General features: G+C 35.9%; 53 protein-coding genes and 1 tRNA gene (1 of these 54 running past the window's edge). 36 read left to right on the top strand and 18 right to left on the bottom strand.

Annotated elements, in window-relative coordinates; translation table 11 throughout:
* The 4 genes in view from QWT87_RS15560 to QWT87_RS15545 are tightly spaced (at most 42 nt apart) and all read left to right on the top strand, a layout consistent with a single transcriptional unit that may run on beyond the window.
* A protein-coding gene (locus QWT87_RS15560) for a phosphatase PAP2 family protein (protein WP_076393560.1) crosses the window boundary here: on the top strand, positions 1-520 show its 3' portion. It extends 47 nt beyond the left edge of the window; the window shows 520 of its 567 coding nt (coding positions 48-567); its start codon lies beyond the left edge, outside the window; its stop codon occupies positions 518-520.
* Complete coding sequence (locus tag QWT87_RS15555) at positions 517-1,332, top strand: tetratricopeptide repeat protein (protein ID WP_302717062.1); 816 nt, start codon at positions 517-519, stop codon at positions 1,330-1,332. The genes QWT87_RS15560 and QWT87_RS15555 overlap by 4 nt, the downstream gene beginning before the upstream one ends.
* 13 nt (positions 1,333-1,345) lie before the next feature.
* Positions 1,346-1,657, top strand: a complete 312-nt coding sequence (locus QWT87_RS15550) for a hypothetical protein (protein ID WP_123892009.1) — start codon at positions 1,346-1,348, stop codon at positions 1,655-1,657.
* 42 nt (positions 1,658-1,699) lie between these two features.
* A complete protein-coding gene (locus QWT87_RS15545) occupies positions 1,700-2,155 on the top strand; it encodes a tRNA (cytidine(34)-2'-O)-methyltransferase (RefSeq protein ID WP_302717061.1) in 456 nt (151 codons plus the stop codon).
* Between the two features lie 25 nt (positions 2,156-2,180).
* Here QWT87_RS15545 and QWT87_RS15540 read toward each other — a convergent pair whose 3' ends face one another.
* The gene (locus QWT87_RS15540) at positions 2,181-2,654 is read right to left on the bottom strand and encodes a 23S rRNA (pseudouridine(1915)-N(3))-methyltransferase RlmH (RefSeq protein WP_302717059.1); all 474 of its coding nucleotides are present in this window, start codon (positions 2,652-2,654) and stop codon (positions 2,181-2,183) included.
* A gap of 397 nt (positions 2,655-3,051) precedes the next feature.
* Here QWT87_RS15540 and QWT87_RS15535 point away from each other — a divergent pair, with 397 nt between their 5' ends.
* Positions 3,052-4,071: a YihY/virulence factor BrkB family protein gene (locus tag QWT87_RS15535; RefSeq protein ID WP_302717057.1), complete on the top strand. Its 1,020-nt coding sequence runs from the start codon at positions 3,052-3,054 to the stop codon at positions 4,069-4,071.
* Here QWT87_RS15535 and nhaA read toward each other — a convergent pair.
* From nhaA to QWT87_RS15470, 13 genes are all read right to left on the bottom strand, one after another.
* Positions 4,068-5,249: a Na+/H+ antiporter NhaA gene (gene nhaA, locus QWT87_RS15530; RefSeq protein ID WP_302717056.1), complete on the bottom strand. Its 1,182-nt coding sequence runs from the start codon at positions 5,247-5,249 to the stop codon at positions 4,068-4,070. The genes QWT87_RS15535 and nhaA overlap by 4 nt on opposite strands.
* A gap of 2 nt (positions 5,250-5,251) precedes the next feature.
* The gene (locus QWT87_RS15525) at positions 5,252-7,462 is read right to left on the bottom strand and encodes a RelA/SpoT family protein (RefSeq protein ID WP_076393574.1); all 2,211 of its coding nucleotides are present in this window, start codon (positions 7,460-7,462) and stop codon (positions 5,252-5,254) included.
* Between the two features lie 112 nt (positions 7,463-7,574).
* Positions 7,575-7,940 (bottom strand): hypothetical protein, encoded by a 366-nt coding sequence (locus QWT87_RS15520; RefSeq protein ID WP_302717053.1) that lies wholly within the window; start codon positions 7,938-7,940, stop codon positions 7,575-7,577.
* A 145-nt stretch (positions 7,941-8,085) separates the two neighbouring features.
* Positions 8,086-9,063, bottom strand: a complete 978-nt coding sequence (locus QWT87_RS15515) for an XAC2610-related protein (protein ID WP_302717052.1) — start codon at positions 9,061-9,063, stop codon at positions 8,086-8,088.
* Positions 9,064-9,407: 344 nt separating this feature from the next.
* Entirely contained in the window at positions 9,408-11,315 is a 1,908-nt protein-coding gene (gene acs / locus QWT87_RS15510; RefSeq protein WP_407933592.1) for an acetate--CoA ligase, read from the bottom strand.
* Between the two features lie 265 nt (positions 11,316-11,580).
* Positions 11,581-13,467, bottom strand: coding sequence for an AMP-binding protein (locus QWT87_RS15505; RefSeq protein WP_302717051.1), 1,887 nt, complete (start codon positions 13,465-13,467; stop codon positions 11,581-11,583).
* A 106-nt stretch (positions 13,468-13,573) separates the two neighbouring features.
* Positions 13,574-13,933 carry a response regulator transcription factor gene (locus QWT87_RS15500; RefSeq protein ID WP_302717049.1) on the bottom strand — a complete coding sequence of 120 codons (360 nt, stop codon included), beginning with the start codon at positions 13,931-13,933 and terminating at the stop codon, positions 13,574-13,576.
* Positions 13,934-14,012: 79 nt separating this feature from the next.
* Entirely contained in the window at positions 14,013-16,679 is a 2,667-nt protein-coding gene (locus QWT87_RS15495) for an ATP-binding protein (protein WP_407933593.1), read from the bottom strand.
* The gene (locus QWT87_RS15490; protein WP_076393592.1) at positions 16,672-16,866 is read right to left on the bottom strand and encodes a hypothetical protein; all 195 of its coding nucleotides are present in this window, start codon (positions 16,864-16,866) and stop codon (positions 16,672-16,674) included. The genes QWT87_RS15495 and QWT87_RS15490 overlap by 8 nt, the downstream gene beginning before the upstream one ends.
* Before the next feature lie 78 nt (positions 16,867-16,944).
* Positions 16,945-17,172, bottom strand: a complete 228-nt coding sequence (locus QWT87_RS15485) for a DUF6814 family protein (RefSeq protein ID WP_116099539.1) — start codon at positions 17,170-17,172, stop codon at positions 16,945-16,947.
* A gap of 43 nt (positions 17,173-17,215) precedes the next feature.
* Positions 17,216-18,796: an MFS transporter gene (locus tag QWT87_RS15480; RefSeq protein ID WP_302717044.1), complete on the bottom strand. Its 1,581-nt coding sequence runs from the start codon at positions 18,794-18,796 to the stop codon at positions 17,216-17,218.
* 205 nt (positions 18,797-19,001) lie between these two features.
* Positions 19,002-20,381, bottom strand: a complete 1,380-nt coding sequence (locus QWT87_RS15475) for a porin (protein WP_087706424.1) — start codon at positions 20,379-20,381, stop codon at positions 19,002-19,004.
* A gap of 191 nt (positions 20,382-20,572) precedes the next feature.
* Positions 20,573-20,989 carry an IS1/IS1595 family N-terminal zinc-binding domain-containing protein gene (locus QWT87_RS15470; RefSeq protein WP_050379900.1) on the bottom strand — a complete coding sequence of 139 codons (417 nt, stop codon included), beginning with the start codon at positions 20,987-20,989 and terminating at the stop codon, positions 20,573-20,575.
* Positions 20,990-21,149: 160 nt separating this feature from the next.
* Between QWT87_RS15470 and QWT87_RS15465 the strand changes: the two genes are divergently transcribed.
* The 8 genes from QWT87_RS15465 to argH all read left to right on the top strand — a co-directional run bounded on the left by QWT87_RS15465 (position 21,150) and on the right by argH (position 30,683).
* Complete coding sequence (locus tag QWT87_RS15465) at positions 21,150-21,746, top strand: GNAT family N-acetyltransferase (RefSeq protein WP_302717041.1); 597 nt, start codon at positions 21,150-21,152, stop codon at positions 21,744-21,746.
* Positions 21,718-22,905, top strand: a complete 1,188-nt coding sequence (gene argG, locus QWT87_RS15460; protein ID WP_302717040.1) for an argininosuccinate synthase — start codon at positions 21,718-21,720, stop codon at positions 22,903-22,905. The genes QWT87_RS15465 and argG overlap by 29 nt, the downstream gene beginning before the upstream one ends.
* 321 nt (positions 22,906-23,226) lie before the next feature.
* A complete protein-coding gene (gene argC / locus QWT87_RS15455; RefSeq protein WP_302717038.1) occupies positions 23,227-24,192 on the top strand; it encodes an N-acetyl-gamma-glutamyl-phosphate reductase in 966 nt (321 codons plus the stop codon).
* A gap of 292 nt (positions 24,193-24,484) precedes the next feature.
* Positions 24,485-25,624: an aspartate aminotransferase family protein gene (locus QWT87_RS15450; RefSeq protein ID WP_185205742.1), complete on the top strand. Its 1,140-nt coding sequence runs from the start codon at positions 24,485-24,487 to the stop codon at positions 25,622-25,624.
* A 417-nt stretch (positions 25,625-26,041) separates the two neighbouring features.
* Positions 26,042-27,037 (top strand): Rossmann-fold NAD(P)-binding domain-containing protein, encoded by a 996-nt coding sequence (locus QWT87_RS15445; RefSeq protein WP_185205740.1) that lies wholly within the window; start codon positions 26,042-26,044, stop codon positions 27,035-27,037.
* Between the two features lie 55 nt (positions 27,038-27,092).
* On the top strand, positions 27,093-27,887 hold the full coding sequence (gene argB, locus QWT87_RS15440; RefSeq protein ID WP_185205738.1) for an acetylglutamate kinase: 795 nt from the start codon (positions 27,093-27,095) through the stop codon (positions 27,885-27,887).
* Positions 27,862-28,944: a M20 family metallo-hydrolase gene (locus QWT87_RS15435; protein ID WP_302717036.1), complete on the top strand. Its 1,083-nt coding sequence runs from the start codon at positions 27,862-27,864 to the stop codon at positions 28,942-28,944. The genes argB and QWT87_RS15435 overlap by 26 nt, the downstream gene beginning before the upstream one ends.
* Positions 28,945-29,378: 434 nt before the next feature.
* Positions 29,379-30,683, top strand: coding sequence for an argininosuccinate lyase (gene argH, locus QWT87_RS15430; RefSeq protein ID WP_302717035.1), 1,305 nt, complete (start codon positions 29,379-29,381; stop codon positions 30,681-30,683).
* A gap of 127 nt (positions 30,684-30,810) precedes the next feature.
* Here argH and QWT87_RS15425 read toward each other — a convergent pair whose 3' ends face one another.
* Positions 30,811-31,272 (bottom strand): Lrp/AsnC family transcriptional regulator, encoded by a 462-nt coding sequence (locus QWT87_RS15425; RefSeq protein ID WP_214589353.1) that lies wholly within the window; start codon positions 31,270-31,272, stop codon positions 30,811-30,813.
* 160 nt (positions 31,273-31,432) lie between these two features.
* Between QWT87_RS15425 and egtD the strand changes: the two genes are divergently transcribed.
* From egtD to QWT87_RS15365, 12 genes are all read left to right on the top strand, one after another.
* A complete protein-coding gene (egtD, locus tag QWT87_RS15420; protein WP_302717029.1) occupies positions 31,433-32,419 on the top strand; it encodes an L-histidine N(alpha)-methyltransferase in 987 nt (328 codons plus the stop codon).
* Between the two features lie 21 nt (positions 32,420-32,440).
* Positions 32,441-33,622 carry an ergothioneine biosynthesis protein EgtB gene (gene egtB / locus QWT87_RS15415; protein WP_302717027.1) on the top strand — a complete coding sequence of 394 codons (1,182 nt, stop codon included), beginning with the start codon at positions 32,441-32,443 and terminating at the stop codon, positions 33,620-33,622.
* 9 nt (positions 33,623-33,631) lie between these two features.
* A complete protein-coding gene (locus QWT87_RS15410; RefSeq protein WP_302717026.1) occupies positions 33,632-34,537 on the top strand; it encodes an ABC transporter ATP-binding protein in 906 nt (301 codons plus the stop codon).
* Positions 34,537-36,099: an ABC transporter permease/substrate-binding protein gene (locus tag QWT87_RS15405; RefSeq protein ID WP_302717024.1), complete on the top strand. Its 1,563-nt coding sequence runs from the start codon at positions 34,537-34,539 to the stop codon at positions 36,097-36,099. Before QWT87_RS15410 ends, QWT87_RS15405 begins: the two co-directional genes overlap by 1 nt.
* A gap of 198 nt (positions 36,100-36,297) precedes the next feature.
* Positions 36,298-36,993, top strand: coding sequence for a DNA-3-methyladenine glycosylase family protein (locus QWT87_RS15400; RefSeq protein WP_302717022.1), 696 nt, complete (start codon positions 36,298-36,300; stop codon positions 36,991-36,993).
* Positions 36,994-37,157: 164 nt separating this feature from the next.
* Positions 37,158-38,048, top strand: coding sequence for an aspartate carbamoyltransferase catalytic subunit (locus QWT87_RS15395; protein WP_087706447.1), 891 nt, complete (start codon positions 37,158-37,160; stop codon positions 38,046-38,048).
* A 287-nt stretch (positions 38,049-38,335) separates the two neighbouring features.
* Entirely contained in the window at positions 38,336-39,409 is a 1,074-nt protein-coding gene (locus QWT87_RS15390) for a carbamoyl phosphate synthase small subunit (RefSeq protein WP_302717021.1), read from the top strand.
* Between the two features lie 7 nt (positions 39,410-39,416).
* Entirely contained in the window at positions 39,417-40,463 is a 1,047-nt protein-coding gene (locus QWT87_RS15385) for a serine hydrolase domain-containing protein (protein WP_302717020.1), read from the top strand.
* 15 nt (positions 40,464-40,478) lie between these two features.
* The gene (carB, locus tag QWT87_RS15380; RefSeq protein ID WP_302717019.1) at positions 40,479-43,658 is read left to right on the top strand and encodes a carbamoyl-phosphate synthase large subunit; all 3,180 of its coding nucleotides are present in this window, start codon (positions 40,479-40,481) and stop codon (positions 43,656-43,658) included.
* Positions 43,659-43,779: 121 nt separating this feature from the next.
* Positions 43,780-44,268 carry a hypothetical protein gene (locus tag QWT87_RS15375; protein WP_302717017.1) on the top strand — a complete coding sequence of 163 codons (489 nt, stop codon included), beginning with the start codon at positions 43,780-43,782 and terminating at the stop codon, positions 44,266-44,268.
* Between the two features lie 137 nt (positions 44,269-44,405).
* Positions 44,406-45,026 (top strand): hypothetical protein, encoded by a 621-nt coding sequence (locus QWT87_RS15370; protein WP_302717015.1) that lies wholly within the window; start codon positions 44,406-44,408, stop codon positions 45,024-45,026.
* A 12-nt stretch (positions 45,027-45,038) separates the two neighbouring features.
* Positions 45,039-45,470 (top strand): SRPBCC family protein, encoded by a 432-nt coding sequence (locus QWT87_RS15365; protein ID WP_302717013.1) that lies wholly within the window; start codon positions 45,039-45,041, stop codon positions 45,468-45,470.
* Positions 45,471-45,559: 89 nt separating this feature from the next.
* Here QWT87_RS15365 and QWT87_RS15360 read toward each other — a convergent pair whose 3' ends face one another.
* Positions 45,560-45,721: a hypothetical protein gene (locus QWT87_RS15360; RefSeq protein WP_302717011.1), complete on the bottom strand. Its 162-nt coding sequence runs from the start codon at positions 45,719-45,721 to the stop codon at positions 45,560-45,562.
* A 26-nt stretch (positions 45,722-45,747) separates the two neighbouring features.
* On the opposite strand from QWT87_RS15360, the gene QWT87_RS15355 reads away from it, so the two are divergent.
* The 8 genes from QWT87_RS15355 (at position 45,748) to QWT87_RS15320 (ending at position 53,004) form a co-directional block, all read left to right on the top strand.
* Positions 45,748-46,638 (top strand): XAC2610-related protein, encoded by an 891-nt coding sequence (locus tag QWT87_RS15355; RefSeq protein WP_302717009.1) that lies wholly within the window; start codon positions 45,748-45,750, stop codon positions 46,636-46,638.
* A 135-nt stretch (positions 46,639-46,773) separates the two neighbouring features.
* Positions 46,774-47,925 carry an ABC transporter ATP-binding protein gene (locus tag QWT87_RS15350; RefSeq protein ID WP_302717007.1) on the top strand — a complete coding sequence of 384 codons (1,152 nt, stop codon included), beginning with the start codon at positions 46,774-46,776 and terminating at the stop codon, positions 47,923-47,925.
* 21 nt (positions 47,926-47,946) lie between these two features.
* On the top strand, positions 47,947-49,824 hold the full coding sequence (locus QWT87_RS15345) for a hypothetical protein (RefSeq protein WP_302717005.1): 1,878 nt from the start codon (positions 47,947-47,949) through the stop codon (positions 49,822-49,824).
* Between the two features lie 93 nt (positions 49,825-49,917).
* Entirely contained in the window at positions 49,918-50,787 is an 870-nt protein-coding gene (locus QWT87_RS15340; RefSeq protein WP_302717003.1) for a hypothetical protein, read from the top strand.
* Between the two features lie 145 nt (positions 50,788-50,932).
* The gene (locus QWT87_RS15335; protein ID WP_302717001.1) at positions 50,933-51,538 is read left to right on the top strand and encodes a DUF2911 domain-containing protein; all 606 of its coding nucleotides are present in this window, start codon (positions 50,933-50,935) and stop codon (positions 51,536-51,538) included.
* Between the two features lie 2 nt (positions 51,539-51,540).
* Positions 51,541-52,068 carry a GNAT family N-acetyltransferase gene (locus QWT87_RS15330; protein WP_302716999.1) on the top strand — a complete coding sequence of 176 codons (528 nt, stop codon included), beginning with the start codon at positions 51,541-51,543 and terminating at the stop codon, positions 52,066-52,068.
* A 342-nt stretch (positions 52,069-52,410) separates the two neighbouring features.
* The gene (locus tag QWT87_RS15325; RefSeq protein ID WP_076393650.1) at positions 52,411-52,770 is read left to right on the top strand and encodes a cupin domain-containing protein; all 360 of its coding nucleotides are present in this window, start codon (positions 52,411-52,413) and stop codon (positions 52,768-52,770) included.
* A 3-nt stretch (positions 52,771-52,773) separates the two neighbouring features.
* Positions 52,774-53,004 carry a hypothetical protein gene (locus QWT87_RS15320; RefSeq protein WP_302716995.1) on the top strand — a complete coding sequence of 77 codons (231 nt, stop codon included), beginning with the start codon at positions 52,774-52,776 and terminating at the stop codon, positions 53,002-53,004.
* Between the two features lie 48 nt (positions 53,005-53,052).
* Here the strand turns inward: QWT87_RS15320 and QWT87_RS15315 are convergent, their stop codons facing one another.
* Together QWT87_RS15315 and QWT87_RS15310 are read right to left on the bottom strand one after the other, a co-directional pair.
* Entirely contained in the window at positions 53,053-53,796 is a 744-nt protein-coding gene (locus QWT87_RS15315) for a dienelactone hydrolase family protein (RefSeq protein ID WP_087706466.1), read from the bottom strand.
* An 889-nt stretch (positions 53,797-54,685) separates the two neighbouring features.
* Positions 54,686-55,117, bottom strand: coding sequence for a type I restriction enzyme HsdR N-terminal domain-containing protein (locus QWT87_RS15310; protein ID WP_076393656.1), 432 nt, complete (start codon positions 55,115-55,117; stop codon positions 54,686-54,688).
* A gap of 7 nt (positions 55,118-55,124) precedes the next feature.
* On the opposite strand from QWT87_RS15310, the gene holA reads away from it, so the two are divergent.
* The 3 genes from holA to QWT87_RS15295 all read left to right on the top strand — a co-directional run bounded on the left by holA (position 55,125) and on the right by QWT87_RS15295 (position 57,602).
* Entirely contained in the window at positions 55,125-56,162 is a 1,038-nt protein-coding gene (gene holA, locus QWT87_RS15305) for a DNA polymerase III subunit delta (protein ID WP_302716993.1), read from the top strand.
* A gap of 185 nt (positions 56,163-56,347) precedes the next feature.
* On the top strand, positions 56,348-57,289 hold the full coding sequence (gene trxB, locus QWT87_RS15300) for a thioredoxin-disulfide reductase (protein WP_087709696.1): 942 nt from the start codon (positions 56,348-56,350) through the stop codon (positions 57,287-57,289).
* 228 nt (positions 57,290-57,517) lie between these two features.
* A tRNA-Ser gene (locus tag QWT87_RS15295) sits at positions 57,518-57,602 on the top strand.
* The last annotated feature ends 69 nt before the right edge of the window (positions 57,603-57,671 follow it).

Genomic DNA, 57,671 nt, shown 5'->3' with positions numbered 1-57,671 from the left:
TAACTTGGGAGACCAATCTTTTGATCAGTTTTGGCAGCTCATTTCCAGTACATGGATCTGGATTCCGCTTTACATTATTTTCTGTTATTTTTTATTTAAGAATTATAAACTGAGATCTTTGGTTTTTATATTAATCTTTGTCGGTATAGGCGTGACGGTTTCAGATCAGCTTGCCGGTATTTTCAAATATGGGGTCGCAAGACTCAGACCGTGTCACGATCCTACACTGGAACATCATATGAGGATTGTGAAATGTGGCGGACAGTACGGCTTTTACTCTGCTCATGCTTCCAATACATTTTTTTTGGCAACTTATTTAAGTATTTTATTAAAAAAGAATCTTAAATGGTTTCCTTATGTTATATTTGTATGGGCGGCAGTGGTTGCATACAGCCGCATTTATTTAGGAGTGCATTTCCCGATAGATATTTTGGTAGGGGCGTTTGTTGGATCTTTATTGGGAGTAGTTTTCAGTGCGCTCGCAAAAAAAGTAATCAACAAACAAAAAATAACTTCATGAAAAAATCTTTATTCCTTTTAGCAGCAATATTTGCTTCATTCAATCTTAACGCACAGGACAAAAAAATAGCTGAAGACTGCTTTCAGAAAGCAGACTATAAATGTGCGGAAGAACAGTATTCCAAACTAGCTCAGAGTGAAAGAATTCAGAAATTACAGTCGGAATATTACAACAATTTAGGAACTGCCCAGAGAAGACTTGGCAAAACTTCATTGGCTTTTAAATCTTACGAATCTGCCTTAAAAGCCAATCCTATGTCTGCTGCTGTATATGCCAATTTAGGCTCCATTCACGGGCAGAAAGGAAATAAACAGGCGGCAATAGATTATCTCAACAAAGGGCTTCAGATTGAGCCTGAAAACGCAGATATTTACCTTACCCGTTCCAAAGTCTATGAAAGTTTAGGCAAAAAAGATCTTGCCATGAAAGATCTTAACCAGATTCTTACGTTTGCTCCCGATAATATTTATGCAAGAACCGGACTCGCGAATCTGAAAAAAAACAGCGGAGATCTTGAAGGTGCTTTAAAAGATTACAACCAGCTTATTTCTGAGAAACCTGAATCTTTGCTGTACAGTGGAAGAGGAGACGTTTATTTTAGGCTGAAAAAAAACAAAGAAGCTCTTGCGGATGTTAATAAAGCCATTTCTATCGATCCGAAATTTGCTCAGGCTCATGTGAACAAAGCTTTGATTTTATTTGAAACAGCAAAACCGAAAGAAGCTTGTGCAAGTCTGGATAAAGCGGTAAGCTTAGGATATGAAAAGCCTTTGCTGATGGATTATTATTCTAAATGTGAGGTTAAAAAATAAATTACGATACTACATGAAAATACCAAATTTCAAATTATTGATAACGGCAGTTTTTACTTTTGGAGTAATGACTGTTGCAAATGCTCAGCAAACTGAAGTAAAGACGAGGGAAAATTCACTTTTGGAAGCTTCTTTGAAAAAAGCTGATGCAAAGTCTGAAAATTCTCTCTTTTACATCAATAAAAAAGAAACAGATATTGAGACTGTAAAAAAAATTCCGGCTGAAGATATAAAATATGTCATGGTTCTTAAAGACGATAAGATCAGGAAAAAATTTAAAGAAAAAGGAATTACACAAATTGTGATGATCACCACAAAAAGTTAATTTTATATCCTTTTCAAACTTCAAAATAATTTAAGTCATTCAATGTTAAACATCGTTCTAATAGAACCGGAAATACCCAATAACACAGGAAATATAGGAAGATTGTGTGTAGGAACAGAAAGCAGATTACACTTAATTCATCCTTTTGGATTTGTCATTAATGATAAAAATCTGAAACGTTCAGGATTGGATTACTGGGTTCATCTTGATGTTACGGAATATCAGAATGTCGACGAATGGATCCGGAATATTCCGGATTTGTCGCGCGTTTTCCTGATGAGTTCTCATGCCGAAAAATCCTATCTGGAAACAGAATTTCAGGATGGTGACTGGCTGGTTTTCGGAAAAGAAAGTGTGGGTTTAAGTAAAGATGTACTTGATCGTTTTGAAAATCATCTTACCATTCCGATGTCTAAATTAATCCGAAGTTTCAATATTGCCAATTCCGTTGCTTTTGTGGTGGGCGAAGCAAAAAGACAGATTGGCTTAAAAGTTTAATATTATTTTTAAAACCTTATCCTATTTAATCATTATGATAAGGTTTTCCCTGTAAAATCTGGTCTGCACGATACAGTTGTTCCACAATGAACAGTCGGATCATCTGGTGCGTAAAAGTCATTTTGGATAACGACATTTTTTCATTCGCTCTGCTGTAGATTTCTTCTGAAAAACCGTAAGCTCCGCCAATCAGAATATGAATTTTTTTCACGGAAGAATTCATCCAGGTGTCAATTTTTTGGGCAAATTCTCTGCTGGTAAACTGTTTTCCTTTTTCATCAAGAATAATCACAGAATCTGTTCTGTCGATATGGTTCATAAAAAGCTTTGCTTCCTCCTTTTTAAGAAGATCAGGAGAAAGATTTTTTGCATTTTTTACGTCGGGAATTTCAATAATTTCAAAATTCCAGTGTTTGGGAAGACGTTTCAGATAATAATTGATTAAAGAAGAGATTTCCTTATCATCAGTTTTGCCGATGCAAAGCAAATTAATCTGCATTTTTTAATTTAAATTTAGACAGCAAAGATATTCATAATTAACTAACCTCAGTTCGGGATAAGAAATAAATTTAAATAATTGATTTATAGTGTTGTATTGTTTTATCACAAAGAAAAACAAAAGATTTTTTTTAATTATTAAAAGTTGGTAAGCTAAACAAAGGCACTTCGTTTATTTAAAAAAGACGAAAATGGTATTACTTTGATCAATTTTACGCCTTCGTATATCTTAAAAGCTGAATTCCTGATAATTGAATTTCTTTGTTTAACCTTGCGTTTAAGAAGACTTATCCCGAACTCAGGTGATTAATCTCTTATCTGAAAAATTGGCATCAGATTTTCAAGTTTAAAAAAATCATTATTTTTGTATGGCACCTTTATGATGAAGCAAAATAAGTATGGGCATAAAACTTCCTAAATTCATCTTGAAAATTCAAGAATTTTTTGACGATATACATATTCCTTTTCTGGGAATATCGCTTTGGCAGATGTTTCAGATCTACATCAGCGGTATTTTTAAAGATAAAATAGGCAGAAAAGCTGCGGCTATTTCCTGGAGTTTCACCATCAGTCTTTTTCCGTTTATTCTGTTCCTGCTTTCCGTTTTGCCGTATATGCCGCATTATGACAAGCTTCAGTTTTATATTTTCGAAGTGTTGCTTCATAATGTATTCCCGTCCAATATAGAAGGTGACGTACGAAATTATATAGAAACGAGTATTGTTCCCAATATGAAGGGAATCAGTAATTTAACCATTGTTTTTGCTTTGATTTTCGCAACAAACGGAACGTTTTCACTCATTAATGGATTTAATGAAAATACCGATGAAAAAATGTCTGATGTTAAAGAATTTATCCTGTCTTTTTTCATCACCATCGGATTTATTACGATTGTGTTTTTAGCGCTTTTCGGAGTCTATTATTCAGAGTTTGTTCTTAAACTGTTTACGCCGGTTCAGGATATTTCGTGGCTGGTGGATAACCTTTCAAAAATCATCGGATTTGTATCGTTTCCCATCTTTTATTTTATTCTGCTTACTCTATTTTACTGGTTGGGAACGGTAAGAATTGCAAGATTCAGACAGGCGGTTCCGGGAGCTATTTTAACCACGGTTCTGTTTGTGCTAACCACGTACGGATTCGCGCTTTATGTGAAGAATATCGCCCGTTACAACGTTCTTTACGGTTCTATCGGAAGTATGATTCTTCTGATGGTCTGGGTAAATGTAAATGTATATCTTCTGCTTTTTGGCAACGAATTAAACATGGCACTGAGGAAAGTGAGAATTGAAAAACTGCTTTCCGATGAACTGAAGAAAGAAGCAAAAGGCTATCATGCAAAAAATTCTGAGCCGGATTTAGAAGGCGATGAAAATCATAAGTGGAAATTTAACGATAAAAAAAACGAAGAAAATTAATTTTCCTCGTCTTCAATAATATCATTTTTTGAGCTTATTTTCAAAATTAAAAAACCTGAAACCGCTGCTATAAAAGAAGCAATTAAAATGGCAAATTTAGCCTCATCCTGAATCGGAATTTCATCCTTGAAGGACAACAGTGCGATGAAAATAGACATCGTAAAACCAATTCCGGCAAGCAATCCTACGCCAATCATGTGCATCCATGTGCTGTTTTGAGGAAGAGAGCTGAGTTTCAGTTTTATGGCTATTAAGGAAAAAATATTGATTCCTATTAATTTTCCGGCAACTAATCCGATAATAATTCCCAAACCTAAAGTGCTTGTAAGACCTCCGATCATTTCGTTATTGAAAGTGATGTTGGTATTGGTTAAAGCAAAAACAGGCATAATGAGAAAACTTACCGGAAAGTGAAGCTGATGTTCGAGTTTTTCCAACGGAGAAATCTCAACGATTGAAACATTGGTAGGAATGGTAAATGCCAGTAAAACCCCCGCAATGGTAGCATGAATTCCCGAATGATGAAGGAAATACCACAAAAATAATCCCGGAATCAGATAGAAAATAATTCGGGTAACTTTTAGGAAATTCAATAAAAATAATAAAGCAGTAATTCCTAAAGATAGAAATAAATACATCCAATGGATCTGTTCTGTATAAAATATTGCGATGACCAAGATAGCTCCCAGATCGTCCACAATTGCCAGAGCAGCAAGGAAAATTTTAATGGAATTCGGAATTCTTTTTCCCAGCATAGAAATAATTGCCAGTGAAAAAGCAATATCTGTTGCCATCGGAATTCCCCAACCGTTTCCGTATGAAGTTCCGAAATTAAAAAAACTATAAATAATTGCCGGAACAAGCATACCGCCGATTGCCGCAAATATAGGCAGAGAAGCATTTTTAAATGAAGAAAGTTCACCTTCCACCATTTCTCTTTTAATTTCCAATCCTACCAAAAGGAAGAAAATCGCCATCAAACCGTCGTTAATCCAGATACTAACGGGATATTTCAGATGGAAAATTTCTGTTCCTGCTTCTCTATCCAAAAAATGCTGAAAGCTTTCCGCAAAAGAGGAATTGGCAATAAGTAAGGAAACTAAAACACAGAAAATCAGGATGATTCCTGAAGCCTGACTGCTTTCGAAAAATTTTTTAAAATATACCGTTAAATTCATATCTAAGATTGTAGTCGTCTCACTCTGGAGACGCCGTTAATATCATTCAGTTTGGTGAAGGTCTGCTCGAGCTGACTTTTATTTTTTACTTCAAGAATGATCGTTCCGGTAAAAATCCCGTCGTTGGATTCGATGGACATACTTTTCATATCCATTCCCATTGCGCCACTGATGACGGTGGTGATATCATTAATCATTCCCATTCTGTCGAGTCCCTCAATTTCTATTTTTACTCTGTTTTTGAAGCTTTCCGCATTCACCCATTTCGCAGGAATTACCCTGTAATCGTATTGTGCGCGAAGGTTGATCGCGTTCGGACAATTGTCGCTGTGTACTTTGATCCCGTCTGAAATTGTGATAAATCCGAAAATTTTGTCTCCCGGAATTACCGTACAGCATTTTGCATAGCTGTAATTCAGTTTTTCTTCATCTTTTCCAAAGACAATCATGTCGAGATTCTGCTCTTTCGGCTCTACATAAGTTGTATTTTTCGCAGGCGATTTTCTGAATCTTGAAAGCAGGTTGTTGAATACGTTTTTACTTTCAATGTATTTTCTTAAACTGCTTGCATCCAGTTCATTGCTTTGGAATTTTAAAAATAGTTCCTGTGAACTTTTAAGATTAAAGAATTTTTGAAGCTTATTGATTTCCTCATCATTAAAATTAATTTTCGCATGACGCAGTTTTCGCTGTAAAATTTCTTTTCCGTCTTCAACCAGTTGATTTTTTTGTGAGTTTAAATAACTCTTGATCTTGGATTTAGCTTTTGAAGTAACAACAAATTCAAGCCAGTCGGATTTTGGTTTCTGGTTTTGGGAAGATAAAATATCGATCTGATCGCCATTCTGCAAAACATACGAAATCGGAACCAGTTTGCCGTTGATTTTCGCGCCTAAACATTTCATTCCCAGATCGGAGTGAACGGAAAAGGCAAAATCCAGAGCGGTTGCATTGGTCGGTAAAATTTTAATCTCACCTTTTGGCGTAAACACAAAAACTTCTTTCGAATACAAATTCAGCTTAATATTATCGAGTAATTCCGAAGTAGAAAGATCCTGCTGCTGTTCCAGAACCTCGCGGATTTCGGTTACCCAGTTTTCAAAATTCCGGTCTTCGGAGCTTTGTTTGTAGCCTTCTTTGTATTTGTAATGCGCTGCAACGCCTTTTTCAGCAATTTCGTCCATTCTTTCGGAACGGATCTGTACTTCAATCCATTTTTTATCGGGACCAAGAACCGTTAAATGCAAACTTTCGTATCCTGTAGAACGCGGCTGAGTGATCCAGTCCCGCATTCTGGATGGATTGCTGTGATAAACATCCGTTACAATGGAGTAAATTTTCCAAGCCAGGAATTTTTCGTTTTTGGCATCCGATTTATAAATGATTCTGATGGCGTAATTGTCGAAAACCTCTTCAAAGGAAACACCCTGTTTCAGCATTTTCCTGTAAATCGAAGAAATGGCTTTCGCGCGTCCTTTAATTTTGAAATTTAATCCTTCTTCATTTAATTTCTCAGAAACTTCTTTTTTAAATTCCTCAATATATCTTTCGCGGCTTTCTTTGGCAAGTTCTAATTTCTCCGTAATTTCTTTGTAAACATCCGGATTGTTATACTTTAAAGAAAGGTCTTCAAGCTCAGATTTGATGTTGTATAATCCGAGACGATGCGCCATCGGAGCGTAAATGTATACGGTTTCGGAAGCAATTTTCTTCTGCTTGTCCGGAGCCATGCTTTCCAGAGTACGCATATTGTGAAGACGGTCTGCAATCTTAATAAGAATCACCCTGAAATCTTCAGACAGCGTCAACAGAAGCTTTCTGTAATTCTCAGACTGCACCGAAATATTCTGATGATTCATGATGGAGATTTTCGTGAGTCCGTTCACGATATTGGCTATTTTCTCTCCAAAAATTTTCTTCAGGTCTTCGTAAGTGTAGTCAGAATCTTCGATCACATCATGCAATAAGGCGCAGGCAATTGAAGTAGCTCCCAAACCGATTTCCGTTGCTACAATTTTGGCAACAGCAATGGGATGGTAAATGTAGGGTTCACCAGATTTTCTTCGCTGATCTTTGTGCGCATCGAGCGCTATATCGAATGCCTTACGGATGAGCTTGTTATTTTCCTCATCTAAAGTTCTGTATGTATTCGAAATCAGATCCTTATATCTTGCAAGGATCTCCTTGTTTTCCTGTTCTAAGTCGTAACTCATTTGTGTAAAAGCCTATATTTACACGAAAATACGAAATTTTTTGCAGTTTTCAGCATTAAAAGATCCGCAGAACGCTCTGCGGATTTCGGTTATTAATTTTTATCTTGAATGGTTAAAATTTTACTTCAGAGTCCATTCCGGCAGTAGAGGTTTTTATTCTTATATCCGGACTGTCGTGGATTTCCGCTTTATTTCTGGCATCGATAAACCTTTTGATGTTCATATAATTTGCCTGCTCAATTTCTATGTTTTCAAAAAGATAGGTTTTTAGCACATTATTCCGGCTGAAAATAGAGGAAGCATTATCCGTCTGATGGTGGTCTTTTACGGCTACACTTACCAGATACTGGGAATGTAGCTCATCATCATGAAGATAAACAATATATTCTGAATCTGTGAAACCTGAGTTTTCAAGGTCTGCTTCTATTTTTTTATAATCGCTGTGATGTCCAAATAATCCAGCTAATATATTTGACATAAGCAATAGTTTTTAAGTTGAATATAAATTTAGTGAAAATAATTCATGTATTTTAAGAAAATAACAATTAAATGGTTGTATTAATATAAAATCTATAAAGTTTTGCCTTTTCTTTGAAATCTTCTATTGAACAAATGTTTGATTTTTACTCATTGATAATTTCCAGATTTTCAATATTTTCATTTTTGAAAGCATTGTAAATATCTGAGATGTTATTTTTTCTTGTTTCGGTTTTTGCATGGATGATTGTTTTTGCTTTGTTGACCATAACCTCGATTTTATCATTAAAAATGGTATAGCGTATATCACCACTTTCAAAAGAAAGCGAATTTTCTTTTTTTGAATAGAAAAAGATATTACGGTAAAGAAGTTCAATATCTCCGTTTTTTTTGGTGAAAAAATAATACAGATGGTTTGTTTCAGTTTTAATGAGGTACATTTTTTTGTTGTTTTCCAGCGTGTAGGAGAGAAGAATGTATTTACTTACAATATCAGTATCAATGGTTTTGTATTTATAATTGATGTATCTGTTTTTCCATTCTTTAACTGCCGTTTCATAATAAAGACCGGAAGCATCAAGCTCTTCTTCAGATTGTTTCAGAAGAAAAGGTGAGCCATTTTTTATAATGAAATCAGAATATTGATGCCAACAGCAGCCAGACTTAGTCATGACATGAATCTGCTTTTTAGCTTTATCGACATCAAAAAAGCCACAATAGTTTTGAGCTAGATCTGAAAAATCTGCATTTTCAACAAATGTGTTATTTTCATAAAGATAAACCACGAACGACGGACCGCCGTAGCAGCTTTCATTACCATATTTTATTGCGATATCTTTTTTACCGTCAAAATTAAAATCATCATAGATAATAATGCTATAATGGCCATATGGGATTTCTGCAATATTGGATTGGGTATTTTTAAAATCATACTCGCTTAAATTTACCGTTTGCGTGATAAGCGGTTTTTTATTTTTCAGACTAAAAACTTTGAGGATCTGTGATGTTTTGTCTCTTGAGTTTTTAGTAACTGTAGCATAATAAACTTTAGAAAAATCTGATATTTTATAGTTTTGAGCGTTCAGAAAAACAGTTGAAAATGTCAGAAGAATAAGCTTTTTCATGATGATAAATTGAATTTAAAAATAACCTCAGTTCGGGATAAGAAATAATTTTAAATGATTGATTTATAGTGTTGTATTGTTTTGTTGCAAAGAAAAACAAAAGGTTTTTTTTTACTTATTGAAAGTTTGTAAGCTAAACAAAGGCAATTCGTTTATTTAAAAAAGACGAAAATGGTATTACTTTGATAAGTTTTACGCCTTTGTATATCTTAAAAGCTGAATTCCTGATAATTGAATTTCTTTGTTTAACCTTGCGTTTAAGAAGACTTATCCCGAACTCAGGTTAAAAATAACAAAAAAACCTCACATTTCTGTGAGGTTATATATAGGTTTAAGTGAAAATATTAAATTCTTTCGTTCTTGATTTCTTCAACAATTTCAGGATTCAAAAGGGTAGTGATGTCTCCGAAGTTGCTGAAATCTCCTTCTGCAATTTTTCTCAGGATTCTACGCATAATCTTTCCGGAACGCGTTTTTGGAAGCCCTGAAACAAACTGAATCTTATCAAGCTTCGCAATCGGACCAATCTGATCTGAAATCAACTGATTAATTTCTTTTTTCAGATTGTCCTTATCTCTGCTTTCTCCGGATTCTTTCAGGATCACGAAACCGTACAGCGCATTTCCTTTGATGTCGTGAGGATAACCTACGATTGCAGATTCCGCAACAGCAGGATGTTCATTGATGCTGTCTTCAATTGGGGCTGTTCCTAAATTGTGCCCGGAAACAATAATCACATCGTCTACACGACCAGTAATTCTGTAATAGCCGACTTCATCTCTCAAAGCACCGTCTCCCGTGAAATATTTCCCCGGAAAAGCAGTAAAATACGTTTCCTTGTATCTTTGATGGTCTCCCCAAATCGTTCTGGCAATTCCCGGCCATGGAAAACGGATGCAGAGATTTCCCGTCACCTGATTTCCGGTAATTTCGTTGCGTTTATCGTCCATAAGAACAGGCTGAATTCCCGGTAAAGGAAGTGTTGCGTAAGTTGGTTTTGTAGGCGTAACGAAAGGGAGTGGAGAGATCATGATTCCTCCGGTTTCTGTCTGCCACCAAGTATCTACAATCGGACATTTCTTGTTACCTACATGATCGTTGAACCAATGCCAAGCTTCATCATTAATGGGCTCTCCAACAGAACCGATCACTTTTAACGAGCTTAAATCGTGTTTGTCTACCCATTCTGAACTTTCTTTAGCCAGAGAACGAATGGCAGTCGGAGCTGTGTAAAACTGTGTAATTTTATGTTTTTCAATCACTTCCCAGAATCTGTCCGGTTCAGGATATGTAGGAACGCCTTCGAAAATAACAGTGGTTGCACCGTTTAAAAGCGGACCGTAAAGGATGTAGGAATGTCCTGTAATCCAGCCGATATCTGCGGTACACCAATAAATATCATTTTCTTTATAATTGAATACATTTTTAAAAGTATACGCAGTATACACCATGTATCCGGCGCAGGTATGAAGCATTCCTTTAGGTTTTCCCGTAGAACCGGAAGTGTACAGAATGAACAGCGGATCTTCTGCATCCATAATTACGGTAACGAAATCCGGAGAGGCGTTTTCGTAAAGATCTTCCATCCAGAAATCTCTGTGCTCCTTCATTTTCACTTCATTGTTGGTTCTTTTTACCACCAAAACTTTTTCTACACTTGGCGTTTTTTCCAGAGCTTCGTCTACAATGCTTTTCAGATCCAAAACTTTGTTTCCTCTGTAGCTTCCGTCTGAAGTGATGACCATTTTTGCGCCACAGTCATTTACTCTGGAAGAAACGGCTGAAGCAGAAAATCCTGCAAAAATAACGGAATGAACAGCTCCCAGTTTTGCACAAGCCAACATAGTAATAGCCAATTCCGGAATCATCGGAAGGTAAATGCATACTCTGTCGCCTTTTTCGATGCCCATTTCACGAAGAACATTGGCGGTTTTATTCACTCTTTTGTAGAGTTCGTTGTAAGAAATATGCTGTGCTTGTTCTTTCGGATCGTTCGGTTCCCAGATGATTGCCGTTTTATCGCCTCTTACCGCTAAATGTCTGTCGATGCAGTTTTTGGTAATATTTAATTTAGCATTTTTAAACCACGAAATTTTAGCTTCATTCATATCGTATTTCACAACCTTGCTCCATCTCTGATACCACACGAAATTTTCATCTGCAATTTTATCCCAGAATTTTTTAGGATTTTTGATCGATTTTTTATACTCTTCAAAATATTGCGGTAGGTTTTCTATCTGATAGTTTCTCATATCCTTCTTTTTTGAAATTTTATTATTTAAATTTTTAGTCTCTTTTTAAAGTCTGTTTAAACTTTTATTTAACCGCAAAAGTCACAAAAAATGAACTAAACCTTTATTTAAAGTTGATTATTATAAATCAAAAAGATAACAATAGTTTTTAAAAATCTTTGATTTTTATCCTTTTGAGCGCTTTAATTATTATAGAAATTCACTTTAATACTGTCTTTTGCGACTTTTGTGGTTAATCCTGAAATAGTTTAAACAATTTTATATTTTATCTTCTGTAATCTCCAATTTTTTCCTGAATTTCTTCAATAATCTTTTCATCATCAATCGTTGAAGGAATCTGGAATTCTTTTCCGTCCAGTAAAGTTCGGATCAGCTTTCTTAAAATTTTTCCTGAACGGGTTTTAGGTAAGCGTTTTACAACCATCACATTTTTAAGACAGGCAACAGCGCCTATTTTTTCACGGACTGTTTTTACGATATCCTTTTCTACTTGATCTTCGGAAACAGCGGATCCGTTTTTTAAAACAACCGTTGCAAAAGGAATCTGTCCTTTCAGCTCATCATCAATTCCTACAACAGCGCATTCTGCAACATCGGGATGAGAGGAAACAATTTCTTCCATTTCTGAAGTGGAAAGGCGGTGCCCTGCAACATTAATAACATCATCCACTCTTCCGGTAATGAAAATATAGCCGTCCTCATCTTTTATGGCTCCGTCTCCGGAAAAATAATATCCTTTGTACTGCGAGAGATAGCTTTTCTCAAAACGGTCATAATCTTTCCAGATTCCCAGCAAAGCTCCGGGAGGAAGCGGTAATTTTATAACTAAATAACCTTCATGATGCGCATCCAGTTCATAGCCGTTTTCATCGAAAATTTTAATATCATAGCCGGGAATTGGTTTTCCTGCGGAAGCTCTTTTTATTTTGTAGTCTTCATTAAAAGTCATTAAACCCAGCATTGGCGAACCGGATTCTGTCTGCCACCAATGATCGATTGCCGGAACGCCGATGTGTTCTGCAAACCAGTCCAGAGTGGCAACATCACATCTTTCTCCTGCTAAAAACTGCTTTCTGAAGTGGCTTAAATCATATTTTTTCACCAATTCTCCGTTTGGATCTTCTTTTTTGATGGCTCTGATTGCAGTAGGAGCGGTAAACATGGCTGCTACTTTATATTCGGAAATAATTCTCCAGAATGTTCCCGCATCGGGCGTCATAATAGGTTTTCCTTCAAAAATAATCGTTGAATTTCTGTTGATTAAAGGACCGTAAACGGTATAACTGTGACCAACCGCCCATCCGAAATCGGAAGCTGCCCAAAAAGTTTCTCCCGGTTCGATTCCATAGATGTATTTCATCGAAAATTTCAACGCGGTGGCGTAACCTCCTGTATCTCTTGCAACACCTTTTGGTTTTCCCGTTGTTCCGGAAGTATACAGCAAATAGAGTGGGTGAGTGGATTCCACCGAAACACAGTCCGCAGGTTCTGAATTCTGAACCAATTCTTCGTAATCAATTAACCCATCAAACATTTCATGTTGATTGTCAACTAATTTTCTGTTGTAAACAATAATATGATCCACCTTATCCTGTGCCAGTTCGATCGCTTTTTCTACCAAAGGCAGATAAGGAATTCTTTTTGCAATTTCAACTCCAGCGGTTGCCGTAATTAATGCTTTTGGTTTGCAGTCGTCAATTCTCACCACCAGTTCATGCGGCGCAAAACCTCCGAAAACCACATTATGGATCACTCCAATTCTCGCGCAGGCAAGCATGGAGAACAAAGTCTGAGGAATCATCGGCATATAAATAACGGCGGTATCACCTTTTTTCAGACCTAAAGAAATTAAACCTCCCGCCAATTTCGAAATTTCTTCTTTAGCTTGAGTGAAGGTATAGGTTTGCTTTTGGTTCGTTACCGGAGAATCGTAAATAACCGCAACCTGATCTCCAAAACCATCTTCAATATGTTTATCAATGCATAAATAGCATATATTGAGTTTTCCGTCCGGAAACCATTGGTTGTAGTGGTTTTCGTCATTAGAAGTAATGGTTTTCGGGAATTCAAACCAACTGATTTTCTGAGCCTGTTCTTTCCAGAAGTTCTCTTTGTTTTCTATGCTTTGCTTAAATAAAATATCTGTATTCATATTAGTTTTTGTTTTTGTCATTGCGAGGAGCGTAGTGACGAAGCAATCTTTTAATATTTTGTTGAGATTGCTTCACTTCGTTCGCAATGACGGTTTGTAAAATGCATTAAAACATTTCTTCTATTTGCTGCATGAGTTTTTTTATTGAATATGGCTTCGTAACGTAAGCATCGGCTCCCATTTCAAGACCTTTTTCAATGTCTTTCGGATTGTTTTTGGCACTCAGGAAAATTACTTTTGTATTTTTCAGTTTTTCATCCCGTTTTATTAGTTCCAGAGTACTGTATCCATCGAGATTCGGCATCATAATATCCAGTAAAATGACATCGGGCGTCATTGTTTTCAGAAATTCCAGAACTTCTGTTCCGTCTCTTGCAATAAATACATCGTATCCGTTTTTCTTGAAGCTGTATTCCAGCGACATTAATATTTTGTGCTCATCATCGGCAATGATTATCTTCTTCATATTGTGGTTGTCTTTTTGTTCAACTGCATTGTTTTTTTTTGTTTCTTTTGGGGAACCCTTCGGGTTCCCCTCCTCCTTCTTATTCTTTTGGCAGAGCGATTGTAAAAGTCACGCCCAATCCGCTGTTTTCTGCTTTTATGGTTCCTCCCTGCGCTTCTGTGATTTTTTTTGAAATGGCAAGTCCCAGTCCGCTTCCCGTTGGTTTCAAAATATTTTGATTTTTCGACTGGTAAAATTTATCAAAAATCATTTCCAGATCCTCTTCGGGAATATGTTTTCCGGTATTGAAGATTTTAATGATTAACCAATCTTCCGTTTCTGATAATTTGGTTTGAATAGTTCCCTGTTCATCCGTAAATTTCAAAGCGTTTCCTAAAATATTCTGAAAAAGCTGTATCATTCTCGCTTCATCATATTTAAATAAAAACTGATTGAGAAGATTGACTTCACTCAGATGAATATTTTTCTGCTGAATAAGATGCATAAGAGGGTTGACTGCTTTTTTGTACGTTTCAAGAATATTATTTTCCTGAATGTGCAATACAATTTCACCATGTTGCAATTTGTCCAGATACAGAATATCGTTGATGATTTCACTCAGTCTGTCGGATTCTGTGATGATGTTGTTTAAAAATTCCTTTTTAATTTCCAAAGGAATATCGTCATCATCGGCTAAAATTTCTCCGGCGGAACGGATGGCGGTAATCGGAGTTCTTAATTCATGGGCAACAGAATCCAGAAAATCGTCTTTCTGACGGTCTTTAATGATGAGGTTTTCATTGGCATTTCTCAGATCATCGGATAACTTTTGCAGCTCTTCCGATTGTTCGGTAAGCTTTTTATTAAGCGTGATGGTTTCTTTTGATTCTTCAAGAATGTTTAAAACTTCTTTTAATGAGATTTTATCTTCTTTGGTTACCCCTTCGATAAGGATTTTGGCAGAAGCCGTTCCTATTCTTCCGGCAAGAAGATTTTCCGAGAATTTAATAAATCTGGAATCGGCGGTTTCCGTCTGCGAATCAATATTATATTTTAAATTAAAAATTCTTAATGCCTGTTCGGTTTTGTTTTTACCTAAAAATCGTTCCAGAATATTTTTAATGTCCGAAACGTAGGCTGTTCCGCGCCAGATAAAAGCGTTTTCGTGGTTTTGAATGTACTTATCAATGTCTACATACAATTCAGCAAAATTTCTTTCACGGTAATTTCCTTTGGTGCTGACAGAAATAATGGAAAATAAAGCAGTATTCACTAAAAGAGACCAGAAGAAAATCTGTGGAATTCTTCCTAAAAAGGAAATCTTGAAAAAATCAAAAACATCGTATAGATCTCTTAAAATACCTTTAAATTCCTGATTGTAAGAGAAATAATATTGCGGGATAATCAATCCGAAATAGCAGATTGCCAATCCTGCCAATAAACCGATAACAGCACCTTTATAACTTCCTCGTCTCCAGAAAATAGCTCCGAAAAAAGCAGGTGCCAATTGAGCAATGACAACGAAAGAAATAAGCCCGACAGAATCCAGTGAAGTTTTTAAAATAAAATATTTGTAAAAACCAAAAGCCATGATAATCAGTGCAAAAATGCTGAATTTCCTGATATTGGTGATATTTCTGGTATTCTGAACTTCGTTTTCAGATTTGAACTTTCCTAATAATCCGTAAGGAATAATAAGATTATTGGAAAGCATGATGGATAAAGTGATCGCGGAAATTATAATCATCGAAATGCATGAACTCAGACCTCCCAAAAAAACCAAAACTGTAATTAAAGTATTGTCAAAATACTGCGGAATCAGGATAGAGTAGAACTCCGGATTGACATTCTGTCCGTCAAAAATCAGTCTTCCTCCCCATGCAATAGGAAAAATGAAGATCGTAAAAATCAATAAATACAGCGGAAAAAACCAGATGGCTGTTTTGATGTGTTTTTCCTGTCGGTTTTCTACGATTGCGGTATGAAACTGTCTTGGAAGAATACAGATTGCTGTTCCGGAAATCATGCAAAGCACCATCCAGTTCATCGCACCTTCAATACCGTTGAATGTATTTTTTTCTTTAAAATCTTTAAAAAGACTCGCCTTTTGATAAATATCCGAGAATCCGTCAAATGCAAAGTAAATAACGAATAATCCTAAAATAATGATAAAGAACAGTTTAAGAAAACTTTCCAGTGCAATAGCGGAAATTATTCCCAAACGTTTTTCGGAAGCATCAACGTAGCGTGTTCCGTAATAGGATGAAAATAAAGCAATTAAAACAACAACGAAAGTTGCGTTATCCGTTAAAATGTTTTTAGAAATCGCTGTTTTGGTCACCAGATGGAAGGTTTCAGAAATAGCCTTGATCTGCAAACCAATGTACGGAACAATTGCCAGAAGACAAACCACCGTAATAATCGCGCTGAAACTTCTGCTGTTCCCATATCGTAAAGAAATAAAATCGGCTAAACTGCTGATTTTATTCACCCTTGAAATACGTACAATCCTCGTGTTGATATAGATCCACGCAGGAATAACCATAATAGGTCCCACATAAATCGGAAGATAATTAAGTCCGCTTGTTGCCGCCACACCAATGCTTCCGTAGTACGTCCATGCGGTACAATACACGGCGAGGGAAAGCGCGTAGATGTAAGGATTGTTGATCCAGAGCTTGCTCTTTTTCTTCTCCGCCAGATGAGCGACTAAGAATAAAAGTGCCAGATAAAACAAAACTACGGTGAATAAAGCGAAACTACTCATCATACTTTTTTACGATTACAAAAGAAATAATGATGGAAACCATCCAGACAGCGAAAATATAAACCAGAATCATCGGGTAACCGAAAACTTCCCGGTCACTATTGAACAGCAGTGAAACAGGAATGCTGAAGGCAATCAGAAGTCCGATGCTCAGAATGATCAGTTTTTGTTCGTGTCTTTTTTTCATATATGATAATTAAATGAATGATAATTGATTATCTGACATTTTTGTATCATCAATCAATTATCATTCATCATCAATAGATTAAACTTTATCGTCAGAATATTCCCCGATTAATGCATAATAGCCGAAAATTGCCATTCCGCCGGAAATAATCGGCATCAGTACACAAAGGATAATGATTCCGAAAACCAGATCTTCCTGTTTTCCTGAGGTGATTTTTGGAATTCCCATTACTGTAATTCCGAAATATCCTACCACCAGTGCAATGGCGATCCAGAGTACGCCTAATATTTTTTTTAGTCCGTTCATTTTAGTAGTTTTAAAATTAATAAATTTTTAAGTGATTCAGGGATTAATCGTGAATATTATTGTTCTTATTTTTAAGATAAATTAATCCGACTAAAAGACAGACAGCGGCAACGCCTATCGGATACCAAAGTCCTTCCAGATACCATTCAGGATGTCCTCCGTCTTTTCCTGTGGTTACGAGATAAGTGGCAACTGCAGGAAGCAGTCCTCCGAAAACCCCGTTTCCGATATGATAAGGCAGTGACATCGAAGTGTAACGGATTCTTACCGGGAACATTTCAACTAAAAATGCCGCAATAGGACCGTAAACCATTGTTACAAAAATCACCTGAATGAAAACTAGAAGTACAAGATACCATTTTGTGCTGTCGTTGATCTTTATCGACTGAGTTACTTTTGCTTCTTCAGCTTTTCCGTCTTTCATCACAGGTCCGGTCGGAGACCAGTGTACAATGCTGTCTTTTTTAGCCAAAGTTCCGTCCGTGAAAAGCGTTTCTTTATGGAAGGTGATTAAACTGTCCGTCGCAATTTTGTCATGAATTTTTGACGTTCTTTTTTCAACCAAGCCGCTTTCTGCAACGGTTTTGGATTTTAAATCAACGCTTTTAAACATATTGTCATAAATCGGTCTGTACGCGAAAATGGCGATCAGCATTCCGGTCATCATGATTGCTTTTCTTCCAACTTTATCAGAAAGCCATCCAAAGAAAACGAAAAACGGAGTTCCCAAAAACAAAGCAGTTGCCATTAAATAGTCCACCTGAATCGATTCAATATTCATCACTTTCTGAAGGAAGCTCATCGCATAAAACTGTCCTGTGTACCAGATTACCCCTTGTCCCATTGCCGCTCCAAATAAGGCAAGAAGAACAAATTTGAAGTTCAGTTTGTTTCCGAAACTTTCTTTTAACGGATTTTTAGAAGTCTTTCCTTCACTTTTAGCTTTGGCAAAAAGCGGAGATTCTTTCATATTTTTTCTGATGATGTAAGAAACCCCCACCATTAATATCGAAATCCAGAACGGAACTCTCCATCCCCAACCGTCAAATTCCTCAGTGGAAAGAGTGGTTTTTGTCACCATAATTACAATAAGTGAAATGAAAAGTCCGGCTGTTGCGGTAGTCTGGATCCACGAAGTCCAGTAACCTCTTCTTCCGGGCTGTGCGTATTCTGCGACATAAGTTGCAGCGCCTCCATATTCACCTCCTAAAGCCAATCCCTGTAATAATCTTAAAATTAATACCAAAACAGGAGCCATAAATCCTATGGTTTCATAACTGGGAATACATCCGATAAGGAATGTAGAAAATCCCATAATCAGTAAAGTGACCAAAAAGGTGTATTTTCTCCCGATAAGATCTCCTAATCTTCCGAAAAACAACGCTCCGAAAGGTCTCACGACAAATCCTGCGGCAAAAGTAGCAAGCGTAGATAAAAATGCCGCGGTAGGATTATCTGCCGGAAAAAATTTAGTAGCCAGTACAACGGCAAGACTTCCGAAAATATAGAAATCATACCATTCGATCAGTGTTCCGAGAGATGATGCTGTAATGACGCTCCAGATCGTACGATTCTTTTGCTTATCAGTCATATTCTCGTAGCTTATTTCATTGTTATCGCTCATATGCTTTAATTTTTGATGTTAGTTTAAATTGATATTGAGTTTTTTAACTTTTTTTGATTTTGATATTAAAAAGTTGAGAGACTTTGCTTAAAAAATTAATAAAGATTTGACAAGGTTAAATAAATTACGCTTAAAAATGTCTTTGATATTTTTCTTAATTTATCTTAACCGCTTAAATAGTCTTAATGTTTAAAATCTATTTTTTTTACAAGTAAATCTGGAACTGTACAATGAATTCCCCTTTTGAAGAAGGGCTTTCCGTAGGACTTGTATAAACCGGTCTTGTTGAATACTGTGTGGTAATTTTCGCATGATGACCGTCTATGAACCAGTTCGCACCCACATCAAACTGTGACGAAGATTTGTCAAACGCTTCAAAATTCTTGTGAGTATACGCCGCGAAAGGCTGGATTCTGATTTTCGGTTTTTCAGCCTGACTTGGCAATAGCAATCCGGCTTGTGCGTAGATAATATTTCCTGTTCCGATGGTTGGCTGCAGATTTCCTACTCCTGCAATGGCTTTGCTTCCCGTAAAATTCGGATCAGAGGCGGCAATATTCATAATTCCTAAATTTCTTACGTAATTCGGACCAAACTGATAGTTGTAATAGCCTGCGTAAGCGGAAACTGCCATTTTATTTTTAGCATTTCCCAAAGGAATATCTGCAAATGCATCTACTGCAACAAGGGTGATGTCGTGCTTTTCAACAGTGGAATTAACGGAAGTTCGGGTTCCGTCTTTTTGATGGTAAAAACCTGCACCAAGATTAAAAACTTTTTTTGTTCCCAGATAAGAACCTACTTTAAAAGGCAGTACATTGGATTCCTCATCTAAAAACTGATATTCTACATATCCTGCTTTTGAAAAATTGGGGTTTCCGTTGTTATCCACAGCAACTGCTTTAGCCGGATCGGTAACATTTACCGGAGTTAAATCCGTTGCAAAAGGTTTGTTTAAGCTGAAACGGTATTCCAGTTTTCCGTATTTACCTTTGGCAAACATTCCCAGTTGTCTCGCAAACTGATCGGAATTGTCGATTAATGGCCATGTGAAAATAGGGGAGTCAACCGTAAGGAAGTTTAATGTTGATGCCATCGTCATTCGGGAAAGTCCCATGTAATAATGCAGTCCTGCCCCTAAAGATAAGGTGAATTTTCCTGCTTCTCCAGGTAGAAATACAGCGTATTCATTCCATGCATCATGAAAAAAAAGCTGTGGCTTTTTACCGTTTCCATAACCTCCCGTTCCTGAAGTTCCCGAACCACCTCCATTGATAAATGTCTGATTGTTAATCCCAAAATGCGCTAAGATCATATATCTTTTGGAAATCTGAGCGTACGCCAAAGTACGTAATCTCCTGTTTCCCAGACTCCATGAATTGTCTGTGGGTTCTCCGCCAACCATACTTCCCGGATTCATTTGCGTGTTCCTCAACCAAAACTGATCCCATAAAATGAACCTGACATATTTATCGCCCTGCTGATTGAGATTAATTTTTAATCCGCTTCCATAATCCGGTGAACCTTGAGCGTGTAAAGAATTGCTGATTAAAGCCAATCCAATAAAAGTGATTAATTTCTTCATAAATTATCAATTTTTGGCGTTGTTTTTTGTGAAAGCCAAATTGTAATTAAAAATTTATTTAAAGAAATTTAATATATATTAATGGTAAGTATATAGATATATCTTAAAGTTCTAAATTTTGAGTTTAAGATTTATTGATATTGAGCAGGATTTTAAATTTTCAATTCATTTATTTTCAATTGATTTTAAAATTATTTCTTAAATCTTTCCCATTTTATCAGCATATATTTGTCTGCAAACTGAGTGATAATTAATCCTGAATTTTTCAGATTTTCTTCTTTACTCATATATTCAATCAGCTCATTTTGTTTTAGGATTTTATATACCGGATGAAACTCAGAATGAGGAGGTCGTGTAATATTGTATTTCTTGATCCATGAACTGATTGTCACATGAGAAACGCCAATAATTCTTTCAATTTCACGAAAACTCAATCCCTCGAGATAGAGCTGTAAAGCTTTGGTTACGTAGTAATCGTCTATTTGTTTTCCCAGTTTTTTTACCGTGAAATAATAGTTACAGTCTTTGCATAGAAAGCGTTGTTTGTTGTTTACAATTCCGCTTTTAACCACTTTGTCTGTGTTGCATTTCGGGCATCGATTTTCCATAACTATATCTTTTTAGCAAATATATAATAATTTATCAAAATATTAATTTTGTTTAAAGATAAAATTACCTGTATATTAATTTAATTCAATAAAATTATCTTTTTTATTTGGTCTTAAAAGAAATTATATTTTAAATTTGCGAAAAAATTTAGATAAATATATGGAAATAGAAATTTCCTCATCCATGCATCTGATGTATGTGAGTGAAATACAGCAGGAAATGTACGATTCTGCACAGCGCAGAGGAACGGGGATTGCCAAACGTTCCATAGAATACCTCAGTAAAAAAATTACTGATGGAAACGCTGTAGTCGCCACCGATAAAGGGAAGTGGGTAGGTTTCTGTTATATAGAAACATGGTCTCACGGTCAGTTTGTTGCCAATTCCGGGCTTATTGTCTCTCCCGAATTCAGACATTTGGGAGTGGCAACCTTAATCAAGGACAAAATATTCGCTTTATCCCGAAAAAAATACCCAAACGCTAAAATTTTCGGACTAACTACCGGTTTAGCAGTAATGAAGATCAACAGCGATTTAGGATATAAACCCGTTATTTATTCTGAACTTACTCAGGATGAAGAATTCTGGAACGGCTGCAAAAGCTGCGTGAATTATGATATTTTAATGAAAAAAGAACGGAAAAACTGCCTGTGTACAGCAATGCTTTTCGTTCCCGATAATACAAAAAACAGTACTGAAAATAATCAGTCTGAAAACAGATACAATAATGAGCAAGAAAGTAGTTTTAGCATTTAGCGGAGGTCTTGATACCTCTTACTGCGCCAAATATCTCAGCGAAACACTGGGATATGATGTGTATGCAGTTACTGTAAACACCGGAGGTTTTTCCAAAGATGAAGAAAAAGAACTGGAGAAAAAAGCCCTTAATCTTGGGGTAAAAGAATACAGGTGCGTTGATGCTCAGGAAGATTATTACAATTCTTGTGTAAAATATCTGATTTTCGGAAACGTTCTGAAAAACAATACCTATCCTTTGTCTGTAAGTGCGGAGCGTACCATTCAGGCGCAGGAAATTGCAAAATATACGATTGAAATCGGCGCGGATGCAATTGCGCACGGAAGTACGGGAGCGGGAAACGATCAGGTTCGTTTTGATCTTATTTTTCAGGTAATGTGTCCGAATGTAGAGATCATTACGCCGATTCGTGATATGGCTCTTTCTCGTGAAGAAGAAATTGAATTCTTGAAAAGTCACGGTTATGAAATGGAATTTCAGAAAGCGCAATATTCTGTCAATAAAGGACTTTGGGGAACTTCAGTTGGCGGAAAGGAAACGCTGACTTCAAGAAATTATCTTCCTGAAGAAGCTTTTCCGTCACAAATTAAAGAAAATCAACCCTCTGAACTGGAAATTAAGTTTAAAAATGGCGAAATTATCTCTGTAAACGGAGAAAGTTTTGAACATCCGGTTTACGCGATTCAGAAAATCGAAGAATTGGCTTCGGCTTACGGAATCGGTCGTGATGTTCATGTAGGAGATACCATTGTCGGAATCAAAGGAAGAGTAGGTTTTGAGGCAGCAGCAGCTTCAGTAATCATCAAAGCACATCATTTATTGGAAAAACATACGCTTTCAAAATATCAGCAGATGATGAAATCCCAATTATCCGACTGGTACGGAAACTGGCTTCACGAAGCATTATTCTTAGATCCTGTGATGAGAAATATCGAGTCTTTCCTTGTTGATTCTCAAAAAACAGTCAGCGGAAGAGTATTTGTAACCCTTCATCCTTACCGATTTATTTTGAATGGAATTGAATCTCAGCACGATCTGATGTCAGACAAATTCGGAAGCTACGGAGAAGCAAACAGAGCATGGACAGGCGAAGATGTAAAAGGCTACACAAAGATTGTTAGCAATTCTTTAAACATATATCATCAGATTAATAAATAAAATTTGGGCAGCTTTATCCGCCTGTAGTTTATCCTGAGCTTGTCGAAGGATAACAGTCTTTTATTCGTCGTTCCACCTCACAAAAGGATTTCCGCTAAGTCGGATTGCGAGATAGTCGAAGACCAATGAACCCGAAGGGTTCAATATAAATAGCCGTAGGTAAAACCTATGGATTAAAAGATCAATATAAACAAAGAACCCGAAAGGTTCAATATTAATAGTCGTAGGTAAAACCTATGGATTAAAAAATCAATATAAACAAAGAACCCGATAGGGTTCAATAACAATAACCGTAGGTGAAAACCTATGGAAAGTAATAAAATGAAAAAGAAAATAGGAATCATCGGAGCGAACGGTTACACAGGAAGCGAACTGGTTCGTCTGTTGGTTTTTCATCCCGATGTATCATTGAGTTTTTTATATAGCCGTTCAAATTCGGGAACAAAAATTTCAGATTTGTACCCGGATTTAACAACGGTTTGTGAAATGGTTTTAACGGATCAGCCTGAAGAAGTCGATATTCTGTTTCTATGCCTTCCTCACAAAGAAAGTCAGAATTGGCTGATTCAGAATCCCGTAAAAGATGAAACATTGGTGATTGATTTAGGGAACGATTTTCGCCTCGATGGAAATTTCGGAAACAGAAATTTTATCTACGGATTACCTGAAATCAATAAAAAACAACTTTTCGGAGCCAGAAGCATTGCCAATCCGGGATGTTTTGCAACAGCAATTCAACTCGCTCTGCTTCCTTTAGCTCAAAAAGGTTGGTTGAATGAAGTATATACAACAGGAATTACGGGTTCCACAGGTGCAGGTCAGTCTTTACAGGCAACGACCCATTTTACATGGAGGAACGATAATATTTCAGCGTATAAAACTTTAACACACCAACATGTGGATGAGATTTTACAACAATTAGTCTCTTTTAATACCAATGAAATCAGTCTGAATTTTGTTCCATGGAGAGGAGATTTTGCGAGAGGAATTTTTACAAGTTCCACCGTGAAAACAGATGCAGAACTTTCAGAAATCTATCAGTTGTTTGAAGATTTTTATGCAGATGAACCTTTTGTACAGGTAAGCAAAAAAGCAATTGATTTAAAGCAAGTTGTCAATACCAATCGCTGTGTGATACAGATTGAAAAATGTGGGAATGTTGCGGTCATTCACTCAGCGATTGACAATTTGTTGAAAGGAGCTTCCGGACAGGCAGTTCAAAACATGAATATTGCCATGGGTTGGGAAGAAAATTTAGGATTAAACTTAAAACCGATTGCATTTTAAAAAGGACAATAATCCGACCTAGGAAAATGGAGCGTTAAGAAAATTAAAAATTAATACGTTAAAAAATTTCCACTGTTCGAAGCGCGAGACAAATTTTGAAATGAAAACAAATCTTCAATTCGCGCAAGTTTTGGAAATTTTAGGATTAAGTTTTAATTTTTAGCGGAAGTTTCCAGTCTTGAACTTTTGTTTCTTTTGTTTGACTACGTCGAATCTTCGATTTCAAGGCAAAAGAAAAATATAATAAAGATGAAATCATTCATCAAACATCAATTATCATTTATAAATAGACATGAATTTATTCAACGTATATCCATTATTCAACATCAATCCGGTAAAAGCTCAGGGATCATTTCTCTGGGATGATAAAGGAGAAAAATATCTTGATTTTTACGGAGGTCATGCGGTGATTTCTATCGGTCACAACCATCCCCATTATCAAATTCAATTAAAAAATCAATTAGATAAAATATCTTTCTATTCAAATTCGGTTCAGAACGAGTTACAGACTGAACTGGCTGAAAAATTAGGAAAACTTTCAGGCTTTGAAGAGTACAATTTATTCTTGTGCAATTCAGGAGCAGAAGCCAATGAAAATGCCTTAAAGCTGGCTTCATTTCATAACGGAAAAAACAAAGTGCTATATTTTTCAGGTTCCTTTCATGGAAGAACTTCTGCAGCCGTTTCGGTGACGGACAATCCTAAAATTGTAGCTCCGGTAAATTATGATGAAAGATTCATTAAGTCTGAATGGAACAATATCGAACAGCTTGAAGAAGTTTTTGAAAAACAGGGAAATGAACTTTCATCCGTCATCATTGAAGGAATTCAGGGAGTGGGCGGAATTATGATTCCAACAGTTGAATTTTTAACTAAAATCAAAGAATTGTGCGAAAAATACAATGCTGTCTTGATTTTGGATGAAGTTCAGTCGGGATATGGAAGAAGCGGCTATTTTTTTGCCCATCAGGAATTTGGGATTGAAGCAGATATCATCACCACTGCAAAAGGAATGGGAAATGGTTTCCCGATTGGTGGCGTTTTAATTCATCCGAAGTTTCAGGCAAGCAACGGTTTATTGGGAACTACTTTTGGCGGAAATCACTTGGCTTGTGTAGCGGCAATTGCGGTTTTAGACGTCATGAAAGATGAAAATCTCATCGAAAATGCCCAAAAAATGGGCGAATATATTGAAAATGAAATTAAGGATTTTTCGCATATCAAAACAATCCGAAGGAAAGGTTTGATGATTGGAATAGAGCTCGACAGAGATTGCTCGGAAGTGAGGAACAGCCTGTTGTACCATCATCATATTTTCACAGGAAACTCTAGTGATAAAGCGGTCTTAAGGATTCTTCCGGCGCTTAATATTAAAAAAGAAGAAACGGATCTATTCATAAATGCTTTGAAAGAAGTATTGGAGAATATTTAAGTGCTAAGATATTAAAGATAGCTGAGAAGGCTTATTTGAAATTAAATTTAGCGCACAGTTTGTCATTCCGTAGGAATCTAAAGTAGGCAAAATGAAAAATTAGATTCTTCCTTCGTCAGAATGACAAACACAACTATCATTAGCTGAGTATAAACTGAAGGTTTACGAACGTAGTTCAGCCCTTGCGGACGAAAATATTTTCAAGTTAAATAAAAAAAACGTAGCGATTCATAGCGTTAAAGCTCCAATGATATGGAGATAAAATTTTAAAATTAACTAACTACAAGTCTAAAGATTTAAAGAACATGGGAAAATCAAAGATTTTCAACTTATGTGTTCTAATATTTTCAAAGTTTTTGAACTTAAATCTAATGTGACTTATGTGTTAAAACTTTTGCGGTAAAAAAACAATTCAAAATGAAAAAATTCACCTCTGTAAGTGATGTTGAAAACTTACAGCACATTATAAAAAAAGCATTACAAATTAAAGAAGACCCTCATTCGGAATCCGAAAAAGGAAAAGGAAAAACAATAGGACTTGTCTTTTTAAATTCAAGTTTGAGAACCCGTTTAAGCAGTCAGATTGCAGCTCAGAATTTAGGTTTAAATGTTTTAACCTTAAATGCGGCTCAGGAAGCATGGAATCTGGAATTTGCAGACGGCGCAGTGATGAACGGTGATACAGTAGAACATATCAAAGATGCAATTGAAGTATTGAATCAATATTGCGATATTATTGCCGTTCGTTGTTTTGCAGGAATGAAAAGTAAGGAAGATGATGTAAACGAAAGCATTTTAAGCCAGTTCGAGCAACATGCGAAAGTTCCGGTTATTTCTCTGGAATCTGCGACACGTCATCCTTTGCAAAGTCTGGCAGATTGCATCACCATTACCGAAAACTGGCACTTCGATGGTTCGTCAAGCTCACCACAAGCTAAGCTCAGTGTAAACCGTAAACCGAAAGTGGTTTTAACCTGGGCGCCTCACATCAAGCCCATTGCTCATGCGGTTGGAAACTCTTTCGCTGAATGGATGCAGGAAATGGATGTAGATTTTGTCATTGCCAATCCAGAAGGGTATGATTTAGATAAAAACTTTACAAAAAATGTGAAGGTTATTCATAATCAGGAAGAAGCATTGAAAGATGCCGATTTTATTTATGTTAAAAACTGGTCGTCTTTTGATGATTATGCTGCAATGCCTGAAGTAAAAGACAATTGGATGTTGACGAATGAAAAACTGGAAAATACCAATCAGGCAAAGGTAATGCACTGTCTTCCGGTTCGTAGAAATGTAGAGTTGAGCGATGAGGTGATGGATGGTGAAAATTCAATCATTTATCAGCAGGCAAAAAACCGGATTTTCTCTGCACAGGCGGTTTTTTCTGAAATTTTAGATGAATTGAATTCTTAATAAATCAAACCTCATAGGTTTCAAAAACCTATGAGGTTTCCAAAAAAGATTTGTAATGAAAGAAAAGTTATACATCATAAAAATTGGCGGAGCGTTAATTGATGACGAGGAATTGTTAGAACAGTTTTTAGAGCAATTTGCAGAAATTCAGGAAAAGAAAATTCTGGTGCATGGAGGAGGAAAACTGGCAACGACTTTAGCCGACAAACTGGGAATTGAGCAAAAACTTGTAAACGGAAGAAGAATAACCGATAAAGATACGTTGGATATTGTCGCAATGGTTTATGCGGGAGGGATCAATAAAAACATTGTCGCAAAACTTCAGCAGAAAAAGTGTAAAGCCGTTGGTTTTTCGGGAGCGGATGCGAATTTAATTAAAGCCAAAAAAAGAGAACACGCCGAAATAGATTTCGGATTTGTGGGAGATATCACAGAGAAAAGCGTTAACAGAAAGTTAATTTCAAAATTGCTGAAACTGGAACTGGTTCCTGTATTTTCGGCAATTACCCACGATAAAAAGGGACACCTTTTCAATACCAATGCAGATACAATTGCTTCGGTAATTGCGCAGGCTTTATCCGTGAAATATGATGTGGAATTGCTGTACTGCTTTGATAAAGAAGGCGTTTTGGAAGATGTGAATAATCCGGAATCGGTTATTAAAAATATCTCCGAAGACGAATTTTCAACCTTAAAAGAGGACGGAAAACTTCATAAAGGAATTCTTCCCAAACTGGAAAATGCTTTAGGAGCAGTGAAAAATAATGTCAATAAAGTATTTCTCATTAAAGAAACTCAACTGAAAAATCATATAGAAAACCATCATGCAGGAACTGAAATCTGTTTATAGCAAAGAAGAATTACGGGATAATGCTATTGAATTATTAAAAAAGTTGATTGAGATTCCGTCATTCAGCAAAGATGAATTTAATACTTCGGTGGAAATTGAAAATTTTTTCAAAAAACATCAGATTCCGACAAAACGTTTTAAAAATAATATTTGGGCGGTAAACAAAAATTTTGATGTTTTCAAGCCATCCATTTTGCTGAATACCCATCACGATACCGTAAAACCCAACAAAGCGTATACTTTGGATCCTTTTGTTCCGATTGAAAAAGACGGGAAATTATTCGGATTGGGAAGTAATGATGCGGGAGCTTCATTGGTTTCGATGGCGCAGGTTTTTTTACATTTTTATGAAAAAGAAAATTTACAATATAACTTAATTATAGCTTTGACGGCAGAGGAGGAGATTTCAGGTTTTGACGGTATTGAAGCGCTTTTCCCCCAATTACCGAATATTGAACTCGCCATTGTAGGAGAACCCACGCAGATGAATCTGGCGATTGCAGAAAAAGGACTTTTGGTAATTGATGGTGAAATGAAAGGCACTCCTTCTCACGCCGCTCATCCGAACGATGATAATTCGATTGTAAAATGTATGGAAGATTTGCAGAATATTCTGAATTTCAGATTTCCGAAGGTTTCAGAGTATTTGGGTGAGGTTAAAATTACCTTGTCAGGAATTCATGCCGGAGTTCAGCATAATGTCGTTCCGGAATCCTGTACTTTCACTTTAGATGTAAGAGTTACGGATGAATATTCCAATAAAGAAGCATTTGAAATCATACAATATCAGATGAAATCTACATTAACCGCAAGATCGTTCAGATTAAATTCTTCAAAAATTGAAATGGATCATCCTTTTGTAAAAGCAGGTTTGGAAATCGGGAGGACAACGTACGGTTCCCCAACTTCATCGGATCAGGCGATCATTCCGTGCACTTCCGTAAAGCTCGGTCCCGGTGACAGTACCCGTTCTCACACCGCGGATGAATACATTTACATAAAGGAAATAGAGGAGGGAATTGAGATTTATATTCAAATTTTAGAGAAAGTTTTATAGGCTGGAAGTAGGAAGCAGGAAGAGGGATGGATGATGGGAGGCTTGTAAGTAACGACTTAGGAATCGGAGGCGTTAAGAAAATTAATTCTGTGAACGTTAAGAAAATTCTACTGTTCGAAGCGCGAGATAAATATTGAACCGAAGAACAAATTTTGAATTCGCGCAAGTTTAGAATTTTTAGAGAACAGAAATAATTTTTAGCCGGAGTTTCCAGTCTTGAATTTTTGTTTCTTTTGTTTTAAGACAAAAGAAAATAATACAAAAAACAGTTTTGTTATTCTCAAAGCTACGAAATATGCAGAAGAATCTTTAGTATTTTTAAAAGAGATTCCTTCTTCGTAGGAATGATAAAATCAAATTAATAAAGGAAGATAAAACAGTTGGTTGTAAACATCCGTCACCCAACTTCCATCTTCCAACAAAAAAGAAATTTTATGAAAAAAATATGGCAGAAAGACGATAACGCCACCAATATATTTGTCAATACATTCACAGTCGGGAAGGATCTTGATTTTGACGAACGTTTGGCAAAATACGATGTCAAAGGTTCAATGGCGCACTGCAAAATGTTGGCAGAAGTAGGGATTATTTCCAATGAAGAATCAGAGCAAATGTTATTTGTTTTAGCAGAAATTTTAGAAGATATTGAAAACGGAATCTTTGGAATCGATAAAAATGCGGAAGATATTCATTCCCAGATTGAATCGATTTTAATTGAAAAATTAGGTGATACCGGAAAGAAAATTCACACGGCGCGATCCAGAAACGATCAGGTTTTACTGGATATTAAATTGTATTTATTAGACGAAATCCGTGAATTGACAGCATTAACAGACGAATTCTTTCAGATATTAATTAAATTGGCAGAACAGCACAAAAATGTGTTGCTTCCGGGATATACGCATTTGCAGATTGCGATGCCTTCATCGTTCGGATTGTGGTTTGGAGCTTATGCAGAAGCATTGTTAGATGATATCGAAATGCTGTTTTCAGTTAAAAATATCATCAATAAAAATCCATTGGGTTCGGCGGCGGGTTACGGTTCGTCTTTCCCGATAGACCGTGAAAGTACGACGTACAATTTAGGTTTCCACTCGATGAATTACAATTCCGTGTATGCTCAGATGACGCGTGGAAAGTCTGAAAAAATGCTGTCGATGGCAATGGCGACTTTAGCCGGAACTTTAGGTAAATTCTCTTATGATGTTTGTCTGTATTTAAGTCAGAACTTTGATTTCATCAGCTTTCCGAAGGAATTTACCACAGGAAGCAGCATTATGCCTCACAAAAAAAATCCTGATATTTTTGAGTTGGTTCGTGCGCGTTCCAACAGAATACAGTCGTTACCGAATGAATTTATTTTATTGACGAATAACCTTCCTTCCGGTTATCACAGAGATATGCAGCTTACGAAAGAAATCCTTTTTCCTGCGATTGATTCCTTAAAAGAATGTCTGGAAATTTTAAATTATACATTACCCAATATTCAGGTAAAAGACGGGATTTTGGAGGATGAAAAATATAAATATCTCTTCAGCGTAGAGAAAATTAATGAGGAAGTAAAAAACGGAAGTTCATTTCGGGATGCTTACATAAAAGTAGGGCAGGAGATTGAAAATAATGCGTTCGATTTTGAAATTGGAAATTTAAACCATACACATCAGGGAAGCATTGGGAATTTGTGTTTGGATAAAATAGAATATCAGTTTAATAAACTGAAAAATAAATTATTGGGTTGATTTATTTTAAACCATTAAGATTCATTTAAGGAGTTAAACAAATTAAGAGATATAGGATTTTTTAATATAATTCGCTTCAAAATCTTAAATTCGCTTAACTTCTTAATTAAAATCTTAATGGTTCAATTTAACCCAGATCAATCTTAAACTTCGTAGACTTTTTCACCTCGTGCAACACAATAGAACTGTGATATTGCCCGATATTAGGTATGTTTGAGATCACATTCACCGTAAAATCATTATAAGAATTAATATCTTTTGCGATAATCTTCAGCATGTAATCGTATTCTCCGGAAAGACTGATGATTTCCTGAACTTCATCATGCTGCATGATGTTTTTTTCAAAAGTTTCCAGAACTTTTTTAGACTGTTCTTTCAGACGCACATTGCAGTATACCACAATATTTAAGCCCAGTTTTTCGCGGTTTAAAAGACCTACATATTTCTCAATAATTCCGTTTTTCTCCAGTTGCTTAATGCGTTCATAAGTAGGGGTGAAAGTAAGACCAATTTTTTCTGAAATTTCTTTCACCGAAAGCGTAGAATCTTCCTGAATAATACTGAGAATCATCCTGTCTTTTAAATCCATATAGTCGATTTTGAATGGTAAATATACAATTTTATAAAAATTAAAACTAAAATTTTGTTTTATAAACCCAAAACCTTTTGATATACAGCCGGAATATTAACATCTGTTTTGTTCAATGGCAGACTAATTGCTGTAATCTGCATACGAAATCCAGATTAATATGAACCGAAATACGACTACGGCAATAACTTCATTGGCTGATTACGATACCCATCATAAATTTAAAAGTGAAATTTTAAACGGACTAAGTGAAGAGCCCAAACATTTATTATCCAAATATTTCTATGATAAAAAAGGAGATGAGCTTTTTCAGCAGATCATGAATATGCCGGAATATTATCTCACCGATTGCGAACTTGAAATCTTTACCGGAAAAAAGAGAGAACTCGCAAACGCGATACGAGCATTCGACGAGCCTTTTGATTTGGTGGAACTCGGAGCAGGAGATGCTACAAAATCCTCTCATCTGCTTGAATATCTTGTAGAGCAAAACGCAGATTTTACCTATATGCCGATTGATATTTCCGCAAATATTATTTCAATTTTGGAGGAAAATCTTACTTCAAAAATTCCGGAGCTTAAAATGACAGGTCTTAATGGAGAATACTTTGAAATGCTCGATAAAGCCAACGAAATTTCTTCCCGCAGAAAAGTCATTCTTTTCTTAGGTGGAAATATTGGAAATATGGAAATTGAAGAAGCCTATGAATTCTGTAATGCATTAAAATCGAAACTCAATCCAAATGATATTCTTCTTATTGGCTTTGATCTGAAGAAAAATCCCCACACCATTCTTGCTGCCTATAATGATAAAGCGGGAATAACGGCATCGTTCAACCTTAATCTTTTAGACAGAATTAATGAAGAGCTGGATGCTGATTTTAAAACGAATCAGTTCAAACATTACCAAACTTACGATCCGCTTTCCGGAGCCTGCAGAAGTTACCTGATCAGTCTGGAAGATCAGTCGGTACATATTGAAGAGGAAGAGGTAAACTTTAAGGCAAATGAAGCCATTTATATGGAAATTTCTCAGAAATATTCGAAAAAAGAAGTCGACATAATGGCAAGAAAAACAGGATTTAAACCGTTAAAACAGATTTCGGATACCAAAGGCTGGTTTGTGGATGCGATCTGGAAAGTCTAATTTAAATTAAAAGCTAAAACGATGATCGAACAGAATACACTAGTCAAAGAAAAACAGTTGCTTGAGAATTACCGCAGAATCAGAGCGAGGTCTGTGGAAATATGCGAACCGCTTGAAACAGAAGATTTTGTAGTTCAGCCTGTTGTAGATGTAAGTCCGCCAAAATGGCATTTAGGACATACCACATGGTTTTTCGAAACTTTTATTTTGATCCCGAATCTTGATGGTTATGAGGTGTTTAATTCCCAATATAATTTCGTTTTCAACAGTTATTATGAAACCATTGGCGCAAGAGTTATTAGGACTGACAGAGGAAATTTAAGCCGACCTTCGGTTGCAGATATTTTTCAGTATCGGAAATATGTCGATGAACAGATGGAAAATTTTCTTTTAAACAACGACTTATCCGATGATCTTCAAAAACTCTTTGAATTAGGTTTAAACCACGAACAGCAGCATCAGGAATTATTATTAACCGATATCAAATATATTCTCGGACACAATCCTTTATTTCCCGCTTACAGCGAAAATTTTCCGTTAGAAAAATCAGAACCTGAAAATTTTGAAATGCTCTCTTTCGATGAAGGAATTTATGAAATAGGATTTGAAGGAGAAGAATTTTGTTTTGATAATGAACTGAACAGACATAAAGTATATCTCAATGATTTCCAAATCTCAAACCGATTAGTAACCAATTCAGAATATCTGGAATTTATGAATGACGGAGGATATGAAAATTTCAGACATTGGCATGCGGAAGGTTGGGAATGGGTGAAAGAAAATCAGGCAAAAGCTCCCTTATACTGGCATTTTATTGAGGGTAAATGGATGCAGTACACATTGAACGGTTTAAAAGAAATCACTCTCGACGAAGCCGCTTGTCACATCAACTTTTTTGAAGCATCGGCTTTTGCCTCTTGGAAAGGAATGCGTTTACCTACCGAAGCGGAATGGGAAGTCGCTTCCGGAAAATTGAACTGGGGAAAACGCTGGGAATGGACAGGAAGTGCTTATCTTCCATATCCCGGCTTTGCAAAAGAAGAAGGAGCGGTAGGAGAGTACAACGGAAAATTTATGGTCAATCAAATGGTGTTAAGAGGCGCTTCATTAGCAACACCAAAAGGACACAGCCGGAAAACATACAGAAATTTCTTTCCCACATCACTGCAATGGCAATTTACAGGAATCCGACTGGCTAAATAATTCCCATTGATGATTACGGTAGAATCTGTTTCCAAAAGTTTTAAAAATCGTCCCGCAGTGGACGATATTTCCTTTGCTGTCCATGAAAAGGAAATTCTGGTATTGCTGGGAACAAGCGGCTGCGGAAAAACAACAACTTTAAAAATGATCAACCGGCTTATTGAATCAGATTCGGGAAGAATTTTAATCGATGGTAAAAATATCAAGGATCATAACGTTGAGCAACTGAGAATGGGAATAGGTTATGTCATGCAGAATTCAGGGCTTTTTCCCCATTATACGGTTGCCGAAAATATCGCCGTCGTTCCGAAACTTCAAAAATGGAACTCAAAGAAGATTAAAGATAGAACGGAGGAGCTTATTCAGAAATTACATTTATCCGGTGATGTTTTAAACAGATTTCCCCATGAATTAAGCGGCGGACAACAGCAACGCGTCGGAATAGCCAGAGCTTTAATCGCCAATACTCCCATCTTACTGATGGACGAACCTTTTGGAGCATTGGATAATATGACGAAATCCGAGATTCATAATGAGTTTAAAACGCTGGACGAGCTTAAAAATAAAACCATCATTCTGGTAACCCACGATGTATCTGAAGCTTTCGAATTGGGACACAGAATATGCCTCATGGATAAAGGAAAAATAATACAGATCGGAACTCCGAAAGAAATGATTTACCGTCCTGCGAATGATTTTGTGAAAAATTTCTTTGCCAATAACCGGTTGACATTAGAATATCAAATCACGAAAATTTCAGAACTGCAATTTGAAAATACTTCAGAAAAAAGATTTGATGAAGATCAGAATATCTGGAATGTTTTGCAGGATCTCAGTACAAATTCCGGAGATGCTGAACTTTACAACACAATTACAGCTTCTTTTAATGAATACCGACAAAAACAGTTGACCTGATGCAGCAAAGTTTATGGCAGTTTCTTGTTGAGCAGCAACACAAGATCTATATTCAGGTGATCCAGCATTTGGGATTAACCTTTATAGCCCTGTTGTTGGCAATTGCTGTCGGTTTGCCGTTGGGAATTCTCATCAGCCGGAAAAAGAAATTAGCCACTCCGGTTTTAACGGTTGCCGGAATTTTACAAACGATTCCAAGCATTGCCTTGCTAGGTTTTATGATTCCCGTTTTCGGAATCGGGCCGCAACCCGCCATTGTCGCACTGTTAATTTACGCTTTATTACCCATCATCCGAAATACGTACACAGGAATTTCGGGAGTAAATGACAATATCATTGAAGCGGCAAAATCTTTGGGAATGACAAAAAGCCAATTACTTCTGAAAGTGGAATTACCTTTAGCAATGCCGGTTATCGTTGCCGGAATAAGAACTGCCGCAGTAATCAACGTTGGAGTCGCAACATTGGCTTCTTTTGTTGCAGCGGGAGGTTTGGGAGAATTCATCTTTGGCGGAATTTCCCTGAACAATTCAAATATGATTCTTGCAGGAGCAATTCCGGCCGCTTTACTGGCGGTTATTGTGGATCAGATGATTGCTTTTGTTCAGAAATCAGAATATCGTACAATCACAAAAATGATATGGATTATTCCTTTACTGCTGATTGTTGCAGGAGGAATTTATTTTTGGAATAAAAACTCATCAACCCGATTAAAGGCAGGTTTTACCCCTGAATTTATGGGAAGAAAAGATGGAGATATCGGCTTAAAAAAGATTTATCAGCTGGATGTCAATCCTTCGGTTGTTAATGACGCTCTCATGTACAAAGCTTTGTATGAAGGCAAACTAGACCTTATCAGCGGATATTCTACCGATGGAAGAATAAAAGCATACGATCTTTTGGTTCTTGATGATGATAAAAAAATATTTCCGCCTTACTTCGCCGCTCCTATTGTTAAAGAAAAAACGTTGCAGAAATATCCTGATCTCGAAAAGACGCTCAATCTTCTTTCAGGAAAAATCAATGATTCCGTGATGACCGAACTGAACTATCAGACAGATTATCTTCATCAGGTTCCTGAAAAAGTAGCAAAAGAATTTTTAATCAGGAATAATCTGTACAAAGCACCTAAAGAAGCGGGAAATCAAACCGTCCGGATCGGATCAAAAATTTTTGGAGAACAATATATTCTTGCCGAAATCTACCGAATGCTCATCGAAGGAAACACAAACTATAAAGTTGAAACCAAAACAGGATTAGGCGGAACAAAAATCTGTTTTGATGCCTTAATGAATGATGCTGTGGATTTTTACCCGGAATATACAGGTACCGGATTGCTGGTTCTGCTCACTCCGGATCATAAAACGATTGAAAATGTGACCGAAAGCCCTGATCTTACCTATCAGTTTGTACAAAATGAATTCATCAAAAAATACAAGGTCCGTTGGCTGAAACCGATTGGATTTAACAATGCGTATGCGCTCGTTATGCGAAGAAAACAGGCAAATCAGCTCAAAATAAAATCCATAACAGATTTAAAAAATATGGAGACCGGGAAATAATTTCTGCTGTACTAATTTTAAATTTAACCACAAAAGATACAAAGGGCTTTATTGGATTTATTTAAAGTATTTCAAAAGTCTGCAAAGAGAAAAAATCTTTGATTTTTTTAACTTATGTACTCTTTTTTCCAATAAGTATTAAATTCAAGAAACTAAAGTGTTTAAATCTTTTGTGGTAAAAAAGGTTAAATAAATTTAATGATAAAGATTGTAAAACAAAACGCAAAAGAGATGAATGATGAAATACTGACTTTCAATACCTCAAATTTTCATGAGATGTGTGATTTTCTCGCGAATTGTGATCAGGATTTAAAATCAATTATCGAAAATCATGGTTATCCTCCGATGTGGAACCGAGAAAATACTTTTGAAACCCTTGTTCATATCATTCTGGAACAGCAGGTTTCTCTCGCTTCAGCCTTAGCCGCATTATATAAACTGAAAGAAAAGATTACAGAAATCACTCCTGAAAAAATTCTTAGTCTTACGGATGCCGAAATGAGAGAATGCTACGTAAGCCGACAGAAAAATACGTATATCAAAGGTCTGGCAAATTCAATTCTGGAAAGAAAAATAAATCTTGAGAAATTTCAGGAAATGTCTGATGAAAAAATTCGGGAAACATTAATCAGCTTAAAAGGAATCGGAAACTGGACGACCGATATTTATCTTATGCTAGCTCTTCGACGAACCGATATTTTCCCAATCGGAGATCTTGCCGTAGTAAATGCTTTAAAAAAAATTAAACAATTGCCTCCGAAAATATCCAGAGAAGAAATCATAACAATCAGTGAAGAGTGGAAACCGCTCAGATCTATTGCTGCAATGATACTTTGGCACTATTACTTATCAGATTCAGCCAGAAAAAAAATGACAGATTTTTCACAAATTTAATTTTCATTTTGTCAGTTTACAGAATTGTTATATCTTTGCACCTAATGAATAACACAGTATTTATATCATTAGAATTACCGGGCGTAGACGCCCTTTACGATATTTATTTATTTTAAGCGAAGATATTTTCTTCGCTTTTTTTTTGTAAAAAATTTAAAGACAATATGTTTACGATTACAGAACTAAGCAACGAGAGAATCAACAGTATAGTAACAGAAGCATTGGCTTTTGCGAACGGGAAAACTGCCAAAATTGAAGGAGAGGTTTTCTGTTCCAATCTTTTCTTCGAAGACAGTACAAGAACGAAAACAAGTTTTGATATTGCTGAAAGAAAATTAGGATTGCAGGTCGTTCCTTTCGATGCTTCCCACAGTTCCGTAAACAAAGGAGAGAGTCTTTATGATACGGTAAAAACCATCGAAAGTCTGGGCGTAAATCTTGTCGTAATCAGAGATAAGAAAGACCGGTATTTCGATGAACTGAAAAATATAAAAATTCCGGTGATCAACGGAGGAGACGGAACAGGAAACCACCCTTCACAATGTATGCTGGATTTAATGACGATCTATCAGGAATTCGGAAAATTTGAAGGATTAAAAGTAGGAATCGTTGGAGACGTAAAACACAGCAGAGTGGCAAATTCCAATGCCGAAGCGTTAAGAAGATTAGGCGCAAAAGTATATTTCTCAGGACCGGAACAGTGGTTTGATGAAGGAGCCTTAATCAACGGAACCTATCTGAATATTGATGAAATGATTCATGATGTAGATGTTCTGATGTTATTAAGAATCCAGCACGAAAGACACGACGCCAAAATGAGTTTCTCCGCTTCAGAATATCACAAAAAATATGGCTTAACCAAAGAAAGGGAAAAAGCCATGAAAAAAGAAGCCATCATCATGCATCCTGCACCCATTAACAGAGGAGTGGAAATTGATGACGATTTGGTAGAATGCGAACGCTCAAGAGTTTTCAAACAAATGCAGAACGGTGTTTTCGCAAGAATGGCAATCTTAAAAGAAGCCTTGGAAAAACAAGGATATACTTTTAAATAAGAACCAAGGTAAAAGTAAAAAGAATCAAGTAGTAAGCCGACCCGAAAGGGTCAAACAACAATAGCCGTGGGTGAAACCCATGGAAACAAGAAAAAGAAGATAATCAAAGCCCTGAAAGGGCGATCTGTTAATAACCGTGGGTAAAAAACCCATGGAAAAGAAAAAAAGATGATGACCAAAGCCCTGAAAGGGCGATCTGTTAATAGCCATGGGTAAAACCCATGGAAAAGAAAAAAAAGCCTCGTAGAGGCGACCTGTTAATAAAAAAGAAAATCTAAATAAAAAAAATGAAGAAAAAGTTAATACTTGAGTCCGGTGAAGTGTTTCATGGAGAAGGTTTCGGAGCAGAATTGGAAACTGCGGGAGAAGTGGTTTTCAATACCGGAATGACAGGGTATCAGGAACTGATCTCTGACCCGTCTTACTGCGGTCAGATTGTTTGCATGACCTATCCGCTTATCGGAAACTATGGAATTAATAGAGATGACTATGAGAGTATTGAACCGGCAATTAAAGGACTTATTGTAAAAGAACTTTGTGATCTGCCATCCAATTTCCGTACTCAGATTACTTTAGATGAATTATTTAAAAAGAAAAACCTTTCAGGAATTTCAGGAATCGACACCAGAAGGCTGACAAGAATTCTTCGTAACCACGGAGTGGTGAAAGGAAAAATCGTAAACGCTGATGCCGATGAAAGCACAGTCGTTTCAGAATTAAAATCAACCAGCTTCCCAACCAATCAGGTAGAGCAGGTTTCCACAAAAACACCTTATGCAAATCCGGGAAGAGGACTTAAAGTGGTGCTTGTAGATTTTGGTTCCAAATTAGGAATTATCAGAGAATTATCCCAAAGAAACTGCGATATTACAGTCGTTTCTCAGGATGTAACCGCAGAAGAAATCTTACTGATGAATCCGGACGGAGTCATGTTATCCAACGGTCCCGGTGATCCTGAAGATAACCAACAGGCTTTAGAAATGATTAGAGGAATTTTAGGAAAAGTTCCGATCTTCGGAATCTGTTTAGGACACCAGTTAATTGGTTTGGCTTGTGGTGCTAAAACGTTCAAACTAAAATTCGGACACAGAGGAGGAAATCACCCGGTTTTAGATGTAGAGAAAAACAAAGTGGCGATCACTTCTCAGAATCACGGTTACGCAGTAGATCAGGAAAGTTTAAAATATACAGACTTAATAGAAACACACATCGCACTGAACGACAGAACAAACGAAGGTCTGAAACACAAAATTCACCCTTGTTTCTCCGTTCAGTATCACCCTGAAGCAAGTCCAGGTCCTGAAGATGCGAATTATTTGTTTGATGAGTTTATTGAATTAATGGAAAACTTTAAAAAGTAAAATTATTTTGAAGTCCCTTTTTCTAACCTTCGCTACAAGTATTTTACTAAGCTGTAATACAGCAAAAGTTGTTGAGCAAAAACAATTGTTTCAAAAGATTGACAGTTTGGTTCAAACCAAAAATCCAAGAACATTCAATGGAGTGGTTGTGATTTCAAAAGAAGGAAAAAATATTTACGAAAAAGCTTACGGGTTTTCAAATGCTAAAAATCAGACTAAGCTTAGCCTTGACGATAGATTTTCATCAATGTCTATTGCAAAGCAGATTACAGCGACTTTGGTAATGCTAGAAGTAGAAAAAGGAAAGATCAGTCTTAATCAGCCAATCAATACTTATCTGAAGGATTTAAAATATGATTGGGCAAACAAGGTAACTGTTCATCATCTATTGAACAATTCTTCAGGGATTGATGCCTGGCAATTAAAAGAAGAATTACTTTTTGAGCCGGGAACTCAGTTCAAGTATTCGAATGTTGGTTATGCTATGCTGGGCAAAATTCTGGAAAGTGCAACTGGAAAATCGTATGAACAACTGGTTACAAAACTTTTTGGAAGATGTGGAATGAAAAGTAGTTTTTATCCTAATACTGTAAATCAGAAAAGTCTTGTTAACAGTTATGCGATTACAAAAGACGGGACAAATCTGGTCAAAGAATTTCCATATTCAGCAGAACTTTATCCTGGAAGTCATTTGATTGTTACAGCCGGAGATCTGGCAAAATGGAACAATCTTCTTTACAATGGTAAAATTCTGAAAGACGAAAGCTATCAGAAAATGATTCATTATTCTATTACAGATATTCATACACTTTTCAGTGAGAAAGAAATAGGTTATGGCTACGGATTAAGAATTAACGACAAAGCGGAGGTTTTTGAAATCGGACATACAGGATTTTCTCCGCCAGCAGGGTTTACAGCTGTTAACCTATATTATCCAAAGAAGAGAATTTCGGTTACAGTATTGGAAAATCAGGCAACAGATAATTTTGATATTGCTTATTATTTTGAACAAGAAATTAGAAATACAATCGTAAAAAGCAATTTGGTAAAATAAAATTTAAAAAGTAAAATGAAAAGAAACGACATAAAAACAATTTTAGTAATCGGTTCAGGTCCCATCATTATCGGTCAGGCGGCGGAATTTGATTACGCAGGAACGCAGGCTTGCTTATCTTTAAAAGAAGAAGGCTACAAGGTAATTTTGATTAATTCAAACCCTGCAACCATTATGACGGATGTTGAAATCGCAGACAAAGTATACATTGAGCCGATTTCACTTCAGTTTGTAAGTCACATCATCAGAAAAGAACGTCCCGATGCGCTGTTACCAACGCTTGGCGGACAAACCGGACTGAATATGGCGGTAGAATTGGAAAAATCAGGAATTTTGGAAGAATGCAAAGTTGAAGTGTTGGGAACAAAACTTTCAGCCATCAACAGAGCGGAAGACAGAGACCTTTTCCGTGAACTGATGAGAGAACTGAACGAACCCGTTCCGGAATCTGACATCGTAAATACCGTAGAAGGAGCATTAAATTTTGCAGACAGAATCGGGTATCCTGTTATTGTTCGTCCGGCTTTCACCATGGGTGGAACAGGAGGAGGTATCGCTTCCAACGAAACTGAACTGAAAGAAATTGCTGAACTGGGATTAAAACACAGCCCCGTAACACAATGTCTGATTGAAAAATCAATCGCAGGATTCAAAGAAATAGAATACGAAGTAATGCGTGATGCAAACGACAACGCCATTGTAGTTTGTAACATGGAAAATATAGATCCGGTTGGAGTTCACACAGGAGATTCAATCGTTGTGGCACCTTCTCAGACGCTTTCAGACAGAGAATACCAATTGCTGAGAAACGCTTCACTGAAAATCATCAGAGCATTAGGAATTGAAGGAGGATGTAACGTACAGTTGGCTTTAGATCCGCATTCATTCAATTATTATATCATCGAAGTAAACCCGAGAGTTTCGAGATCATCCGCTTTAGCATCAAAAGCAACAGGATATCCGATCGCAAAAATCGCTGCAAAGATTGCGGTAGGTTTAACATTGGATGAAATCATGAATCCGGTGACTGGGAAGACATACGCTTGTTTCGAGCCAGCTTTGGATTATGTGGTAACGAAATTCCCAAGATTCCCTTTCGATAAATTCGAAACAGCGGACAGAAGATTATCAACCCAGATGAAAGCTACGGGTGAAGTAATGGCAATCGGAAGAAATTTCGAAGAATCTTTACAGAAAGCCATCCGTTCTCTGGAAACCGGAATTAAACATATTGGTTTAAAAACTAAACAGGCAGCAGCTTTAACGGCTGAAGAAATTGAAAGAAGAATCAGAGTTTGTGATGACGAAAGATTATTCATCATCGGAGATGCTTTAAGAAGAGGGTACGACTGGGAACAGATCGTAGAATGGAGCAAAATTGATAAATTCTTCATCTGGAAAATCAAAAAACTGATTGATTTCGAAAAGACAATTGCAGAAAATAAATTCAGTAAAGAAATTTTACTGGAAGCCAAAAAACTAGGTTTTGCAGATGTAAATATTTCAGTTCTCTGGAACGTGACGGAGCGTGAAGTGTTCAATTTCAGAAAAGAAAACGGAGTAATGCCGGTATACAAAATGGTAGATACCTGCGCGGCAGAATTCGAATCGGAAACCCCTTATTTCTACGGAACGTACGAAGAAGAAAACGAATCTGTGGTTTCAGATAAAGAAAAAATCATCGTATTAGGTTCAGGGCCTATCAGAATCGGACAGGGAGTTGAGTTTGATTACGCAACGGTGCACTCAGTTTGGGCAATCAAAGAAATGGGCTACGAAGCGATTATCATCAACAATAATCCGGAAACCGTTTCTACAGACTTCTCGATTTCAGATAAACTATACTTCGAGCCTTTAACGGAAGAAGATGTAATGAACATCATCGAATTGGAAAAACCAAAAGGAGTGGTTGTACAGTTCGGAGGACAGACAGCCATCAATTTGGCAGATAAATTAGCCGCTCACGGAGTTGAGATTTTGGGAACTTCTCTGGAAGATCTGGACAGAGCGGAAAACAGAGATAAATTCGAAAAAGCGCTTCAGGAAATGCAGATTCCGCAGCCTTTAGGAAAAACATCGGTTTCAAAAGAAGAAGCAATAAAAATTGCCAACGAGATCGGTTATCCGGTGTTGGTTCGTCCGAGCTACGTTTTGGGAGGTAGAGCAATGGAAATCGTGTACACGGAAACAGAACTGGCGCACTATATGGAAAATGCAGTGGAAGCAAGCCCAGAACATCCTGTTTTGGTCGACAAATACATGGTGGGAAAAGAAGTGGAAATCGATGCCATCTGCGATGGTGAAACGGTAATCATTCCGGGAATTATGGAACACATCGAAAGAGCGGGAGTTCACTCCGGAGACTCAATTGCAGTGTATCCTCCACAAAATATTTCACCAAGCGAAATCGAAACTTTGGTTGATTACACGAAAAGATTGGCGAAAGGATTAAATGTGATCGGATTGATGAACATCCAGTATGTTCTTTTTGAAGGAAATGTATATGTGATCGAAGTAAACCCAAGATCATCGAGAACCGTTCCTTTCTTATCTAAAATTACGGATGTTCCGATGGCAAATCTGGCTACAAAAGCAATTTTAGGACAGAAACTGAAAGATTTAGGCTACGAAAGCGGATTGGTTCCCAATAAAGAAGGAGTTTTCGTAAAAGTTCCGGTGTTCTCTTTCTCAAAATTAACGAAAGTAGATATCTCTCTAGGCCCTGAAATGAAGTCTACAGGAGAGGTTATGGGGAAAGATACCACTCTGGAGAAAGCTTTATACAAAGGATTGGTTGCGGCTGGAAGAAAAGTTCCGATGCACGGCTCAATTTTGTTCACGGTTGCAGATAAACACAAACAGGAAGCGGCTGATCTGGCAGCAAGATTCCACGAAGTTGGTTTCAGAATCTGGGCAACGGAAGGAACAGCGAAATTCTTTGAGGAAAAAGGAATTCCATGCAAAATCGGATATAAAATCGGGGAGGAGAGTGTCAACCTGATCGACCTGATCCAGAAAGGAAAAGTACAGTACGTTGTGAACACGATGACGAAAGGAAAACAGTCGGAAAGAGACGGTTTCCAGATCAGAAGAATGAGCGTAGAAAACGGTGTTCCTTGTTTAACATCGATGGATACGGTTGAAGCCATCCTGAAAGTTATCGAAAGCATGAGTTTCAAAATGGAGACAATGTAGTTTTCGGAAATTTTAATGATTTACCATAAAATCAAACCTCACAGGTTTTTAAAACCTGTGAGGTTTTTTGTTTTAATAATAAGAATGTCTAAATTAGATTTTTATAGCATAATCTAATACTATGTGTGAGAATAAAAAATATATAACTTTTTGTACCTGTAACGAACAAGAATTAAAGAGTATTCTAAACTTAGAAATAGAATCGTTTAAAATATTTGACAATAAAGAAGAATATAATAAGCAGATTTATTATTGGAAATTAGAAAAAACTGTCCGGGGATTAACATTTGAAGAAAAGCGTAGAATTATGGGGCAGATTATTAGACCTTCAGAAAAACTTGATCAAGACCTTACTGCTGAATTTGTTATGGAAGCTCTGAATAATAATGCTGAATTTGATTTTGACTACAATCCTGAAGATGGAGATGAATTGCTTATCGGTGTAAGTTATAAATATCCTCAGGTTGGAAATCATTACAGACCTCTTCTGCCACAGCCTATGACATTTGTTTATGAAAACAAAGAATGGTACTTTGGGTATATTGATCATTTTAGATATAAACAAGTAGAACTCAAAAAAGGTAATATTACATTCCGTAAAAGTATATGAGGAAAAGACTAATGTGATGTCTGAATTTTGAAAACTTTGTGATATATATTCGTAAAAACTTTTTTTCCAATTTTTAGTTCAAATTTCATCAAAAAAATAGGTAGTTCGCTAATCATTTTCTATAATCACAAAATGGTATGTTAAAAAAAATAATAACGTCAATTTTAAAGAATAGCAGTGAAAATAAAAATTTAGATAATGCTTCCGATTCACTTGTTTTGGAAAATATTAATGAATTTTTTGCTGAATATCCGATAAAAGATGTTCAATGTAAGCACAATATTTTAATAGATTATGAAAAGAATTTTAAGATTTACGACGGTAAATTTGGATATTTAAGCTATCTGCAATTTAAATCTTCAGATGATTCAGAAATTTTTTTAGGCTCTTATCCGATGAACGGCGCCGATTTGTGGAAATGTAAAAAATGTGGAAAGCTCAAATTCTTTTATACCGAAACAGGCGGTCATTTTCCTCAGACTTTATCTGTTGATGTGGATTTTAATAAGAAATATCTTTCAGATCCCTTTGCAAAATCAGTCTCCATAAAAGCCGAAAAATTGAGTGATTTTATCACTATATTTGGTTTTGCCGAATTGCAAAATCCTGAAAAAATAGAAAAATTTAACGGAATTAAAGTTATTGATAAATCAAAAAACTATATTTTTGGTTATCATGAATTTAACGGAAACATTGCTTTTAATGTGATTGCAGATAAAACTACTTTGAGGAAAATATATGATTTTGAAAATTCATAAAAACACAAAACGATGTCAGTACAAAATTTCTCTTACCGCTTCACCACTTCAAAATCCCCTGAAGAAATCTTCAGTACTTTAATCAATCCCCGAAACTGGTGGATTGGTCTGCATAATGAAATCATTACCGGAAGATCTGAAAATAGGAATGATGAATTTATTTTTGATGCCGGAGATGGAGTTCATCACACCGTTCAACGACTTATAGAAGTAAATCCTTACGAAAACATTATTTGGGAAGTGATCGAAAGCAAACTCACATTTATAAACAAAATGGACGAATGGACCGGAACAAAAATTTGTTTTGAGATTTTCAAAGAAGCCGATAAAACAAAAATTGTTTTCACGCATGAAGGCTTGATCCTGCAATTTGAATGTTTTGGTGGTTGCTCGAGTGCATGGTCACAATATTTGGAAAAGTTGGAGAAAGATTTGAATCAATAAAATTTTAAGATTTTGAAAAAAAATATCTATTCACTATAATTATAATATTTAGAGCTTATTTTATAAATAAAAGTCTCAATTTCAGGGCTTTATTCATAAGGTCTATGCCTTGTTTTCCTAATACTTTCCTTTTGCTCTTCGGAAAATTTAAATCCATTTCTTTCATCGTCTAAAATCCTTTCAATGTAACCTGGAACACTTTCCGGAATTTTTTCCGGAGTATCTTTCAGAATTATAAAAATTCTGTACATTTAGAACAAAACCTGTAAATTTAAAAATGCACAAAAAAATCTTTTCCATTCTATTTTTCTTTTTGATTTTCACCATAAATGCACAAACTGTATACACCGGCTTTATCGGCAATTATCCTGTTGAAATGGTGATTTATCCTTATGGGAAATTGGCTGATGCTACATATTCTTATACTAATTTCGATGAACCGATAAGTCTGGACAATGGCAAAATAAACAATGGACATCTTATATTTCAGGAAAAGGAAAATTCAAAAAAAGATATTACAACAGCTGTTTTAACGATCAATAATTTTTCTAAATCCAAAGATAACCTCGAAGGAACATGGAAAAATACAAAAAACAATACCGAACTCAAAGTCAGCCTTACCAAACAATATGCTTTTGATGTCGGTGAAAATATCGAATGGTCTGGAAGAGAACTGCTGCAGCCTGTTTCTCTGGGAAATAATTATTTTAAAATTGTACTTACCAAAAAGAAAGATGAATATTACCCGAAAGTTTCCGCAGTGAAGATTATTGAGAAAAAAACTGATAAAGTGTTGCAGATTCTTAATGTAGAATGCCAACCTTGGGGATTGAATAGTATTGCTGTAAATGATTATAATTTTGATGGAATTATGGATTTTTCCGTTTTTGAAAGCAGTTATGCCGGTCCCAACACTTCCAGTATTTACTTCTTATATGATAAAAAATCCCGGCAGTATTTTGAAAGTGGCTTTAGCGGAATTTCTTTGGAATTTGATCAGGCTAAAAAAAGAATTTACGAAAGGAATCAATGCTGTGCCGGTACAGTGGTGACAACCGCGGAATATAAAGTGGTGGATAACAACATGATTATACTGGGGCAACACTGCTATCGCTGGAGCGAGAAAAAGCATGAGCTTGTAGAGAGAAAGTTAAAGGAATGCCGGTAAATTTTTCTTTTTATGAAAGATTTCCTATGGTAAAGGTGATAGGAAAATAAATTAGTTTTTATTTAAGCCAAAAGAATTGTGGGGAAAAGAAATTTTATATCTTTAAAACCTGAAAATTAACAACTCTGAAACCAAATGACGAAACATCAGCAAAGAGTAGCCGAAGTCTATCATTTTTTCGACAATAAAGATACTGTTTTAGGATTTAGAAAATTACTGGACTGTGCGATGGATACTCAGAATATGGAGATCTACAAAGAAGCTGTCGCATTAACTGACTGGAAAGAACAGTTTCCTTCGTATACGGATGAGCTCATCGAAAAATCAAAAAATCTTCTTCAGAAAATAGAAAAAATTCCGGTAAAAGAACAATCACTGGAAAAATCTGTACTGAGAGCGAGAAATATTTTAAAATCCTACGGAAGCAACCGCTTTTCGCTGGGTCCTGTTTCTGTGGAAATGAATAAAGGACAGGTTTACGGCTTGGTAGGCGAAAACGGTAACGGAAAAACAACGTTACTGCGCATCCTTGCTAAGGAAATTTCTTTCAATGAAGGTGATCTGAATTATTCTTTTAACGAAGAACCAGAAAATGAATATGATCTCCGTACAAAGCTGGTTTACATTCCGCAAAGAACGGCAAAATGGTACGGAAGTTTAAAGGACAACCTAAAATTTGTACTGTCAAATTACGGTGTGAAACCTGAAGAAAATGAAACACGAACTTTAATGATGATTGCCCGTCTCGGACTTTGGAATTACAAACATCTGAAGTGGAGCGAACTTTCTTCAGGCTACAAAATGCGCTTCGAATTAGCCAGAACACTGCTCAGAAAACCGGAAATTTTATTACTGGATGAACCTCTTGCCAATCTGGATGTTTTGGCGCAACAGGTTATTCTGGAAGATTTAAAATCGATTGCAAATTCGGTTAACAATCCTATTGCATTGATTTTGAGTTCACAGCAGCTTTACGAAGTAGAGAAAATATCAGACAAAGTCATATTCCTGAAAAACGGACAGTACAAAGACAATTCTGAATTGGTAAATGAAGAAAACGACGGACTGATTATCGAAATTGATACCACAAATTCCAGAGAAGATTTATTAAAAGCATTTGAAGGTTTCCCTCTTGAAAAACTGAATTTCAACGGAGGGGTTTATGTCGCTCATTTTTCAGCAGATACAGAATTTCATACCGTGATGTCCGCGCTCGGAAATGCCAGAATGAATGTGGTGTATATCCGTAATATTTCTTCTTCAACCAGAAGATTTTTCGTAAGCTAATTTTCTCAAATTCAACAAAAAATGCAAAAAATAAATCAATTCAACCAATATCTGCTCGAAAAATATCCAACGGTCTGGAACACCAGAATTGTGTGGATGCTCTTGGCGAGTGCAGTGCTTCATATTTTCTTTTTTATCGTAGGCTATATTTCTCACGCAGATCCGGCCTCTTTACAGAAAATGAATGTAAAAGATGACTATTTCCGCGAAGGAATGATTTTTATCCACCTCATTATTTCCGTTCTCATGATGGTGGGATGGCTGATTATGATGTTTAAAAATAACGCATTCAAAAACTTTTATCCTTCTTCAAAAGGGAAATTGTTCCTGCAGTTTGTTCAGTACTTCATTATTATTTTTGCAGGTACTACTTTTTATTTTTCTTATATGACGGGTTTCAAGATGTTTATTAAAAACAAATATCCCGATCAGGAAATGACTGAAAACATCAACGTTATTAATAAAGCCAATGCTTTTCTTTCTCAGGATCTTGAGCATTATACTTTGGATAACAGAACTTTTCCAAAGTTTTACGATTTGTATTGCGAAACGGATATTAATAAAATAGACCGGAACCAGAAATATTTTGTGTACTATAACAGGGTTTATCAGTTCTATAACTTATATTCAAAAACCGTTTATAAAAAAGATAAATACGGAGATTTCCTTTTCCCATCAGGTGAAACCAAAAAGAATCTGGCGTATGAAGAAAATAAAAAAGGCTCTGCAACCTACTATTTCAAAAAAGATGTCGTGGATATGTCATCCTACATCAATACCACGGATTTAACGTATTATAATTTTTCTGATGTATTTTATAGTGATGATGATTCAGGAAAGGATTATTTGAGGATGCAATATTCCGGTGAAGAGCCTTATGACGGATACAATCAGATGCTTAAAGACTCTTATAAAAAGAAGAGATTTGAAATCAACCGATTTACAACGGAACTGCTTAACAAAAAAAATCCTGCTGAAATTGAAAAACTGCTGAAAAGTTTTCTTGATATTTCGAAAAAATTCGGAATCAACAATAATCTTGATTCAAAAAGCTGGGTGAAAATGATCTATCATCCCAATGATTTCAACGTAAGATATTTTATTAAAAAATACAAACCGGTTCCGGGTGAAGAATATGATGTAAATAATCCGCCAATGGACGAAGACGGAAATTATGTGTATACCGAAGCTGTTACAGATTCTGTCGCTGCAGTGGTTGACGGTGAAGTGGTAAATGATTCCGTTCAGATCAGAGACTTTAATCCGGATATTGATAACCAGCTTTCTCCGGCAGAATATTTTAAGAATAACACGACAGATTACTACTATTATTCAGACAATCTTCAGAATCTTCTGAATAATGTAGTTATTATAAAATCTACGGATTTCTTTTCAGAGAATATTCATATTTATATCTGGATCGCATTTTTCCTTGCTACCATTATTTTCAGCTTCAGAATAACAGGGCTTAAATCTCTTCTTTTCAGCGTGATTAGTGCAGGCGTTTTATTCTTGGCAGTTGTTCTGGTAACAGTATTATTTTCAGCTTCAAGCGGTAGAATTAGAATTGAATTTTTTGTTTCCTATTTTGTTTTTTTCATAGGTCTGGCTATTTTACTCCTTCCGATTGTGATGATGAAAAGTCTTAAAAAAATTATTGCCTCAATTCTCATTAACATCTCGATGAATGGCTTTGTTCTTTTTGTCTTGCTGATCTTTTTTATCATTAATATCCATCAGGAAAGAAACTGTGAACAGATCAATATTATGTCTTATAACTGTCCTACAATTATCAAAACATTAGAATTCAATCTCAGTTATATAATTTTATGCTGCGGATTTGTCTTTATGTATCTGTATACTTCCATTCTGCATAAATGGAAAGCAATGCCGAATTGATTTTCAAATAGGATTAAACCTCATATCTGATGTATGAGGTTTTGTTCTTAATAATATTAAATTAATTCTTAGTTTTGCGACTTAATAATTATCATGAAAAAATATTTACTTGGAATTTCTTTTATTTACCTTTTATCCTGTGGAAATTCCGATAATCTTGAAAATGAAAATGTAAATCTACTGAATACAAAAATTCAGACATTAACCATTCAGGATGAAGAGATCAACAATGGAAATGCTACTTTATATGAAAAGCTAGATTTTAAATTTGAATATGCTCAGAATAAACTAATTAAGGTTTGGGATATTCATAACAATTATACGGAGAACCTTTCTTACACTAATAATTTAATTACTAATATAAACATTAGTGGATATTCTTATCCGCAATTATCTAATCATCTGTTTTTTAAAGTGAAAAGAAATTTATTTTATGACAATAACCAAAGAATCATAAAATCTGAAGCTGTAGAAAGTTCTAATAATTACAGATATACAACTTTTGAATATCCTTCTGCAAACATTATTGTTGCAAAAAATTATCTTCAAAATTCTTTTGATGGTAGTATAACATGGTCACAAAAATCGATTATTTACTTAAATAATGGCAATGTAGAAAAAGTAGAGATATGGTCGAATACAACTCCTTCCATACAAAATAGTGTTACAAAATATGAATATGATCAAAAAATAAATCCTAATCATTCAGTTGATATAAACAGAATTTTAGCACTACCGGAATACTCATTTAATGTTTTTGAACTTCAGGATTACTCACAGATTTCAAATAATAATGTTATAAAGAAAATGAAGTATACCGTAAATAATAGTGTTGAATCATTATCTGAAACAGTAAATGTTCATTATAATTATCAAAGTAATAATCTTCCTGCAACAATTTATTTACAATATAATTATTCCGGAAATACGGGACTAAAAGTTTCAGCGATCTACGGATATTAATAGAAAATTGAAACTATCTTATTATAAACAAATTTTAATTATAAAATAATAGCAATGAGACTATATTATAACATGAAACAAAAATTGTTATAATTGAGAAGGCTATTCTTTTTTGATTTCGTAATTTTAGGCAAAATTTAAAAAAGTGAAAAAGTTATTATTTGCGATTTGTATATCGGCTTCAGTTTTCAGTTTTGCGCAGGATTATTCTGTACCGGCAGCAAGTCCGCGCCAGAAAGTAGAGCAGCAGTTTTCAATGTCTAAAATCACGATCGATTACGGAAGACCGGGTGTGAAAGGACGTAAAATTTTCGGAGAACTTGTTCCTTATGGACAGGTTTGGAGAGCGGGAGCGAATTCATCCACCAAAATTACTTTCGGACAGTCTGTAAATTTCGGCGGAAAAATTGTTCCGGCAGGAACATACGGATTATTCATCGTTCCGACAGAAAAAGAATGGAAAGTAATTTTAAACAAAGATTTCCAGCAATGGGGAGCCTATACATATGATGCAAAACAGGACGTTGTAGACGTTACCGTTCCGGTTAATAAATTAGCAGATAAGCAGGAATGGTTCGAAATTACTCTGAATCCTACCGGCGAAAACTCTGCAAATCTTGTGCTGAAGTGGGATATGTCTCAGGCGGAAGTAGGTTTAAAACCTTCAAGTCCGGAAGCCGTAAGTAAAATTGCAGACAAGTTGAAGGAAATCAAAAAAATTGAGTCTGACGCGGCAAAAACAAAAGGCTAAACATGAACTTTTCTATTCAGACTGTTTTAGAAAACGAAAAATATCAGTTAATCCCCTTGCAACAAGGGGATTTTGAGTCTTTATACGAAGTGGCTTCAGATCCTAAAGTCTGGGAACAGCATCCCAATAAAGACCGCTACAAAAGAGAAGTTTTCGAAAATTTTTTCAGAGGAGCAATAGAAAGTAAAGGCGCCTTTAAAATTATTGAGAAAGAAACAGGAGCAGTTTTAGGAAGCAGCCGTTTTTATGATTATGATGAAGCAGAGAAAAGTATTTTTATCGGCTACACATTTTACGGAACAAAATCGTGGGGAAAAGGAATCAATCCGCAGATTAAAAAATTAATGCTCAATTACATTTTTCAGTTTGTAGACTTTGTTCATTTTCATATCGGGAAAGAAAATTACCGTTCCCAGATTGCTTTGGAAAGATTGGGAGGAAAGAAAATCGCAGAGCAGGAAGTCGCTTATTTCGGAGAACCGACCAGAACTAACTTTGTATACGAAATTAAAAAGGAGAATCATTTTTAAAGCTTGTTTAAGCTAATTTCAGAATAAACCGCAAAAGGGACAAAAGATAATGTTAAAGTGAATTTCCATAATAATCAAAGCGCTCAAAAGAATAAAAATCAAAGATTTTTAAAACTATTGTTACCTTTTTGATTTATAATGATCAACTTTAAATAAAAGTTAGTTCATCTTTTGTGCCTTTTGCGGTTAAATAAAAGTTTAGGCAGACTTTTAGTTTAAATTTTATTTAAATTAAAACCTTTGTTAACTTTTACAAGTGAAACGGCTTTGTGAAACTAAAAAGCGATCACTAGTAAAAAACTTGGTTTACTTAGTGTTCAAAAAAATAAAAAAATAAATAATATGAAGAAATATAAAATTCAGCAGTCCCCATTCGTTGTTCCTACCACAGACGGGAAACTCATCGAAGAACACTGGGGAAACTCCACAGGAAATTCCAATATTTCCATTGCACACATGGTTGCACCGCCCAACTGGAGCGAGCCGCATCAGACTCCCGAATTTGATGAATTCACCTTAATTATTTCAGGAAAAAAACAATTTGAAATTGACGGCGAAATTGTTGTTTTAGAAAAAGGACAAAGTATTTTAATTGAAAAAGGTGCAAGAGTTCGGTACAGCAACCCATTTTCCGAAGAATGTGAATACGTTGCGATCTGTCTTCCGGCTTTTTCTATGGATCTTGTAAACAGGGAAGAATAAAGTATGGCGCTGCAAATTTGTCCGAAATGTAAAGAAAATTCCTTTACATGGTTTATCAACGGAAAGTCTCATCTAACCGTTTGGAGCTGTTTCAATTGTGATTATGAAGCAAAGGAAAACCAAAGTGAGGAATGCATCTGCGAAAACTGTGGAAAGAAAACAAAAACAAAGCTTAAAGATAAAGAAACCGAATATTTCTGGTGTTCTGACTGCAATACGACAGGCGAACTATAAAGAAAACGACCTCTGAAATTGGGAGGTCGTTTTTTATGAGGATTATAATTATTTCAGAAGTTCTTTCAAAAACATCAGCGTGTGATTCCACGCTCTTTTTGCCATCACTTCGTTGTAATCCGGCGATTTCGGATCGGTAAAAGTATGCTTGGAATGTGCATACGTGATGATTTGCCAGTCCGCATTTCCGTCATTCATTTCCTTCACCAGATTATTGTAATCTTCCGGACTTACCCCTCTGTCATCGGCAGGATTTTCCACCAGAATTTTTGTCGAGATCGGTCCGTTTTTTCTCGCCTGATCCTTTCCGATGCTTCCGTGGATAGAAACAACGCCCACCACAGGAAGATTTCCCCTCGCTGACTCCAAAGCTCCCGTTCCTCCGAAACAATAGCCGATAACCGCAATTTTTTCAGGAATTGCACCGTTTTTTTTCAGTTCTTCCAGCGCAAGCGAAATCCTTTTCTGGTACGCTTCATAATTTTTTTTGTAATATCCCGAATTTTTCGCAGCCGTATCCATATTGGTCGGAATATTTCCCTCCCCATAAATATCTGCAATAAAAGCAACGTAGCCCTGTTTTTCAAGTTCGGCAGCGGCTGTTTTCGCTTCATCATCAATTCCTTTCCACGCAGGAAGAATCAGAACTCCGGGAAGTTTTTTCCCCGCATTGGAAGTTACCAATCCATTAAGTTTCTGCGCGCCGTCCTGATAAGCGACAGGTTTCAGATTCTGACCAAAAAAAGTCACCGAAGTCATTAAAAACGAAGACAATAAAAGTGAACGTATCATATTTTGTAATTTAATTTTTTTTAGGAGCTGTTTCCCGCTTTCGCTACTCGCTTTTTCTGTATTTCGGCGGTGGCGAAGCCACCGCCGAAATACAGAAAAGAGCTCAGACACGCCGCTCAATCGGGGCTAAATGTCGGTCTGTTTTATCAATACTGCAACAATACCATCAATACTTCTGCCAAATTCAACCAATCATTATTAAGATTTAATCAATAAAAATTTTGAACATCTTTTGTTCTCTTAAAATTCAAGATTTTTCATTTAATCAAACCCCATATTTTCAAGTTTGTTTAAACTAATTTTAAATTTAACCGCAAAAGAGACAAAAGACTTTATTGAATTTACTTAAAGTATTTCAAAAGTCTGCAAAGAGAAAAAATCTTTGATTTTTTTTAACTTATGTGCTCTTTTTTCCATTTAATTATTAAACTTAAACAACTAAAGTGTTACAATATTTTGCGGTAAAAAAGTTTAAACAAGTTTTTCATAAAACAACAAACAATGCATTTCTAAATTATTGAAAAATAATCAGGAATTTAAATTACTAAAAATAACTCAAAATCAATAAAAATAAGATATTGAGTCTTTTTAAACTTTTTATTTAACCGCAAAAGCTGCAAAAGATCTTCTAAATTTTTTATTTAAAGTTGATTATTATAAATAAAAAAGCCCACAATAGTTTTTAAAAATCTTTGATTTTTATTCTTTTAAGCACTTTAATTATTATAGAAATTCGGCTTTAACATTGTCTTTGTGACTTTTGTGGTTAATTCTCAATTAGTTGTAAAGTTTATCATTTAAATTTCAATCATCAATTTAACTCAATCAACCTAAAACTTAGCCTCAACCTCAATCAATCTTAACCTTAGCCTTAGCCTCACTCTCACTTTCACTCCGGCTTATAAAACTGATACTGCTCATTCTCATAATACGCATGAATATGCTGCAAACCATTCGTCAGAACAATCTCTTTCGCTCCGATCACAGAATTATATCTTGCGGTTTGTTCAAAAGTTTTCTCCGTTAATTTAATTTGGGGAGCTTTGCATTCAATTAAAATTTTAGGCTGTGCTTTTTCAGTAATTAAAAGATCAACCCTCTTCGTTAAACCGTTTAAAACAATCTTTTTTTCCGTAATTAATGCAGAAGCAGAGTAGGACTGTACCGTAAGATAATAATGGATCCAGTGTTGCCGTACCCACTCTTCAGGAGTCAGCAAAAGGTAAGTTTTACGAACCAAATCATAAATAAAAAACTTATCTTTGTCTTTCTTGAATTTAAAATCAAAAGTTTCCTGAAAATTCAGTTTTGGAAGTTCCATTTATAAGATGAAAGAATTAGATTTAATCCTCAAAAATATTAAAAATAAAGAAGTTTTATCGATTTATTTTTTTCACGGAGAAGAACCCTACTTTATAGATCTTGCTGTAAAAGCACTTGAACACGACTTTCTGACGGAAGATGAAAAAGCATTCAACCAAACCGTAGTCTATGGCAAAGATACCACTTATCAGGAAGTTCTTTCTTTGGCGAGACAGTTTCCCATGATGGGAGACAAACAGGTAATCATTGTAAAAGAAGCGCAGGATTTAAGACTCGCTGAAAGCGAAAGCAATGCTTTGGAAATGTATGTTCAGAATCCTGTTCCGTCCACCGTTCTGGTTTTTGCGCACAAACACAAAAAATTAGACAGCCGAAAGAAAGTCACCAAATCTTTAGAAAAAGCGAAAGCATTATTTTTAAGCGAATCAATCCGCGAAAATAATCTTCCCAAATGGATTGCGGACGAATGTGCCGCACTAAAAATAAAAACAGCTCCCAATATCTCACATCTTTTAGCGGAGTATTTAGGAAACGACCTTTCAAGAATTGCCAATGAGCTGAATAAACTGAAAATTATCCTGAAAGAAGGTGAGGTTTTAGACGGAACCATCATCGAAAACCACATCGGAATCAGCAAAGAATACAATGTTTTTGAATTACAGAAAGCTTTAGGAACAAAAAATGCCAACGCAGCATTTAAAATTGCACATTTTATGGGCAAAAACCCTAAAAACAATCCCTTTGTTATGATGTTGGCAAGTTTATACAATTACTTTTCCAATGTCATTATTTACAACACCATGATTGGTCAGCCGCCTCAGACAATTGCCGTACAAATGGGTGTAAATCCTTATTTTATAAAAGATTACGCGGAATCGGCAAGATTATATCCATTAAAACATGCAACCAGAGTCATTTCAATTTTAAGAGAATTCGATATGAAAGGAAAAGGATTGGGCGCAGTAAATATGAGCGAAGCAGAACTGATTAAAGAATTGGTTTACAAAATTATAAATGTCGATAAAATTAAGATGAAAGTATGATTTTGATAATTGTTGTTTGTTGATTGACCTTAATTTTACCGTCAACTGACAACCAATGTCTAACAGCTACTATCGAAATTCAACATATTAGATATTGACAACTATCATTAAAATAACTTTAAATAAACAGTAAAAATTCCGAAATTAGCACTCGGAAATTTTAAATTTTTTTTGAAAAGCAGAATATGGAGCAAAACATTTTAGATTGTGTGATCGTTGGATCTGGACCTTCTGGTTTCACAGCGGCAATTTATGCAGCAAGAGCAGACTTAAAACCTGAACTGTACACAGGTCTGGAGCCGGGCGGACAATTGACTACAACTACTGAAGTCGACAACTTTCCGGGATATCCGAACGGAATTACAGGTCCTGAAATGATGATGGATTTGCAGAAGCAGGCTGAAAGATTCGAAACAAAAGTACATTATGAAATGATTACTAAAGTTGAATTTTCAAAAGAAGTAGGAGGAGTTCATAAACTGTACGCAGGAAATAAAGAAATTTTTGCCAAAACAGTAATTATTTCTACCGGAGCTACTGCAAAATATTTAGGTCTTGATGACGAAAAAAAATATAACGGAGGAGGAGTTTCCGCGTGTGCTACATGTGACGGATTTTTCTACAGAGGAAAAGATGTTGTGGTGGTAGGAGCAGGAGATACCGCAGCGGAAGAAGCAACTTATCTTGCAAAGCTGGTGAACAAAGTAACCATGTTGGTAAGAAAAGATGAATTCAGAGCTTCCAAAGCAATGGTTCACAGAGTGAATAATACGCCCAATATTGAAGTGAAATTCCACCACGAGTTAATTGGTATTGAAGGAGAAAATAACCTTGTAGAGAGAGCAGTGGTCATCAATAATCAGACTCAGGAAAAATCTACCATTGATGTTCATGGAATCTTTATTGCCATTGGTCACAAGCCGAATACAGATATTTTTGTGGGACAGATTGATCTGGATGAAAACGGATATATTGTAACAGAAAAAGGTTCTTCAAGAACAAATCTTCCGGGAGTTTTTGCTGCGGGAGATGTTCAGGATCATATTTACAGACAGGCGATTACTGCTGCGGGAAGCGGTTGTATGGCAGCAATGGATGCAGAGAAGTATCTTGCAGAATTGCATTAATCTTAAGAAATTAAATATAAAAACGCATCTTTCGGGATGCGTTTTTTGTTTACAATTCGCACAAAAATCATTTTAAAAAGGTATAATTAAAGTTTTTAACCGAAATAATTCAACTGATTTTTAGCTCATTATTAATTCTTGTTAAAATTTGTCAGGAAAATATTTTGTCAGAATTGAAAAACATTCTATATTTGCACCACTGAAAACAACGATATAATCGGAGTTTCTGGAGAGTTGGCAGAGTGGTCGATTGCGGCAGTCTTGAAAACTGTTGACTGTAACAGGTCCGGGGGTTCGAATCCCTCACTCTCCGCAAAAAACCTTCAAATTTATTTTGAAGGTTTTTTTTATGCCTGAAGTTTAAAATTCTTGGATCATTCGG

The organism is Chryseobacterium urinae (genome assembly GCF_030518295.1).
In the GTDB taxonomy this organism is placed as follows: Bacteria; Bacteroidota; Bacteroidia; order Flavobacteriales; family Weeksellaceae; genus Chryseobacterium; species Chryseobacterium mucoviscidosis.
The sequence above is the reverse complement of the archived record's forward strand: the minus strand, read 5'-3'. Positions and strand labels throughout refer to the sequence as shown.

Bases quoted from the DNA above. Each gene is read 5' to 3' on its own strand.
- QWT87_RS15555 (WP_302717062.1), top strand. From the start codon at position 517: ATGAAAAAATCTTTATTCCTTTTAGCAGCAATATTTGCTTCATTCAAT.
- QWT87_RS15550 (WP_123892009.1), top strand. From the start codon at position 1,346: ATGAAAATACCAAATTTCAAATTATTGATAACGGCAGTTTTTACTTTT.
- QWT87_RS15545 (WP_302717061.1), top strand. From the start codon at position 1,700: ATGTTAAACATCGTTCTAATAGAACCGGAAATACCCAATAACACAGGA.
- QWT87_RS15540 (WP_302717059.1), bottom strand. From the start codon at position 2,654: ATGCAGATTAATTTGCTTTGCATCGGCAAAACTGATGATAAGGAAATC.
- QWT87_RS15535 (WP_302717057.1), top strand. From the start codon at position 3,052: ATGGGCATAAAACTTCCTAAATTCATCTTGAAAATTCAAGAATTTTTT.
- nhaA (WP_302717056.1), bottom strand. From the start codon at position 5,249: ATGAATTTAACGGTATATTTTAAAAAATTTTTCGAAAGCAGTCAGGCT.
- QWT87_RS15525 (WP_076393574.1), bottom strand. From the start codon at position 7,462: ATGAGTTACGACTTAGAACAGGAAAACAAGGAGATCCTTGCAAGATAT.
- QWT87_RS15520 (WP_302717053.1), bottom strand. From the start codon at position 7,940: ATGTCAAATATATTAGCTGGATTATTTGGACATCACAGCGATTATAAA.
- QWT87_RS15515 (WP_302717052.1), bottom strand. From the start codon at position 9,063: ATGAAAAAGCTTATTCTTCTGACATTTTCAACTGTTTTTCTGAACGCT.
- acs (WP_407933592.1), bottom strand. From the start codon at position 11,315: ATGAGAAACTATCAGATAGAAAACCTACCGCAATATTTTGAAGAGTAT.
- QWT87_RS15505 (WP_302717051.1), bottom strand. From the start codon at position 13,467: ATGAATACAGATATTTTATTTAAGCAAAGCATAGAAAACAAAGAGAAC.
- QWT87_RS15500 (WP_302717049.1), bottom strand. From the start codon at position 13,933: ATGAAGAAGATAATCATTGCCGATGATGAGCACAAAATATTAATGTCG.
- QWT87_RS15495 (WP_407933593.1), bottom strand. From the start codon at position 16,679: ATGAGTAGTTTCGCTTTATTCACCGTAGTTTTGTTTTATCTGGCACTT.
- QWT87_RS15490 (WP_076393592.1), bottom strand. From the start codon at position 16,866: ATGAAAAAAAGACACGAACAAAAACTGATCATTCTGAGCATCGGACTT.
- QWT87_RS15485 (WP_116099539.1), bottom strand. From the start codon at position 17,172: ATGAACGGACTAAAAAAAATATTAGGCGTACTCTGGATCGCCATTGCA.
- QWT87_RS15480 (WP_302717044.1), bottom strand. From the start codon at position 18,796: ATGAGCGATAACAATGAAATAAGCTACGAGAATATGACTGATAAGCAA.
- QWT87_RS15475 (WP_087706424.1), bottom strand. From the start codon at position 20,381: ATGAAGAAATTAATCACTTTTATTGGATTGGCTTTAATCAGCAATTCT.
- QWT87_RS15470 (WP_050379900.1), bottom strand. From the start codon at position 20,989: ATGGAAAATCGATGCCCGAAATGCAACACAGACAAAGTGGTTAAAAGC.
- QWT87_RS15465 (WP_302717041.1), top strand. From the start codon at position 21,150: ATGGAAATAGAAATTTCCTCATCCATGCATCTGATGTATGTGAGTGAA.
- argG (WP_302717040.1), top strand. From the start codon at position 21,718: ATGAGCAAGAAAGTAGTTTTAGCATTTAGCGGAGGTCTTGATACCTCT.
- argC (WP_302717038.1), top strand. From the start codon at position 23,227: ATGAAAAAGAAAATAGGAATCATCGGAGCGAACGGTTACACAGGAAGC.
- QWT87_RS15450 (WP_185205742.1), top strand. From the start codon at position 24,485: ATGAATTTATTCAACGTATATCCATTATTCAACATCAATCCGGTAAAA.
- QWT87_RS15445 (WP_185205740.1), top strand. From the start codon at position 26,042: ATGAAAAAATTCACCTCTGTAAGTGATGTTGAAAACTTACAGCACATT.
- argB (WP_185205738.1), top strand. From the start codon at position 27,093: ATGAAAGAAAAGTTATACATCATAAAAATTGGCGGAGCGTTAATTGAT.
- QWT87_RS15435 (WP_302717036.1), top strand. From the start codon at position 27,862: ATGCAGGAACTGAAATCTGTTTATAGCAAAGAAGAATTACGGGATAAT.
- argH (WP_302717035.1), top strand. From the start codon at position 29,379: ATGAAAAAAATATGGCAGAAAGACGATAACGCCACCAATATATTTGTC.
- QWT87_RS15425 (WP_214589353.1), bottom strand. From the start codon at position 31,272: ATGGATTTAAAAGACAGGATGATTCTCAGTATTATTCAGGAAGATTCT.
- egtD (WP_302717029.1), top strand. From the start codon at position 31,433: ATGAACCGAAATACGACTACGGCAATAACTTCATTGGCTGATTACGAT.
- egtB (WP_302717027.1), top strand. From the start codon at position 32,441: ATGATCGAACAGAATACACTAGTCAAAGAAAAACAGTTGCTTGAGAAT.
- QWT87_RS15410 (WP_302717026.1), top strand. From the start codon at position 33,632: ATGATTACGGTAGAATCTGTTTCCAAAAGTTTTAAAAATCGTCCCGCA.
- QWT87_RS15405 (WP_302717024.1), top strand. From the start codon at position 34,537: ATGCAGCAAAGTTTATGGCAGTTTCTTGTTGAGCAGCAACACAAGATC.
- QWT87_RS15400 (WP_302717022.1), top strand. From the start codon at position 36,298: ATGATAAAGATTGTAAAACAAAACGCAAAAGAGATGAATGATGAAATA.
- QWT87_RS15395 (WP_087706447.1), top strand. From the start codon at position 37,158: ATGTTTACGATTACAGAACTAAGCAACGAGAGAATCAACAGTATAGTA.
- QWT87_RS15390 (WP_302717021.1), top strand. From the start codon at position 38,336: ATGAAGAAAAAGTTAATACTTGAGTCCGGTGAAGTGTTTCATGGAGAA.
- carB (WP_302717019.1), top strand. From the start codon at position 40,479: ATGAAAAGAAACGACATAAAAACAATTTTAGTAATCGGTTCAGGTCCC.
- QWT87_RS15375 (WP_302717017.1), top strand. From the start codon at position 43,780: ATGTGTGAGAATAAAAAATATATAACTTTTTGTACCTGTAACGAACAA.
- QWT87_RS15370 (WP_302717015.1), top strand. From the start codon at position 44,406: ATGTTAAAAAAAATAATAACGTCAATTTTAAAGAATAGCAGTGAAAAT.
- QWT87_RS15365 (WP_302717013.1), top strand. From the start codon at position 45,039: ATGTCAGTACAAAATTTCTCTTACCGCTTCACCACTTCAAAATCCCCT.
- QWT87_RS15360 (WP_302717011.1), bottom strand. From the start codon at position 45,721: ATGTACAGAATTTTTATAATTCTGAAAGATACTCCGGAAAAAATTCCG.
- QWT87_RS15355 (WP_302717009.1), top strand. From the start codon at position 45,748: ATGCACAAAAAAATCTTTTCCATTCTATTTTTCTTTTTGATTTTCACC.
- QWT87_RS15350 (WP_302717007.1), top strand. From the start codon at position 46,774: ATGACGAAACATCAGCAAAGAGTAGCCGAAGTCTATCATTTTTTCGAC.
- QWT87_RS15345 (WP_302717005.1), top strand. From the start codon at position 47,947: ATGCAAAAAATAAATCAATTCAACCAATATCTGCTCGAAAAATATCCA.
- QWT87_RS15340 (WP_302717003.1), top strand. From the start codon at position 49,918: ATGAAAAAATATTTACTTGGAATTTCTTTTATTTACCTTTTATCCTGT.
- QWT87_RS15330 (WP_302716999.1), top strand. From the start codon at position 51,541: ATGAACTTTTCTATTCAGACTGTTTTAGAAAACGAAAAATATCAGTTA.
- QWT87_RS15325 (WP_076393650.1), top strand. From the start codon at position 52,411: ATGAAGAAATATAAAATTCAGCAGTCCCCATTCGTTGTTCCTACCACA.
- QWT87_RS15320 (WP_302716995.1), top strand. From the start codon at position 52,774: ATGGCGCTGCAAATTTGTCCGAAATGTAAAGAAAATTCCTTTACATGG.
- QWT87_RS15315 (WP_087706466.1), bottom strand. From the start codon at position 53,796: ATGATACGTTCACTTTTATTGTCTTCGTTTTTAATGACTTCGGTGACT.
- QWT87_RS15310 (WP_076393656.1), bottom strand. From the start codon at position 55,117: ATGGAACTTCCAAAACTGAATTTTCAGGAAACTTTTGATTTTAAATTC.
- holA (WP_302716993.1), top strand. From the start codon at position 55,125: ATGAAAGAATTAGATTTAATCCTCAAAAATATTAAAAATAAAGAAGTT.
- trxB (WP_087709696.1), top strand. From the start codon at position 56,348: ATGGAGCAAAACATTTTAGATTGTGTGATCGTTGGATCTGGACCTTCT.